The sequence below is a fragment of the Acinetobacter sp. 22323 genome (genome assembly GCF_052044895.1).
Lineage (GTDB): Bacteria > Pseudomonadota > Gammaproteobacteria > Pseudomonadales > Moraxellaceae > Acinetobacter > Acinetobacter schindleri.
In genome coordinates this window covers 1-57,671 of the sequence record NZ_JBQEOL010000019.1, presented here as the reverse complement: position 1 = coordinate 57,671, position 57,671 = coordinate 1, and the positions used below count along the sequence as shown (strand labels likewise).

General features: G+C 44.1%; 55 protein-coding genes, 1 tRNA gene and 2 rRNA genes (1 of these 58 running past the window's edge). 32 read left to right on the top strand and 26 right to left on the bottom strand.

Annotation, left to right across the window (positions count from 1 at the left end; genetic code table 11):
* Together ACTJIX_RS12430 and ACTJIX_RS12425 are read left to right on the top strand one after the other, a co-directional pair.
* Window positions 1–1,145: the 3' portion of an acyl-CoA dehydrogenase C-terminal domain-containing protein gene (locus ACTJIX_RS12430; RefSeq protein ID WP_004891469.1), read on the top strand. Its footprint begins 658 nt before the window's first position; only the last 1,145 of its 1,803 coding nucleotides appear in the window; its start codon lies beyond the left edge, outside the window; the stop codon is at window positions 1,143–1,145.
* A gap of 170 nt (window positions 1,146–1,315) precedes the next feature.
* On the top strand, window positions 1,316–3,097 hold the full coding sequence (locus tag ACTJIX_RS12425) for an acyl-CoA dehydrogenase C-terminal domain-containing protein (RefSeq protein WP_004891467.1): 1,782 nt from the start codon (window positions 1,316–1,318) through the stop codon (window positions 3,095–3,097).
* A gap of 54 nt (window positions 3,098–3,151) precedes the next feature.
* Here ACTJIX_RS12425 and ACTJIX_RS12420 read toward each other — a convergent pair whose 3' ends face one another.
* Window positions 3,152–3,358 (bottom strand): hypothetical protein, encoded by a 207-nt coding sequence (locus ACTJIX_RS12420; RefSeq protein WP_004891465.1) that lies wholly within the window; start codon window positions 3,356–3,358, stop codon window positions 3,152–3,154.
* Between the two features lie 181 nt (window positions 3,359–3,539).
* Here ACTJIX_RS12420 and ACTJIX_RS12415 point away from each other — a divergent pair, with 181 nt between their 5' ends.
* Complete coding sequence (locus tag ACTJIX_RS12415) at window positions 3,540–4,034, top strand: phosphate-starvation-inducible protein PsiE (protein ID WP_004891463.1); 495 nt, start codon at window positions 3,540–3,542, stop codon at window positions 4,032–4,034.
* A 215-nt stretch (window positions 4,035–4,249) separates the two neighbouring features.
* Here ACTJIX_RS12415 and ACTJIX_RS12410 read toward each other — a convergent pair whose 3' ends face one another.
* Complete coding sequence (locus ACTJIX_RS12410) at window positions 4,250–4,672, bottom strand: RcnB family protein (protein WP_004891459.1); 423 nt, start codon at window positions 4,670–4,672, stop codon at window positions 4,250–4,252.
* Between the two features lie 181 nt (window positions 4,673–4,853).
* Between ACTJIX_RS12410 and ACTJIX_RS12405 the strand changes: the two genes are divergently transcribed.
* Window positions 4,854–5,306: a hypothetical protein gene (locus ACTJIX_RS12405; protein WP_163165025.1), complete on the top strand. Its 453-nt coding sequence runs from the start codon at window positions 4,854–4,856 to the stop codon at window positions 5,304–5,306.
* Between the two features lie 165 nt (window positions 5,307–5,471).
* Here ACTJIX_RS12405 and ACTJIX_RS12400 read toward each other — a convergent pair.
* Window positions 5,472–5,558: transfer RNA gene (locus ACTJIX_RS12400), tRNA-Leu, on the bottom strand.
* 168 nt (window positions 5,559–5,726) lie between these two features.
* On the opposite strand from ACTJIX_RS12400, the gene queA reads away from it, so the two are divergent.
* From queA to secF, 8 genes are all read left to right on the top strand, one after another.
* Entirely contained in the window at window positions 5,727–6,761 is a 1,035-nt protein-coding gene (queA, locus tag ACTJIX_RS12395; RefSeq protein WP_248603572.1) for a tRNA preQ1(34) S-adenosylmethionine ribosyltransferase-isomerase QueA, read from the top strand.
* A 15-nt stretch (window positions 6,762–6,776) separates the two neighbouring features.
* Window positions 6,777–7,805, top strand: coding sequence for a hypothetical protein (locus tag ACTJIX_RS12390; RefSeq protein WP_048881975.1), 1,029 nt, complete (start codon window positions 6,777–6,779; stop codon window positions 7,803–7,805).
* A gap of 24 nt (window positions 7,806–7,829) precedes the next feature.
* Window positions 7,830–8,396: a LemA family protein gene (locus ACTJIX_RS12385; RefSeq protein WP_163165019.1), complete on the top strand. Its 567-nt coding sequence runs from the start codon at window positions 7,830–7,832 to the stop codon at window positions 8,394–8,396.
* Window positions 8,397–8,507: 111 nt separating this feature from the next.
* Window positions 8,508–9,323 carry a DUF4303 domain-containing protein gene (locus ACTJIX_RS12380; RefSeq protein ID WP_440611481.1) on the top strand — a complete coding sequence of 272 codons (816 nt, stop codon included), beginning with the start codon at window positions 8,508–8,510 and terminating at the stop codon, window positions 9,321–9,323.
* Window positions 9,324–9,482: 159 nt separating this feature from the next.
* Window positions 9,483–10,613, top strand: coding sequence for a tRNA guanosine(34) transglycosylase Tgt (tgt, locus tag ACTJIX_RS12375; RefSeq protein WP_004816067.1), 1,131 nt, complete (start codon window positions 9,483–9,485; stop codon window positions 10,611–10,613).
* Window positions 10,614–10,715: 102 nt separating this feature from the next.
* On the top strand, window positions 10,716–11,045 hold the full coding sequence (gene yajC / locus ACTJIX_RS12370; protein ID WP_004816064.1) for a preprotein translocase subunit YajC: 330 nt from the start codon (window positions 10,716–10,718) through the stop codon (window positions 11,043–11,045).
* Window positions 11,046–11,097: 52 nt separating this feature from the next.
* Complete coding sequence (gene secD, locus ACTJIX_RS12365; protein WP_004891415.1) at window positions 11,098–12,996, top strand: protein translocase subunit SecD; 1,899 nt, start codon at window positions 11,098–11,100, stop codon at window positions 12,994–12,996.
* A gap of 8 nt (window positions 12,997–13,004) precedes the next feature.
* Window positions 13,005–13,979, top strand: coding sequence for a protein translocase subunit SecF (gene secF, locus ACTJIX_RS12360; RefSeq protein ID WP_171058629.1), 975 nt, complete (start codon window positions 13,005–13,007; stop codon window positions 13,977–13,979).
* 49 nt (window positions 13,980–14,028) lie between these two features.
* On the opposite strand, the gene ACTJIX_RS12355 is transcribed toward secF, so the two are convergent.
* The 5 genes from ACTJIX_RS12355 to cysM all read right to left on the bottom strand — a co-directional run bounded on the left by ACTJIX_RS12355 (window position 14,029) and on the right by cysM (window position 20,286).
* Window positions 14,029–14,679, bottom strand: a complete 651-nt coding sequence (locus ACTJIX_RS12355) for a hypothetical protein (RefSeq protein ID WP_004891409.1) — start codon at window positions 14,677–14,679, stop codon at window positions 14,029–14,031.
* 103 nt (window positions 14,680–14,782) lie between these two features.
* Entirely contained in the window at window positions 14,783–17,092 is a 2,310-nt protein-coding gene (locus tag ACTJIX_RS12350; protein WP_103800337.1) for a RelA/SpoT family protein, read from the bottom strand.
* Between the two features lie 44 nt (window positions 17,093–17,136).
* The gene (gene rlmD, locus ACTJIX_RS12345; protein ID WP_262478751.1) at window positions 17,137–18,513 is read right to left on the bottom strand and encodes a 23S rRNA (uracil(1939)-C(5))-methyltransferase RlmD; all 1,377 of its coding nucleotides are present in this window, start codon (window positions 18,511–18,513) and stop codon (window positions 17,137–17,139) included.
* A 6-nt stretch (window positions 18,514–18,519) separates the two neighbouring features.
* On the bottom strand, window positions 18,520–19,338 hold the full coding sequence (locus ACTJIX_RS12340; protein ID WP_004891401.1) for a 3'-5' exonuclease: 819 nt from the start codon (window positions 19,336–19,338) through the stop codon (window positions 18,520–18,522).
* 18 nt (window positions 19,339–19,356) lie between these two features.
* Window positions 19,357–20,286: a cysteine synthase CysM gene (cysM, locus tag ACTJIX_RS12335; RefSeq protein WP_004891398.1), complete on the bottom strand. Its 930-nt coding sequence runs from the start codon at window positions 20,284–20,286 to the stop codon at window positions 19,357–19,359.
* A gap of 369 nt (window positions 20,287–20,655) precedes the next feature.
* On the opposite strand from cysM, the gene ACTJIX_RS12330 reads away from it, so the two are divergent.
* From ACTJIX_RS12330 to rsfS, 5 genes are all read left to right on the top strand, one after another.
* Window positions 20,656–23,466: a GacS-like sensor histidine kinase gene (locus ACTJIX_RS12330; protein WP_004891395.1), complete on the top strand. Its 2,811-nt coding sequence runs from the start codon at window positions 20,656–20,658 to the stop codon at window positions 23,464–23,466.
* Window positions 23,467–23,565: 99 nt separating this feature from the next.
* Complete coding sequence (locus ACTJIX_RS12325; protein WP_026056767.1) at window positions 23,566–24,354, top strand: crotonase/enoyl-CoA hydratase family protein; 789 nt, start codon at window positions 23,566–23,568, stop codon at window positions 24,352–24,354.
* A gap of 29 nt (window positions 24,355–24,383) precedes the next feature.
* Complete coding sequence (locus ACTJIX_RS12320) at window positions 24,384–25,247, top strand: NAD(P)-dependent oxidoreductase (protein ID WP_262478750.1); 864 nt, start codon at window positions 24,384–24,386, stop codon at window positions 25,245–25,247.
* Window positions 25,248–25,292: 45 nt separating this feature from the next.
* Window positions 25,293–26,075 carry a hydroxypyruvate isomerase family protein gene (locus tag ACTJIX_RS12315; RefSeq protein WP_004891390.1) on the top strand — a complete coding sequence of 261 codons (783 nt, stop codon included), beginning with the start codon at window positions 25,293–25,295 and terminating at the stop codon, window positions 26,073–26,075.
* An 88-nt stretch (window positions 26,076–26,163) separates the two neighbouring features.
* Entirely contained in the window at window positions 26,164–26,568 is a 405-nt protein-coding gene (gene rsfS / locus ACTJIX_RS12310) for a ribosome silencing factor (protein WP_004816041.1), read from the top strand.
* A gap of 75 nt (window positions 26,569–26,643) precedes the next feature.
* Here rsfS and ACTJIX_RS12305 read toward each other — a convergent pair whose 3' ends face one another.
* From ACTJIX_RS12305 to ACTJIX_RS12285, 5 genes are all read right to left on the bottom strand, one after another.
* Window positions 26,644–27,255: a hypothetical protein gene (locus ACTJIX_RS12305; protein ID WP_004891387.1), complete on the bottom strand. Its 612-nt coding sequence runs from the start codon at window positions 27,253–27,255 to the stop codon at window positions 26,644–26,646.
* Window positions 27,256–27,273: 18 nt separating this feature from the next.
* On the bottom strand, window positions 27,274–28,608 hold the full coding sequence (locus ACTJIX_RS12300) for an ammonium transporter (RefSeq protein WP_004891384.1): 1,335 nt from the start codon (window positions 28,606–28,608) through the stop codon (window positions 27,274–27,276).
* Window positions 28,609–28,899: 291 nt separating this feature from the next.
* Window positions 28,900–30,345 (bottom strand): NAD(P)(+) transhydrogenase (Re/Si-specific) subunit beta, encoded by a 1,446-nt coding sequence (locus ACTJIX_RS12295; protein ID WP_004891381.1) that lies wholly within the window; start codon window positions 30,343–30,345, stop codon window positions 28,900–28,902.
* A gap of 3 nt (window positions 30,346–30,348) precedes the next feature.
* A complete protein-coding gene (locus ACTJIX_RS12290) occupies window positions 30,349–30,672 on the bottom strand; it encodes a proton-translocating transhydrogenase family protein (protein ID WP_004783638.1) in 324 nt (107 codons plus the stop codon).
* An 11-nt stretch (window positions 30,673–30,683) separates the two neighbouring features.
* On the bottom strand, window positions 30,684–31,811 hold the full coding sequence (locus tag ACTJIX_RS12285; protein WP_004891379.1) for a Re/Si-specific NAD(P)(+) transhydrogenase subunit alpha: 1,128 nt from the start codon (window positions 31,809–31,811) through the stop codon (window positions 30,684–30,686).
* 953 nt (window positions 31,812–32,764) lie between these two features.
* Between ACTJIX_RS12285 and ACTJIX_RS12280 the strand changes: the two genes are divergently transcribed.
* Window positions 32,765–33,955: an MFS transporter gene (locus ACTJIX_RS12280; protein ID WP_004891376.1), complete on the top strand. Its 1,191-nt coding sequence runs from the start codon at window positions 32,765–32,767 to the stop codon at window positions 33,953–33,955.
* Between the two features lie 7 nt (window positions 33,956–33,962).
* On the opposite strand, the gene ACTJIX_RS12275 is transcribed toward ACTJIX_RS12280, so the two are convergent.
* Complete coding sequence (locus ACTJIX_RS12275) at window positions 33,963–34,607, bottom strand: hypothetical protein (protein ID WP_004891373.1); 645 nt, start codon at window positions 34,605–34,607, stop codon at window positions 33,963–33,965.
* A gap of 271 nt (window positions 34,608–34,878) precedes the next feature.
* On the opposite strand from ACTJIX_RS12275, the gene dusA reads away from it, so the two are divergent.
* Window positions 34,879–35,904 (top strand): tRNA dihydrouridine(20/20a) synthase DusA, encoded by a 1,026-nt coding sequence (gene dusA, locus ACTJIX_RS12270; protein WP_440611480.1) that lies wholly within the window; start codon window positions 34,879–34,881, stop codon window positions 35,902–35,904.
* 58 nt (window positions 35,905–35,962) lie between these two features.
* Here the strand turns inward: dusA and ACTJIX_RS12265 are convergent, their stop codons facing one another.
* Together ACTJIX_RS12265 and coaBC are read right to left on the bottom strand one after the other, a co-directional pair.
* Entirely contained in the window at window positions 35,963–36,466 is a 504-nt protein-coding gene (locus ACTJIX_RS12265; RefSeq protein WP_004891368.1) for a hypothetical protein, read from the bottom strand.
* A 202-nt stretch (window positions 36,467–36,668) separates the two neighbouring features.
* Window positions 36,669–37,943, bottom strand: coding sequence for a bifunctional phosphopantothenoylcysteine decarboxylase/phosphopantothenate--cysteine ligase CoaBC (gene coaBC, locus ACTJIX_RS12260; protein ID WP_004891364.1), 1,275 nt, complete (start codon window positions 37,941–37,943; stop codon window positions 36,669–36,671).
* A gap of 113 nt (window positions 37,944–38,056) precedes the next feature.
* On the opposite strand from coaBC, the gene radC reads away from it, so the two are divergent.
* The 3 genes from radC (at window position 38,057) to ACTJIX_RS12245 (ending at window position 40,215) form a co-directional block, all read left to right on the top strand.
* Entirely contained in the window at window positions 38,057–38,755 is a 699-nt protein-coding gene (gene radC, locus ACTJIX_RS12255) for a RadC family protein (RefSeq protein WP_004891361.1), read from the top strand.
* 68 nt (window positions 38,756–38,823) lie between these two features.
* Window positions 38,824–39,735, top strand: coding sequence for a bestrophin family protein (locus ACTJIX_RS12250; protein ID WP_004816019.1), 912 nt, complete (start codon window positions 38,824–38,826; stop codon window positions 39,733–39,735).
* Between the two features lie 78 nt (window positions 39,736–39,813).
* Window positions 39,814–40,215, top strand: a complete 402-nt coding sequence (locus ACTJIX_RS12245) for a hypothetical protein (RefSeq protein ID WP_004891357.1) — start codon at window positions 39,814–39,816, stop codon at window positions 40,213–40,215.
* Here the strand turns inward: ACTJIX_RS12245 and ACTJIX_RS12240 are convergent.
* Window positions 40,186–40,359: a hypothetical protein gene (locus ACTJIX_RS12240; RefSeq protein WP_212749518.1), complete on the bottom strand. Its 174-nt coding sequence runs from the start codon at window positions 40,357–40,359 to the stop codon at window positions 40,186–40,188. The two genes, ACTJIX_RS12245 and ACTJIX_RS12240, sit on opposite strands and share 30 nt — an antisense overlap.
* Before the next feature lie 24 nt (window positions 40,360–40,383).
* Between ACTJIX_RS12240 and ACTJIX_RS12235 the strand changes: the two genes are divergently transcribed.
* The gene (locus ACTJIX_RS12235; RefSeq protein WP_228127673.1) at window positions 40,384–40,833 is read left to right on the top strand and encodes a hypothetical protein; all 450 of its coding nucleotides are present in this window, start codon (window positions 40,384–40,386) and stop codon (window positions 40,831–40,833) included.
* A 13-nt stretch (window positions 40,834–40,846) separates the two neighbouring features.
* Here ACTJIX_RS12235 and ACTJIX_RS12230 read toward each other — a convergent pair whose 3' ends face one another.
* Window positions 40,847–41,698 carry a PHP domain-containing protein gene (locus tag ACTJIX_RS12230; protein WP_004891349.1) on the bottom strand — a complete coding sequence of 284 codons (852 nt, stop codon included), beginning with the start codon at window positions 41,696–41,698 and terminating at the stop codon, window positions 40,847–40,849.
* Between the two features lie 44 nt (window positions 41,699–41,742).
* On the opposite strand from ACTJIX_RS12230, the gene ACTJIX_RS12225 reads away from it, so the two are divergent.
* The 4 genes from ACTJIX_RS12225 to mnmC are packed head-to-tail and all read left to right on the top strand — an operon-like array spanning window position 41,743 to window position 45,153.
* Complete coding sequence (locus ACTJIX_RS12225; protein ID WP_004816013.1) at window positions 41,743–42,354, top strand: septation protein IspZ; 612 nt, start codon at window positions 41,743–41,745, stop codon at window positions 42,352–42,354.
* 28 nt (window positions 42,355–42,382) lie between these two features.
* Window positions 42,383–42,685, top strand: coding sequence for a YciI family protein (locus ACTJIX_RS12220; protein WP_004816011.1), 303 nt, complete (start codon window positions 42,383–42,385; stop codon window positions 42,683–42,685).
* Between the two features lie 5 nt (window positions 42,686–42,690).
* Window positions 42,691–43,215 carry a hypothetical protein gene (locus tag ACTJIX_RS12215; RefSeq protein WP_440611479.1) on the top strand — a complete coding sequence of 175 codons (525 nt, stop codon included), beginning with the start codon at window positions 42,691–42,693 and terminating at the stop codon, window positions 43,213–43,215.
* Window positions 43,216–43,254: 39 nt separating this feature from the next.
* A complete protein-coding gene (gene mnmC / locus ACTJIX_RS12210; protein ID WP_004891345.1) occupies window positions 43,255–45,153 on the top strand; it encodes an FAD-dependent 5-carboxymethylaminomethyl-2-thiouridine(34) oxidoreductase MnmC in 1,899 nt (632 codons plus the stop codon).
* A 182-nt stretch (window positions 45,154–45,335) separates the two neighbouring features.
* On the opposite strand, the gene ACTJIX_RS12205 is transcribed toward mnmC, so the two are convergent.
* Complete coding sequence (locus ACTJIX_RS12205) at window positions 45,336–45,650, bottom strand: rhodanese-like domain-containing protein (RefSeq protein WP_004816007.1); 315 nt, start codon at window positions 45,648–45,650, stop codon at window positions 45,336–45,338.
* Window positions 45,651–45,741: 91 nt separating this feature from the next.
* Here ACTJIX_RS12205 and ACTJIX_RS12200 point away from each other — a divergent pair, with 91 nt between their 5' ends.
* Window positions 45,742–46,230, top strand: a complete 489-nt coding sequence (locus ACTJIX_RS12200) for a YajQ family cyclic di-GMP-binding protein (protein WP_004816006.1) — start codon at window positions 45,742–45,744, stop codon at window positions 46,228–46,230.
* A 27-nt stretch (window positions 46,231–46,257) separates the two neighbouring features.
* Window positions 46,258–46,770: a DUF4442 domain-containing protein gene (locus ACTJIX_RS12195; protein WP_004816005.1), complete on the top strand. Its 513-nt coding sequence runs from the start codon at window positions 46,258–46,260 to the stop codon at window positions 46,768–46,770.
* Between the two features lie 217 nt (window positions 46,771–46,987).
* On the opposite strand, the gene ACTJIX_RS12190 is transcribed toward ACTJIX_RS12195, so the two are convergent.
* From ACTJIX_RS12190 to ACTJIX_RS12180, 3 genes are all read right to left on the bottom strand, one after another.
* Entirely contained in the window at window positions 46,988–47,350 is a 363-nt protein-coding gene (locus tag ACTJIX_RS12190; protein ID WP_221415591.1) for an acyl-CoA thioesterase, read from the bottom strand.
* A gap of 74 nt (window positions 47,351–47,424) precedes the next feature.
* Window positions 47,425–47,856, bottom strand: a complete 432-nt coding sequence (gene trxC / locus ACTJIX_RS12185) for a thioredoxin TrxC (protein WP_004816003.1) — start codon at window positions 47,854–47,856, stop codon at window positions 47,425–47,427.
* Window positions 47,857–48,753: an alpha/beta hydrolase gene (locus ACTJIX_RS12180; RefSeq protein WP_004816002.1), complete on the bottom strand. Its 897-nt coding sequence runs from the start codon at window positions 48,751–48,753 to the stop codon at window positions 47,857–47,859.
* 124 nt (window positions 48,754–48,877) lie between these two features.
* On the opposite strand from ACTJIX_RS12180, the gene ACTJIX_RS12175 reads away from it, so the two are divergent.
* Together ACTJIX_RS12175 and ACTJIX_RS12170 are read left to right on the top strand one after the other, a co-directional pair.
* Window positions 48,878–49,213 (top strand): TIGR01244 family sulfur transferase, encoded by a 336-nt coding sequence (locus ACTJIX_RS12175; RefSeq protein ID WP_004816001.1) that lies wholly within the window; start codon window positions 48,878–48,880, stop codon window positions 49,211–49,213.
* Window positions 49,206–49,628, top strand: a complete 423-nt coding sequence (locus ACTJIX_RS12170; RefSeq protein WP_008304907.1) for a beta-lactamase hydrolase domain-containing protein — start codon at window positions 49,206–49,208, stop codon at window positions 49,626–49,628. Before ACTJIX_RS12175 ends, ACTJIX_RS12170 begins: the two co-directional genes overlap by 8 nt.
* A gap of 165 nt (window positions 49,629–49,793) precedes the next feature.
* Here the strand turns inward: ACTJIX_RS12170 and ACTJIX_RS12165 are convergent, their stop codons facing one another.
* Window positions 49,794–51,797, bottom strand: a complete 2,004-nt coding sequence (locus tag ACTJIX_RS12165) for a hypothetical protein (RefSeq protein ID WP_004891339.1) — start codon at window positions 51,795–51,797, stop codon at window positions 49,794–49,796.
* Between the two features lie 154 nt (window positions 51,798–51,951).
* On the opposite strand from ACTJIX_RS12165, the gene ACTJIX_RS12160 reads away from it, so the two are divergent.
* Window positions 51,952–53,334, top strand: a complete 1,383-nt coding sequence (locus tag ACTJIX_RS12160; RefSeq protein WP_004891337.1) for a dihydrolipoyl dehydrogenase — start codon at window positions 51,952–51,954, stop codon at window positions 53,332–53,334.
* Here ACTJIX_RS12160 and ACTJIX_RS12155 read toward each other — a convergent pair.
* The 3 genes from ACTJIX_RS12155 to ACTJIX_RS12145 form a co-directional block, all read right to left on the bottom strand.
* A complete protein-coding gene (locus ACTJIX_RS12155) occupies window positions 53,297–54,913 on the bottom strand; it encodes a Na/Pi cotransporter family protein (protein WP_004891334.1) in 1,617 nt (538 codons plus the stop codon). The two genes, ACTJIX_RS12160 and ACTJIX_RS12155, sit on opposite strands and share 38 nt — an antisense overlap.
* Window positions 54,914–55,064: 151 nt before the next feature.
* A 5S ribosomal RNA gene (gene rrf, locus ACTJIX_RS12150) occupies window positions 55,065–55,179 on the bottom strand.
* Between the two features lie 202 nt (window positions 55,180–55,381).
* Window positions 55,382–57,671: ribosomal RNA gene (locus tag ACTJIX_RS12145) — 23S ribosomal RNA — on the bottom strand; the annotation flags it as partial.

Genomic DNA, 57,671 nt, shown 5'->3' with positions numbered 1-57,671 from the left:
GCGCACCTAAAGGTACTAAGGGTATTTCTTTATTTATCGTACCAAAGTTCAATGTAAATGCAGATGGCTCTTTAGGGGAGCGTAACGCAGTTCGTTGCGGTTCAATCGAACACAAAATGGGGATTCATGGTAACGCAACTTGTGTGATCAACTTTGATAACGCGAAAGGTTTCTTGATTGGCCCTGAAAACCGTGGTCTAAACTGCATGTTCACGTTCATGAACACTGCGCGTATTGGTACAGCCGTTCAAGGTCTTGCAGCATCTGAAGGTTCTTTCCAAGGTGCATTGGCTTATGCCAAAGACCGTGTGGCAATGCGTTCACTTTCTGGCCCGAAAGCCCCTGAAAAAGAAGCAGATCCAATCATTGTGCATCCTGCGGTACGTAACATGCTGTTGACGCAGAAAGCATTTGCAGAAGGTGGTCGCGCACTAGTGCATCTGTTGAGTCTACACGCAGATATCGTTGAACAAGGTGCAACTGAAGAAGATCGTAAATTCTCTGACAACATCTTGTCTTTATTGACGCCAATTGCCAAAGCCTTCCTGACCGAAACCGGTTCAGAAGCTGCAAAACACGGTGTACAGGTGTTTGGTGGTCACGGCTTTATTTCCGAGCACGGTATGGAGCAAATCGTACGTGATACACGTATTGCTTGCTTATACGAAGGTACTACTGAAATCCAAGCACTTGACTTGTTAGGTCGTAAGGTTCTGGGTACGCAAGGCGCGATGCTGAAAGACTTCACCAAGATCATTCACAAATTCGCAGAAGCCAACAAAGACAACGCAGCAATGCAAGAATTTGTTGAACCGCTTGCAGCGCTGAACAAAGAATGGGGCGATTTGACCATGCAAATTGGTATGCGTGCAATGCAAAACCCTGAAGAAGTCGGTGCTGCGGCAGTTGATTACATGTATTTCTCTGGCTATGTAACGCTTGCTTACCTATGGGCTCGTATGGCACTGGTTGCACAAGAAGCCTTGGCTGCGGGTACTACCGATGTCGACTTCTACAATGCCAAAGTAACCACTGCACGCTTCTACTTCAAGAAGATCCTGCCACGTGTACGCTCGCATGTTGACGTGATTGCGACTGGTGTAGAGCCGTTAATGAGCCTGGATGCGGAACATTTCGCATTCTAAGCTGATGCAATTTTAAATGCAGAAACAAGGAAAAGGACGGTTACTTTTAAAGCGTCCTTTTTCTTTATAAAGCGTTACAGAATTAACCTTTAGTCGTCTAATAATAAGATTTTTAATGCATTAGACTGACTCAAAATCAATCGATTCAAACAAGAAACAGGTGACCCACTATGCCAATTTATAACGCGCCACTTGCCGATATGAAATTCATCCTGAACGATGTATTCAATGCTGAACAATTCTGGCAAGCCAATGAAAATTTAGCCCATTTAGACGCTGCAACAGCAGAAGCAATTCTTGAAGAAATGGCTAAATTTGCGCAGAACGTCACCCTTCCATTGAACCGTACCGGTGATGAAGAAGGCGCGAAATATGAAAATGGCGCTGTGACCACACCTGTAGGCTTTAAAGAAGCATTCAAACAATATGCTGAAGGCGGCTGGATTGGCCTTGGTGCTGATGCTGAATGGGGCGGTCAGGAAATGCCAAAAATGCTGACCGTTCTGTCAGATGAAATGCTTTTCGCTACTAACCCCTCTTTCATGCTGTATCCATTGCTGTCTGTCGGTGCGGGTATGGCATTGAACAGCTATGGTTCTCAAGCGCAAAAAGAAACTTACCTACCAAAAATCTATTCTGGCGAATGGTCAGGTACCATGTGTCTAACCGAACCACATGCGGGTACTGACCTCGGTATCATCAAAACCAAAGCTGAACGCAATGGTGATGGTACTTACAGCATTACCGGTACCAAAATCTTCATTACTGGTGGTGACCACGACCTGGCTGAAAACATTATTCACCTGGTATTGGCAAAAACACCGGATGCGCCTGCGGGCTCTCGCGGTATTTCCCTGTTCATCGTGCCTAAATTCCTTGTGAATGAAGATGGTTCGATGGGCGAACGTAATCCGGTAGGTCCAGGTTCGATTGAACACAAAATGGGGATCAAAGCATCTGCCACTTGTGTCATGAACTTCGACGGTGCCAAAGGTTATCTGGTAGGTAAAGAAAACGAAGGTCTGGCAGCCATGTTCGTAATGATGAACTATGAACGTCTGTCTATGGGTATCCAGGGCCTAGGCGCTTCTGAATTCGCTTACCAAAATGCGGCACAATATGCGACAGATCGTCTGCAAGGCCGTAGTGCTTCTGGCGTTCAGTCTCCAAACAAACCAGCAGACAGCATTCTAGTACATGGCGATGTCCGTCGTATGCTTTTAAATGTGCGTGCAAACAATGAAGCCTCTCGTGCATTCGCTGTGTACGTTGGTCAACAGCTTGACATCACCAAGTTCTCGACTGATGCAGAAGCAATCAAGAAAGCCAATGATCGTGTTGCACTGTTAACACCGATCGCGAAAGCGTATCTGACTGATACAGCCTTCAATGCAACACTTGATGCACAAATGGTCTTCGGTGGTCATGGTTATATTCGTGAATGGGGTATGGAACAGTGTATCCGTGATTTACGTATTTCACAGATTTACGAAGGAACTAACGGTGTTCAATCACAAGACTTGATTGGCCGTAAGACCATTAAATGTAATGGTGAATTTATTGCTGAATACATTCAGGAAATCCGTGATTTTACCAATGCACTGGATGCTGACCTGAACTTCATTAAAGATGCGACCCTTGATGCGGCTGCAGAAGTTGAAGCAGTAACCCAGCATATTATTGAAGCTGCGAAAGAAAATCCAGAATATGCGAATGGTGCAGCAGTAGATTACCTGCATGCAGTAGGCCTGTTGAGCTTCTCTTATATGTTCGCGCGCATTGCCCATGCTGCGAAAGATAAACAAGGTGAGTTCTATCAGAACAAACTGGGTCTTGCTCGTTATTTCGTACAACGCATTCTGCCTGAACTGGCACTGCGTATTACTAAAGTCAAAGCAGGTTCAGAAGCATTAACACAGTTCTCTGAAGAATACTTCACAACTCAGTCTTAAAATATTTAAGCCATAAAAAACGCCTGCAATTGCAGGCGTTTTTTTATTATGCTTTTAAACTTTTTCGATCAGAATCGTATCTGGCTGATTGGCCACCTTAGGATTCAGATGCTTGTTCACAATTCGGATTTCCCCTTCAGACTGCAAAGATTCACACAACTCTAATACTTTCTGCATGTCATCACTTTTAATCCCTGTACCCAGAATTAATTTTTTGCCTGTTTCTAATTGATTAATCTTATTTTGGATTTTTTCTAACATCTTTTTTCTCCCTCATTATTCGATGTATAACTTCTACAATATAGCAATTTGGTATGAAAAAAGTACACTTTTTCATCTTTTTACATTTTTATTTTCCATATTTTCATTTTCTTTGCATGAAATTTGCAGAAAATTTCCTAAGATTTATAAATCATTTATTTTTAATCAGGAGGACATAGTGATGAAACCTAATTCCAAAGCCAAGAAAATAGAAGCCCTCCTCGACCGCGGCGGTAATCTTGCCGTAGAAAGTTTTCATTATCTCGCCCTGTTCATTATTGGCTGTATGGTGATCTGGTCTGCCGGTCATACCGTCATCGACATTTTGACAGTCAAAAAATTTGCCAGTATTGATGACATTCTGCTGTTATTTATTTATCTGGAATTAGGCGCGATGGTGGGTATTTATTTTAAAACCAATCATATGCCAGTTCGATTCCTGATCTACATTGCGATTACTGCGCTGACACGTCTCTTGATTTCTGATATTCAACACACGCATAAAGCCAGTATGGATCAAGTGATTATTACGGGTTCTATCCTCATTTTGGCTTTCGCCATTTTAATTGTGCGTTATGCATCCTGGAACTATCCATCAATTATCCGAGACAAACATACTGAAAAACCAGTTCCTCAAGGCAAGACCCCTCGCCCTGAAGATGATGAGTTGGCATAAAATGTTTTATTCATAACTGTATTGAAGAATCCTCTCTTCCTTTGGGAGAGAGTTAGAGAGAGGGACTTAATGTATACGTGTCAATTTCATTTAGAATTTGAGAAACATATTATTCCAGATCACCTCTCCCTAGCCCTCTCCTCACCGGTGAGGAAATTATTTTGTTTTTTTGAGTTATTGACGCATAACCGCAGTATCTCTTCATTCAGGGCGGTTTAACGATTATTCACCAACACATAACGTCCATTTTCATAGATCCAGTGCATTCCAGTAGGCGGATCAGGCAGACCCAAACGGCGCCAGTCATTGATCAGTACATAACGTGAGCTTTCAATATGTGCCACGTTCGGATCGCCATTTACCCAGCTATAGCTGGTCGAGTTTTGATAAACAGTGGTCGGTGCCTGATAACGAATACTCACCCCATTTTGAATCGGTGGATGGCCCCACTGATTCGGATAATGATGTGCAGGCGGTCGCGGACGCTGCGGATAATGCTGCTGTGGTGGGCGTGGGTGCTGCGGGCGTTTATAAGTCTCTTTGCTGGTATAGCCGGCCCAGTTATTTCCTGCTACAGCTGGGACAGAAGCTCCAAATAATAGTGCAGCTAGACAGGCGCTGGACAAGATGATTTTCATAGGAACTTCCTTTGATAGGTTTGCCTATATTTTATACAGAATTTACGGAGGAAATATGAATTTATCCAGTTATACCACAAGGTTTTACAGCCGATAGTGAAAAGACATTTGTGCTGCGGCTCAGGTGCTGCGTGCATGCTTTGTGCTAAACTTTGATTTTCCGAATTTTGAGTCCAACATCGTGTCCGATTTAAGTTTTGATCGTTTATATGAATATTTCTGTAAAGTCCCAAGTGTTCAAAAAAACCTGATTGATAGCTATGGATCTGATGGCAAGCAGGCATGGTGGTTCAAGTTTCGTATTGATGTAGACCATCCGCTGGCTTGGCAAACTGTACAGGAACTCGGTCATGTTCTGAATTATATTTCTAAGAATGAACGCCTGCCAACGCAGTTTTTACCGGTATCCCCTCCTCCGTATATGAATGGTGAAGCGAAGGATTTCCTGTGCTGGGTGATTCAATGCAATCATACAGATTTCCCGCCGGATGTGGTATGTGACTGGTTAGAAGCACGCCTGCCGAATCCGGTGGATGATGAATCTCAATGGAAAATCAAAACCGATATTGCTGAACTCGACCAGATGTCCGATAAAGATTTGGATAAACTGGTTCCACCAAATCCTGCACCCTAAAGCTTTTGAAATAAAAAAATCCCTCTAAATTTAGAGGGATTTTTTTATAGCAAAGAATTCATTTAACACTTTAGTTACTGAAATTAAAGGAATTAAAATAGTTAAATTAAATATCAGGCAATAAAAAACCCCAAGACTGAATATGCTTAGGGCTCTTTAGAATTTTGGTCCCGAGGGTCGGACTCGAACCGACACGTCATCGCTGACAGTGGATTTTGAGTCCACCGCGTCTACCAATTTCACCACCTCGGGAGTGGATGAAAGGTATATTACCCGGTTTCGATCAGATGTCAACGCAGATTCTCTGCATTTGTTTAATTTTAAAACAAAACTCATTTTTTTGATCTATAAAGCTGCAATTTCCTCCCTGAAAAAGAAAAAAGTTTATACTAAGCCCAGTTTTTATTACCGTAACTTGTCATGCAACTTTCTGATTTTAGCTTTGATCTCCCAGATGAGCTGATTGCTCGCTATCCGCTTGAACAACGTAGTGCTTCCCGCCTTTTACACCTCGATGCTGAAGGTCAATATCATGACCACCAATTTACCGACATTCTGGATTTATTGAATGAAGGTGATTTATTGGTACTAAACGATACTAAAGTGATGAAAGCACGCCTGAAAGGTAAACGTGCTTCAGGTGGTGCAGTTGAAGTTCTGGTTGAACGCATGATGGATCAGTTCATCGCGCACTGTCACATTAAAGCCAGCAATACACCGAAAGCCGGTGCTGAACTGTTTATTGGCCCAGATGTCGTTAAAGTGACTGTTCAAGGCCGTCATGAGAATCTGTTTGTTGTGGAATTCTCCCAGCCGATTTTAGATGTCCTGGATCAATACGGCGCCCTGCCTATTCCACCTTACTTTAACCGTGAAGCAGAGGCGATTGATACAGAACGCTATCAGACTGTCTTTAACGACCCGACTAAAATTGCCAGCGTTGCCGCCCCGACCGCATCATTGCACTTTGACGAAGATTTATTGAAAAAGCTGGAAGAAAAAGGCATTCAAAAAACGTTTGTGACCCTGCATGTGGGTGCAGGTACGTTCTTGCCGGTTCGTACCGACAATATTGAAAACCACATCATGCACAGTGAATGGTGTCAGGTCTCTGATGAATCCATGGCCCTGATTAAAGCCACCAAAGAACGTGGCAATAAAGTCATTGCTGTCGGCACAACAGCGACTCGCGCGACTGAAAGTGCGGCACAGGCCAATGGCGGTGAACTCAAAGGCTGGACTGGTGACACCCAAATCTTCATCTATCCTGGATATGAGTTTAAAGTGGTCGATCGTCTGATTACCAACTTCCATTTGCCTGAATCTACCCTACTGATGCTGGTCTCAGCGTTGTCAAATCGTGACAATATTCTAAATGCCTATAAGCATGCCGTAGAAAGCAAATACCGCTTCTTCAGCTATGGTGATGCCATGCTGATTGATCAGGCTAAATAATTACAGGACCCATCTATGCCGATCGATGCAGTGCAACGCTCCATTCATATTCGTCGTAAGAAAAATGAAGTGGTGTTTAAAAATATCGATCGGCTGTGGCACTTATCGAGTGATGCCAAAAGCCATCAGGACATTCTTAATGGCTTGCATCCATGGCAAGGTTCAATTTCTCTAAAGTTTGAAAACACCCTGCCGTGGTTTTTGGCACTCTTTGGCTTGATGCAAGTATTCAGCCTTATCATTGCACCGCACAATTTCTGGCTGCAATGCAATTTTGCCTTGGGTTTTGGCATGTTGTTTTGGGCCTATCTGATTTATGAGCAAGAGCGCTCCATCAATGATGTGATTGAATATTTAGAAGAACGTGTGCTGACACATAAATATCATCTCCACTTTCAACAACAGCCACAACATATTTCAATGCCACTTAATCCTCGGCAATTTATTGGCAATTTAAAACGCCTTTTTCCTGTATTTGAACGTGGCTCATTACGCAATGACATCTCACGTTATGCCAGCACCACATGGTTAGATGAAAATGAACAAGAACACCAAGTCTTGTTGTTTGAATACCACTATGTAGATGAAATTAAAACCATCGACAAAAATGGCAATACCGTCAAACTCATTGAACAACATAAAAATTTGTGGGGTGCATTTGTCTTTGATGTCTCTGTGCAAGGGCTTGCCATTAGCACATCAAGACGTCCATTCCCCTCACCTTATCGCCATCCTTGGCATAGCAGTGATATACGCACCAATCAGCGTTTAAAATTTTATGGCACAGATCCCATGCAAATGGCAAAACAGCTTAGCCCGGGTTTTGTGCTCCGATTAAGTCAATTTTTCCAATACCGTGAAGGCGATCTTATTTTTCATCCCCAACAACGTGTGCTGTGCTATTTAGGGCCACATGACATTTTTAATGCGCCTGAACGCAAGCAAAATATCCAAGATATTTCTGCATTGCGTGGACATCTGAGAACGTTTAAATTAGTAGAACTGGAAAAGCTGCAAACTGACCTGATTCAGTTTTTAAAATAATTATTTTCTCTGGGGACTGCTTTTATGGGATTTGTTGTTTTTGTCATTATCCCGATTCTGGTGATTGTTGCCATCATCATGATCCGCAACAGTATCGTACGTTATCATAATGCCACAATTCGTGCATGGTCTGATGTTGCCAGCTATGAACGGCAGAAACTGAAAATTCTGGATGGCCTGCAACCTTTGGTCGAGCAGTATTCCAGTTTCGAAAAAGGCACGCTGGAGAAAGTGACTGAACTGCGTCAGAACATCATGAACCTGAATATTAAAGATGCCGATATTGGGCAGTTACAGCGCATTGAAAGCCTGAACCGGGAGCTGATGCATAATCTGAATGTGGTGATCGAAAACTATCCTGAATTGAAAGCCAATGAAATTTATCTGAAAATGATGAATGAAATTGAAGAACAGAATGAAAATGTCGGTGCCGCAATCAGTATCTATAATCGTAATGTTGAACTGTTCAATAACCAGATTCAGGTTTTCCCGCATAATATAGTCAATAACATGCTGCTACAAAAGAAAGCTGTGCGTCCCTTCCGCGATCAGGCCGTGACCCAAAGTTTTGACTATCGTCCGAATTTTTAAACCCTGACGTATATTTATGCGATGATAAGAAATATCCAACTGCCTTAGCGATGAATCAGGAGATTCCAGCTAAGGCACTTTGCTTCAAAATAAAAATAAAGAATTAAAACTATGCTGGATCATCTCGATACCTTAAAGGAAGTCCTGATCAAGGAGTTTTATCAACTCTATGATCATTATAGTGACGACGGAATATATGCCTGTAGCCTGGTCTTTGACGAGTTTCTGCGAGTGGATTACCTCGCCATATCAACCGAACGTAGTATTTTTAATGATCAGGAAGATCGTGCACAGTATCTGCCTGAAACTGAACGCTGGAATGCAGCGAAATGGCGTTACCGTACCGTCCACAGTTCTAATAACGGTATGACGCAGTTTCGTGCACTGCTGGACAGCTATTTCAAGAACCAGCATAGTTTCGGCAACCCTTTGCTGGAACATAGCAAGACCGATCAGGCCAATACGCTGGATGTACTGTTAAAGCTCTTTCAACAGGCACGTGATGCTTTAGAACAGGATTATGGCTTGGACTTAAACCGGATTGTGTTTTTTATCCATATGCCAACACAGCCACAAATAGAATTCCAATCGGCTATTTCTCTAAATCAGGAAAGTCCATTAAGACAACAGTTTCTGTTCAGCAAACAGCCTGCCAATCAACCTGCCATGTCAAAGTCATTTAAGCTAAACCAGAACGATAAAGATCTGCTGATTGATCTGGCGCAGCTGGTCAAGTTAGAAGCTTATGATTATTTACATGTTGCCCATCAGGCCTATTTACTGACCCTGGAACCGCATTTTGTCGATGCCAATTTTTATATCCAGAAACTGATCCAGCATATCGCAGCGATGGCAACTGAAATTGATGGCAGTTGTGCCATGACACAAGCGGAAATTCAGGAGCACATCAGCCAGTTTGAACGTTAGATCACAAGCTTATTCTTCATTTTTTATTCATACAGGCAACATAAATAAAACAGCCCGGACTGGATGGAGCGCTGGTGTTTACGGTCAGAATCAAGGAAAATAGCCGGTTTTAGCATTAACAATCAGCGAACTGTTTTTTCGCCTTGATTTGGAACTCCTATGAAGTTTGAAAAATTAGCGCAGTCGGGCCGTGCCCGTCGTGGCCGTTTAACGCTTGAGCATGGCGTGGTTGAAACCCCAATGTTCATGCCGGTGGGGACTTATGGCACGGTAAAAGGCATGTTGCCTCGTGACATTAAAGAAATTAAGTCTCAGGTAATTCTGGGCAATACCTTCCATCTGTACCTGCGTCCAGGTCTGGACGTCATCCGTGAACATGGTGGTCTGCATCAGTTCATGAAATGGAACAACCCGATCCTGACCGATTCTGGTGGCTTCCAGGTGTTCAGCCTCGGTGCGATGCGTAAAATCAAGGAAGAAGGCGTGACCTTCCGCTCGCCGATTGATGGTTCCAAAGTATTCCTGTCTCCTGAAATCTCGATGGACATTCAGCACACCCTGAACTCTGACATCGTGATGATTTTTGACGAATGTACGCCTTATCCGGCAACGCATGAAGAAGCACAGAAATCGCTGCAACTGTCTTTACGTTGGGCCAAACGCTGTAAGACTCAACATCACGACGTACTGAAAAACCGCAATGCCCTGTTCGGGATTATTCAAGGCGGTATGTACGAAGATTTGCGTGATGAATCCTTAAAAGGCCTGCTTGAAATTGGCTTTGATGGTTATGCCATTGGTGGTCTGTCTGTTGGTGAACCGAAAGAAGAAATGATCAAGGTGCTGGATTATCTTCCAGAGAAAATGCCGGAAGACAAACCACGTTACCTGATGGGTGTCGGCAAACCGGAAGATATCGTGGAAGCAGTACGCCGTGGTGTCGACATGTTCGACTGCGTAATGCCAACCCGAAATGCACGTAACGGTCATTATTTTGTGACCGGCGGTTTAGTACGTATCCGTAACGCGAAATACCGTCATGACCAAAGTCCGCTTGATCCAGCCTGCGATTGCTACACTTGCCAAAACTTTAGCCGTGCCTACCTGTTTCACCTGGAGAAATGCGGTGAAATGCTAGGTTCTATGCTGGGTACGATTCATAACTTGCGCTATTACCTGCGCCTGACTGAAGCGATGCGCGAAGCACTGGATCAAGGCACATTCGAGCAATTTGTTGAGGACTTTTATGCCCGCCGTGGCATGCAAGTGCCGCCTTGTCCTGAAGATTAATCTTTCAGTATTTGCGCTAAAGAAAAAGACAAGGTAAATTGCAGAACAAGTCAATTTATTATCATTCAGTTAATTAACCATTTTTAGTTTAGGAAAATGTAAATGAGCCTATTTATTTCGACTGCTCACGCTGCAGGTGAAGCTGCACAACAACCAAGCCTGATGGCGAACCTTTTGATGATTGCGGTATTCGTAGCAATCTTCTATTTCCTGATCTGGCGTCCTCAATCTAAACGTGCCAAAGAACATCGTGCACTGATTGAAAGTCTGGGTGTTGGTAGCGAAGTGGTATTTGCAGGCGGCTTAATGGGCAGAATCACAAAAATTGAAGGTGACTTTGCTGTGGTTGAACTCAACCGTGGCGTAGAAGTAAAAGTTCAGCGTGCGAGCGTGGTCTCAGTACTTCCTGAAGGCACTTTAAATAACATTTAATCAAAAGAAGTCGTGCTCCCTGCACGACTTTTTAATTTTAAGAAGAAAACAAATGCGTTACCCAGCATGGAAATATGTACTGATCCTGGTTGTCCTGGCGATCAGTACATTATATGCCCTGCCTAGTTTGTATCCAGATGAACCTGCCGTACAGATTTCGGGTGCCAAAGCCGGCACTCAGATCGATGCGGGCATCGTACAAAGAGCAGAGCAATTATTAAAAACTGAAAATATTGCAACTCATGACAACAGCTTCAGCAACAATGCGGCCTTACTTCGTGTTGATTCTAGCGAAGCACAGCTCAAAGCCAAGGAAGCACTGCGTCGCGGCCTGGGCGATGATTATGTTGTAGCATTGAACCTTGCACCAACAACACCAGAATGGCTGCAAAAAATTGGCGCCAAGCCAATGAAGCTGGGCCTGGATTTACGTGGTGGTGTTCACTTCCTGCTAGAAGTGGATATGGACAAGGCGATTGCGCAGCGTATGGAAACATCGGCAACTGACCTGCGTCGTCAATTACGTGATAACAATCTGAAATTCAACAGCCTGACCCTTAGCAACAACACCATTACCATGCAGTTTGCCAATAATGATGATCGTTCTGCGGTAATGGACTTTCTGCGCCGTAATGACAATGAGTTCACCCAGCAGGCTGTAGCGACGGATACCGGATCTACCCTGCGCCTGAACTATACCGATGTGCGTAAGCAGGAAATTGAAAGCTATGCAGTCAACCAGAACTTAACCACACTACGTAACCGTATTAACGAGCTAGGTGTGGCTGAAGCACTGGTACAAACTCAGGGCAGCAACCGTATTGTGGTTGAACTTCCTGGTGTTCAGGATACTGCTGAGGCAAAACGTGTCCTTGGCCGTACTGCAAACCTCGAGTTCCGTCTGGTCTCAGATCTGAACGATCAATATATCGATCCATATACGGGTCAGGCAGCAGGTACATTGCCCCCTGGTACTGAAGCATTTGCTTATGAATCTCTGGACAGCGGTCGTCAGTTATTGCTGAACCGTACCCGTATTCTGACGGGTGAACGTGTTCAAAATGCCTCAAGTGGCTTTAGCCAGGACACTGGTGGTGCTGAGGTGAACATTACCCTCGATGCTGCGGGCGGTAAGCTCATGTCGGATGCCACACGTAATGCCGTTGGCAAACGTATGGCTGTACTGTTCATCGAGAACAAGCAGAAGATCAGCTATGTTGAAGATCCTGCAACAGGTCAGCAAACTGAAGTTCGTACGCCATATACCGAATCTGTGGTAATTAACGCGGCAACCATTCAGGCGGTATTGGGCTCTCAGTTCCGTATTACCGGTCTGGATTCTCCACAGGAAGCATCTGAACTTGCCTTGATGTTACGTGCCGGTGCACTGGCCGCGCCAATGTACTTTGTTGAAGAACGTGTGATTGGTCCAAGTCTGGGTCAGGAAAACATTGATAAAGGTGTATTGTCTACCCAAATCGGCTTTATCTTGGTGGCGATCTGGATGGTCGTGTTCTTCCGTCTGTTTGGTGTGATTGCCAACTTTGCGCTGGTATTTAACCTGGCGATGATCCTGACAGTCATGTCATGGATTGGTGCTTCGCTTACCCTTCCAGGTATTGCCGGTATCGTGATTACCATTGGTATGGCGGTCGATGCCAACGTCCTGATCTGTGAACGAATACGGGAAGAAATGAAATGGGGCGCTTCGCCGAAACAGGCGATTGTGGCCGGTTATGACCGAGCCTATAACACCATTTTCGACTCGAACTTAACTACCTTCCTGGTGGCGTTCATTCTGTTCGCGATTGGTACCGGCCCGATCAAAGGCTTTGCCGTGACCCTGATGATTGGTATTGTCTGCTCGATGTTTACAGCAATTACTGTAACTCGTGCGATTGTACAGATCATCTATGGCAAAAAACGTAACTTGAAAAAGTTGAGCATTTAAGGAGATCACTGATGACTGAGAATACTCAACCTAATTCAAAACAATACGGCCGCCCGGATCACGAACGTGTTATCCCGTTTATGAAAATTGCTTTGCCTGCGGCATTGTTTTCAATTTTATTAACGGTTGCCAGCATCTTCTTTATTGCCACTAAAGGCTTGAACCTGGGTCTGGACTTTACTGGTGGTGTGGCAGCAGAGCTGAACTATACTAATCCGGTTCAGCCAGAATCAGTTACTCAGGCATTGAGTGAAGCTGGTTTTAATGATGCTGTGGTACAAACCTTAGGGTCAGATCGTGACCTGATGGTGCGTATGCCTGTTCAGGAAGATGTTGAAGCAGAAGACTTGACCAAAGCCATTACCACAGCAGTTCAGCTGCCAGGTAATGCAGCTGAAGTACCAAAAGTTGATGTGGTTGGTGGTCAGGTCGGTAATGAGCTGTACGTGCGTTCTGCAGGTGCGGTTGCCCTTGCCCTGCTGCTGATGCTGGTTTATGTCACCATCCGCTTTGAATTCAAGCTGGCGATTGGTGCAGTACTGTCCTTGTTCCACGATATCGTGGTGACACTGGGTATCTTTGCCATGATGCAATGGCCATTCGACCTGACCGTACTGGCAGCGTTGTTGGCGATTATCGGCTTCTCACTCAACGATAACATCGTGGTCTCTGACCGTATTCGTGAAAACTTCCGTAAAATCCGTGGTGCTGAACCATTGGAAATCATCAATATTGCCTTGACTGAAACTTTACGTCGTACCATTCATACCTCTATGACGTTATTGCTGGTAGTCGTAGCCATGATGATCATGGGTGGTGATGGTTTGAAATGGTTCTCGATCGCAATGTTTGTTGGTGTTTTTGTAGGTACCTATTCATCCATCTATATCGGTACAGCCTTTGCTTTATGGCGTGGCCTGAACCGTCAGGATTTCATTGTGCAAGTGAAACCTGAGTTTGAGGAAGAAAACGAAATTCCATAATTTCAGCCTTCTTTTAAAATATGAAAAGCCCATCTACAGATGGGCTTTTTTATCGCCGTTGAATCTGTTCTGGATGCAGGATGGCGATCACTACCTCAGCTTGCTGAACGTCCTGTTTCTGAAAACGAACCTGACGTTTGCCATCCAGACTTTGACATTGTAACTCCTGCTCAGTTTCTCGCTGTAATTCTAAAATTAAACAGAATTTATTGATGAACTGTATGCAAAGCCAATCAGCTGTTTGAGCTGACTGCTGACGGTCACATAGCAACCACCAACCCGATTTTAGTGTAGGTGCATAGGCTTCACCATTAATCTGTATCGCATAGTGATTCGCCTGCAACTGAATAGTAGGCTCTATTTCATAATGAACAGCATTCAGAGGCTTTAAGCAAAACAGTTCCTGCTCCACCGCCTGCATGCTATATAAATGAGGAACCAGAGTATTTTTTACTTGTTCTATCTGAAGCTCTTGCTGATCCAGACTCATGGATTTCAAGCCGAGTTGCTGTTCCAGTTCCCGAGCCGCCTTTTCTCCAATCTGGCGCTTGCTATTCAGTAACTGAGCGACATAAGTCGCAGACAGGCCATAATATTCACAGATCTCTTTGCCTGTTTTAAAGCGCTGACTGGCAATCCATTGATCAATGATCCTGCTCAGATTTTCCCGTCTACGTTCAAATAGTTCTGTCGTACTCATCGCAATTGGGTGACTTCATTTTTATTAAGTGCTACTGAGCACCTTACAATAAAAAAGCCCACCAATAAATGGCAGGCTTTTCTAGACAAATTAATCAGTAGATTTAATTACCTTGTACCAAACGACGGGCACTGATAATCCCTGGCTGCTGTTCTAATCGAGCCAGCAGTTTGGACAGCTGGGCCAGACCTTTGACTTCGATCAATAGTTTCATATTGGCAATACCATCAGCTTCTGAAATGGTATTTACCTGACGGATATTGATCTGATCAGAGAAGATCACTTGCGTCAGATCTTTGAGCAGGCCACGGCGGTCATAAGCTTCTACTACAATCTGGACACTCTGACCACGGGTTGGCTGCATTTCCCAATCAGCTTCTACGGCACGTTCTGGTTCCTGCGAAATCATACGCACATAATCCGGACACGCCACCTTATGGATGCTTACTCCACGATTGAGCGTGATATAGCCCCCAATCGACTCGCCATGTACAGGCTGACAGCATTGCGCCACATGTAGTTCAACATTGTCTAAGCCATCAATCAGAATACCATGAGCAGACAAAGTATGACTGGCACGTGGATTCAGCGCCGGCTTCAGTACCAGTTCAGGTTCATCCTGATCCAGGTGCATATGGCGATTCACCTGATTGATCAGCGCATGCAGGCTGATATCGCCATTTACGATACCAATCAGAATGTCTTCGCCACTCTTCACATTAAAGTGATTGCAATAATCGCCCAAGTCGATCGATTTCGGGTGAATTGCCAGACGTGAGAGTTCTTTATTCAAAATCTCACGGCCAACTTCCAGATTCTTGCTGCGATCCTGCTGACGGAACCAGTGACGTAACTTGTCACGTGCACGTGCAGTCTTGATATAACCAAGCGAGTTCACCAGCCAGTCACGGTTTGGCTCACGGTCTTTTTTGGTCAGAATCTCGACCTGTTCCCCGGTTTTCAGAGTATAAGTCAGCGGCACATAGCGCTGGTTCACTCGTGCGGCATAGCACTTGTTACCCACTTCGGTATGGACATGATAGGCAAAATCCAAGACTGTTGAGCCACGCGGCAATTCTTTAATATCTCCATCGCGGCTAAACACATAGATTTTCTCAAAGCCTTCAAAGTCTTGAATCTGTTCAAAATTCTCAACTTCTGCCTCAGAATCTTTATGTGCACTGGCATCATTACGTTCCTGGTAATGCTCCAATACGGCACGTAAAGAATGTAGACGATGGTTAAAGGAATGGTCTGTGGTTTTTGCCCCTTCCTTATAGTTAAAGTGTGAACATACTCCTAACTCTGCCTCTTCGTGCATGTGATAGGTACGAATCTGCACTTCAAGCGATTTGTTTTCTGCAATTACGGCAGTATGCAGTGAGCGATAACCATTGGCTTTCGGATTGGTAATATAGTCGTCAAACTGGTGCGGAATATGACGCCAGATCTGATGTACGATACCTAAAGTGTGATAACACTCAGGTACTGAATTTACCAGGACACGTACAGCACGGATATCATAGAGCTGATCGAAGCTCAGATCCTTACTCTTCATTTTTCGATAAATCGAATAAATGTGTTTGACCCGACCGGTAATTTCGGCCTCAATGCCATGCTCAGCCAGTTCACCACGCAACTTGTCGATCACAAACTGAATATAATGTTCACGCTCCAAGCGCTTTTCATTCAGTAAAGAAGCAATTTCTTTATAACGTTCTGGTGCCAGATAACGGAAGGCTAGATCTTCCAGCTCCCATTTCAACTGGGCAATACCAAGACGATGGGCTAGTGGCGAGTAGATGGTCAGAATTTCACGTGCAACACGTTCCTGACGGTCTCGAGGTGATTTCGCCAGTTCACGCAATGCATAGGTACGCTCGGCCAACTTGATCAGTACCACACGGACATCTTCGGTGACTGAGATCAGCATCTTGTAAATGCCGGTCAAATGCTCGCGCTGGTTATTATTGAAATGGTCTTCCAGACGTTTGTTATTTTCAATCAGCTCGGACAGCTTACCCATCGACAGAGTGCCTTTCACCAGGCCATGTACACTCTCACCGAATTTCTCCAGTACGTCTGCAAGCGGTGTGACACCTTCACGTACCGAACGATACAGCATGGCTGCAGACAAAGTGTCTTCATCGACATGCAAATGGGCAAGGATATCCGCCATCTCAATACCGGTATAGAAAGTATTGGAGCGATGCTGAACCGTGGTTTCTAACTCATTTTCTAAAGTAAGATGGGCGACTTCTTCGAGCTGTTTTAATGGGGTCCCATCTAATATGCCGCGTACACGATCTAACCATTCGGTCATATCCTGCAGGGCTTGATCGGCATGTTCTACAGTCGCCTCCTGTGACAACTCATTCAGTCGCCCAGGCAGCTGTTCACGTACTGTGACCATACCATTCTCCTACTTTTATATACATCATCTCTTTAATCGTTTATTTAATTTTCTTTTTCGAACAGGGCAATCGACTCAACATGGCCCGTATGTGTGAACATATCCATCACACCTGCCCTGCTCAGACGATACCCCTGTTGTACCAGCAATCCGGCATCTCTGGCTAGAGTTGCCGGGTTACATGATACATAAACGATTCTTTTTGCACCAAACTTAGGAATATATTGCATCACTTCTTCTGCGCCGGAACGAGGCGGATCAATTAGTAATGCATCAAAACCCTGATTTGCCCAAGAATGATGCGAAAAATCCTGGGTTAAATCCTGCGAATGGAATGAAAGTTGTGCAATACCATTTATTTTGGCATTTTCCGCACCACGTTGCACCATTTCTTCACTACCCTCAACACCTACGACGCTTCCACTCGCACCAACACAGCGCGCCAATGGCAAGGAAAAGTTTCCTAATCCGCAAAACAGATCCAGAACACGCTCTCCTGGTTGTAGTCGTAGCAAATCACATGCCAGACGTATCATCTGCGGGTTTACTGTGGAATTGACCTGGGTAAAATCTAGCGGATCAAAGCCAAACTCAACATCAAAATCATCCAGACGGTAATGCAGCCGCGCAGGCAATTGCGGTTGATCAATACGCGTCAGTTGGTTTTGACCTGCTGGCTGAATATAAAGCTGCCACCCCTTCTGTAACGCAAATTCGCGTAATTGGTTGACATCCTGTTCAGGTAATTGTGCAGTTTCACGAACTACTAATGCGATTTCCTGATCACCCATGGCCAATTCTATATGACCAACGTCAGCCTTACCATTTAGACTTTGGAGCAATTGTTTAAGACGTGTAACCGAGCCAAACTCCCGATCCAGAATCATGCAGCGATCAATCGAAGTCAGCTTGTTACTTTGGCTTTCACGGAATCCCACCACCAGCTTGTCTTTACCAGGTAAATAGCGTACGCCAATACGGGCTTTACGACGGTAATCTTCACGCTGTGAACGCAATGGCGCCAGCCATTCATTTGGCTGAATTCCAGCAAAATGTTGCAGATGCGATTTCAGCACATTCTGTTTGAGCTCAATCTGTGCATCCGGAGTGATATGCTGCATATTGCAGCCACCACAACTTCCAAAATGTGGACAAGGGGGCTGTATGCGAATTTCTGAGGCTTCACTCAACAATTCAAGCGAGTCAGCTTCTTCCAGCTTTTTCACTTCACGGGTGATTCGGGCACGCACTGTTTCACCGGGCAGTGCATAACGAATAAAAACTTTTTTACCGTGCTTGTCCGCTGGATGGTCCGGATGTGAACCATAGTGAGCAATGCCACGCCCCTCGTGCGATAGTGACTCAACCTGGAAGATGTATTCGGGTTGCTGCTTGGGCCGTGGTTGAGCTCGATGTTTCATGAAAACCTAATGTGTGGAGATGGGAAAATCAAATTGAGTAAATTCAGTCCGTCGCGACGTTTCACGCCAGACCGATAAAAAGTCCGCATGCTGCGGTTGCGTTTGCAAATACTGGATCGTACTTTGTACCAGATGTTGATAATCAGGCAGCAATAACTGTCCCTTTAGCAACTGCCAGCGAATATAGACCAGCCAGGTATTCAGGACATCACCTTCACAATAGCTGGTGAGCTTGTCCCATTCCTGATTGCGCACATATTCAGGCACATGGTAGCCACCATCGCCACGCTTGCCTGGATAACCGAGCAAGTGCGCCACGTCATCCAATTTCTGGAAATGACGGGCATGAAACATGGCCATCACATCCATCAAATCGACATGACGCTGATGGTAGCGGTTCTGATAATTATTATAGCGCTTTTGCGTATCAATTTCGCCCTGATCAAACAGACTTGGCGCAGACAAGCCATGGTACATGGCCCGGTAAAGAATCACGGGCAAATCAAATTGTGAACCATTCCAACTCACTAGGGTTGGATGACGCTTATCGAAAATCGATAAAAATTTTCGTAAAATTTCAGCTTCTGAATTCTGTTCCCGACTAAAGGAAAACAGTTTCATGCCCTGCTCATCAATCCACAGTCCGGAAATACAGACAATTTCATGTAGTGGCAGACGCTGAAAATCAGAACCCGATTCCTGACGACGCAGTTTGGTCAGGGCCTGATCCAGGCTTTGTTCCGGCAGGTCCAGGCCAAACAGATGTGCGCCTGACTTAAGATCGGTCTGGGTTTCAATATCAAACGTTAAAACAGGCAAGCGCATAAATTGATTACTCAGGAATTATTCAGGATCTTGTACAGAGAATAAACCTGTAGACAGATAACGGTCACCACGGTCACAAATAATGCACACGATTACGGCACCTGGATTTTCTTCTGCCAGCTTGATTGATGCCCAGACTGCACCTCCGGAAGAAGTTCCAGCACTGATCCCTTCTTTTTGTGCCAGCTTGCGCATGGTTTTTTCAGCTTCAATTTGTGGAATATCGATAATACGATCCACACGGCTACGGTCGAAAATGGTTGGCAGATACTCTTCTGGCCAGCGGCGGATCCCCGCAATACTTGAACCGTCAGAAGGTTGTAAACCCACAATCTGAATATCCGGATTCATCTCTTTCAGGTATTTAGATACACCCATAATAGTACCGGTCGTACCCATCGAGCTGACAAAGTGAGTGATCTTGCCACCCGTTTGCTGCCAAATTTCCGGACCAGTGGTCAGATAATGCGCTTCAACATTGTCCGGATTACCAAACTGGTTTAGGACCAGGCCTTTGCCTTCGTTTTGCATTTGCAGTGCCAGATCACGTGCACCCTCCATGCCTTGCTCTTTGGTCACTTCAATCAGTTCGGCACCGTAAGCACGCATGGCATCCTTACGTTCCTGACTCATGTTATTCGGCATGATCAGCTTCATTTTGTAGCCGCGCATTGCCGCAACCATCGCCAATGCAATCCCTGTATTTCCACTCGTCGCCTCAATCAGGGTGTCACCTGGCTTGATCTGACCACGCTTTTCCGCCTGCATGATCATGTTATAGGCCGGACGATCTTTCACCGAACCTGCAGGATTATTGCCTTCGAGCTTTGCTAACACTGTCGCTTGAGTGTGATTTGCCAGACGCTGTAGACGTACCAGTGGCGTTTTGCCTACGTAGTAGTCCAGTAAAAATTCGTCTGCTTGAAAATCAGGGGTTGTATTACTCATTATTTGCACCTATGTCGAGGTGCGGCTATTGTATGAAAATTTGCATTTCCCTGCACCCATTTAGCCAGTCTTTTTCAGAAAACCGATCAAAACTCGTGCAGCATGGTCTAAAAATTAAAAAACATTATTTCTGTCAGTAGCTTATTTGTAAATTAAACGCTGTTATTTCAATATTTCTCAGGTCAATTTCAGATTTAAAAGCTTTCATTTCTTAGCATTTTATACGCTATCTATTTGAATATTTTTCATATCCAGATTTATTCTTAAAAAGTCTGTTTAATTTGATATTGCGAAAAACCTTGATGAAATTTTAACTGAAGAATTAAAGCGTGCTAATATGCGGAGCATAAGGAAAACACTGCTTGAATCATGTCAAATATCAATAAAAAGCTGTTTAAACGCCTACACTTAAATCATGCCTACGGCCAGTTGATTGCCCTGATCTTTGTGCCAATTACAATTTTGGCTTGTGTGGGTGCAGCCCTAGTTTTGACAGAAACCTCCAATGCAGCCCGTGCCCAGCAAAAACAGATGGCGATTGCCATTCTGACCCGTTTTCAGGCCACTTCTGAATCTGCGCTGGATATTGTCAATTACTCCCCCTGGCAGTATGAACAGGCACGCAATGCCATGCAAAACATGCTCAATGAGAAGCATCTGATTCGTGCTGCAATTCTGGATCCTCAAGGCAAAAACCGCCTCGGTATTGGTTTTCAGGACCAGGCACCTTGGCCAAAGTTGAAGCAGGAAGCTAGTTTTGTTGGCCCGATTATCAATCAGAATAATCACATTTTTGCAGTTCGCATTAATGACAATACGGGCAATCCGGGCTGGCTTGCGATTGAGCTGGACAATCAACCCCTCGAAATTGCTCGCTACCGCGTGATGATCGTATTGATTGCCACCGGCCTGTTGACCTTGTTGCTACTTTTATTGTGTCTAAATTTTTACTCGCGCCGCTGGATTGCACCAATGTATGAAATCCGCATGCAGTTACAACGCCTGAATGCGGATACTTTGGATCAGCATATTGTCATCAACAGTACTGGTGAACTGCGCCTGTTACAGCGCGATATTGCCAATGTGGTAAAACGGCTGCATTTCAGTTTTCTGGAACTGCGCGAACATACTGAACAGACCGAAGATGACTTGCGCCGCACCCTCGACACTCTCGAAGTGCAGAACATCACCTACCGTCAGGCCCGTGACCAGGCGATTTCTGCCAATCAGGCCAAGTCAGTATTTTTAGCCAATATTTCACATGAATTACGCACCCCATTAAACAGTATTGATGGCTTTATTCATTTGCTACTGCGTCAGGGTAATTTAAGTAATGAGCAGAGTCTGTATTTACAAACCATCCGCAAATCATCGGCGCATCTGCTGGCCCTGATCAATGACGTACTAGATTTTTCCAAGATTGATGCCGGTAAACTAGAACTTGAAACGGCGCTGTTTGATCTGGAAGAAGCGATTTTTGATGTAATGGACATGCTCTCGCCACTGGCAGCGCAGAAGCATATTGATATGGCCTTCTACTATGCCGACAATGTACCAAAATGCGTCAATGGTGATGCACTGCGCTTTAAGCAGATTCTGACTAATTTGATTTCCAATGCGATCAAGTTTACGCCGGATGGTGAAATCATCGTGCGGGTACGAATGGAACACGATGATATCGGGCAATGTCTGCTGCATTTTAGCGTACAGGATAGTGGTATCGGCCTCAGCGGCACTGACCGCAAGAAGCTGTTTGAATCCTTCTCACAAGGCGATACCTCAGTTACACGTCAGTTTGGTGGCACTGGACTGGGTCTGGCGATTTCCAAACAGCTGGTCAGTCTGATGCATGGCCAGATCGGCTTTGAAGATAACCAGGAACGCGCCCCAACCGAGAAAGGTTCGACCTTCTGGTTTACCGCCCAGTTCCTGGTCGATGAAGATGATGTGATCGAACACCCAGACTTTAGCAATCTGACTGTGGTCTCTTATCTGGCACATCCAGCAACAGCGAATGTACTGCGTCATTATCTGGAAAACTATAACGTGAAGCATACTGAGTGTGCTTCGATTCTGGATCTGTTTAGCCGTCTGAATCATCTAAAAACTACGACTGAAAATACCTGGCTAATCGTTGATCATAGCGGTGACAGTCAGGCCCTGCTACAAGAAATTCGTGCGCGTTATCATGGCAATCTGGCAGTCTATGGCTATCAGATGCAGCTTGATCCAAATATGCTGAATGAATACCGTGCCCGTGCGCTATACCAGCCACTTAGCCGTAGTGCCCTGATTCAACTCCTGAATAACCAGCCCGTATTCGATCAAGAGGTTCATGAAGACTTTAATGGTCAAGGGCTGCATATATTGGCAGTCGATGATCATTTACCCAACCTGATTGTACTGGAAGCGCTACTGGGTGAACTGAATGTCACCACGACCAAGGCCACTAGCGGTCAGGAAGCGATTGATATTATCCAGCAACGTCATGAAGAAGGTTTAAGTCCATTTGATCTGGTATTTATGGATATTCAGATGCCGGTGATGTCCGGCATGGATACAACCCGTGCCATCCGCTCGCTGGAATCCACCTTTGAAAACCATCGACGTTTGCCAATTATTGCCCTGACTGCACATGCCCTGTCTGATGAAAAGCATAAATTGCTACAGGGTGGCATGGATGATTATGTCACCAAGCCCATTCAGATTGAACAGATCATCCAGATTCTGACTCAATGGACCACGGAAAATTTCCGCAAGGCACCCATGCTAGAACGTGCGAATGTCATTGATGCTCTGGATAGCAATATTCTGGACTGGCAGCAAAGTCTGCAACTGGCTGCCAATAAGGAAGATCTGGCCGTAGATCTGTTGAGAATGCTGGTCGACAGTTTTGAAACTGAACTCAGTGAAATAGAACAGCTGATTGAACTGGAAGATTTTCCACAACTGGAACATGTACTGCATCGGCTCTACGGCGCGACACGTTATGTGGGTACGCCGAACCTGCAACAGCTGACAGGCAGTTTTGAACAGTTTGTTTCTACCCTACGTAAAGAACGTCGCAAAGCTGATGAAGCCTTTGTTCAGGAGGTGATGAAACGCCTCGATGAGCTTAAAGCAGGCATTGGCCAGGTGGAACAGGCTGCACAACAGGTGCTAAATAAGCATATGATCTAATGCGCAAGTTAAGAACAATCACAAAGCGTGACTTAAGTGTCATGCACGTGATCTAACGCACATGCTATGCTCAGGGCAATAAAAATGAAGGGTTTAGCCATGTCACTGGTTCGTTTAGAAAAAAATAATGGAATTGCTACGGTGAGTTTAAACCGTCCGGACAAACGTAATGCCATGAGTTTTGCGCTATTGCGTGAACTTGTTGCAACCGCCAACACGATCAAAAAGGATAAAAGTATCCGCTGTGTCATTCTGACAGGTGAAGCACAGGTCTTTAGTGCCGGGATTGATCTCGCTGATTTAAATAATCCAAAAAATCGTGCCTATGCAGCCTGGGAACTGCTGCGTCCGGGTCAGAGTCTATTTCAGAAAGCATTTTTGATCTGGCAAGAATTACCGGTTCCCGTGATTGCAGCTTTGGAAGGCTATTGTTTTGGTGCAGGCATGCAGCTGGCACTGGCAGCAGATATTCGGATTGCTCATCCACAGACTCAAATGTCAATTATGGAAAGCCGTTGGGGCTTAGTACCAGATATGGGTCTGAGCCGTTCGTTAAAAGGCTTAATCAGTCTGGATCTAGCCAAAGAACTGACACTGACCGCGCGTATTTTTGACGGTAACTATGCCAAGCAGATCGGCCTGATCACTCATGTAGATGAGCAACCTCTAGCAAAAGCACAAGCCTTGGCTGAAGAAATGTTGCAGCGTTCTCCAGATGCTTTAATGGCGTCTAAATATGTGCTGGATGCCATGGAACATCAACCAAACAAATCCTTACGTATGGAAAAAATCTGGCAGTTAAAATTACTCCTCGGCAAAAACAGCCAGTTGGCACGCAAGAAAGACAAGAATCCAGAAGTCCAGTTCCAGCCTCGCCAGTATTCATAAGATCATCTCAGTAGATATCGGATAGCATCATGCAGTTTGATCAAACCACTAAAATCGCATTTCTCGGTATAGGCCTGATGGGTAGCCGTATGGCCAGTCGGCTGATTCAGGCAGGCTTTGAAGTTGCTGTCTGGAACCGTACTGCTTCTGCTTGTGATGCATTGATTGCTCAAGGTGCACAGTTATTGCAGCTTGAGCAGATTGCAAATTATCCGGTAGTTCTCATCTGTCTGGCGGACGATTTAGCCGTTAAAGTAGTGTATGAACAGATTGAGCCTTATCTGGTTGCACAACAGGTGATTGTAGATTTCTCCAGTTTATCTGTGCAGCAGACGTTGGAACTGGCACAACGTGCGCAGGCCCAACAGGTGATCTGGATTGATTCCCCAGTTTCTGGCGGTACTGCCGGTGCTGAACAAGGCAGTCTCGTGGTCTTTGCCGGCGGTGATGAACAGATTATTTCTTCTTTAGCTGCAATTTACCAAGTCCTCTCCCATCGCGTGACTCGCATGGGTGACTCAGGTACAGGACAAGCGACGAAAATCTGTAATCAGCTGATTGTCGCGGCAAACAGTACACTGATTGCCGAAGCTGTGGCACTGGCTGGACGTGCTGGAGTAGATACCACCCTGCTTGCCCCAGCGCTGGCCGGTGGTTTCGCGGATTCAAAACCGTTTCAGATTCTGGCACCGCGTATGGCCACCCAGACCTTTGAACCGGTGCAATGGAAAGTTCAGACCTTGTCCAAAGACCTCAATAATGCAGTACAGCTTGCAGCAGCACATGCGCTAAATATTCCGGTTGCTTCTCAAGCTTTATCTCAGCTCAAGGCTCATCAAGAGAATGGCTATAGCGAAACGGATCTAGCGACTGTCATTCAGCACGTTCAATAACTTCATTTTCACGATTATTTCCATATTTAGTGCAAGGAGCTTCAGATGTTAAAATTCGCAGTCAACCTTTCCATGATTTTTACGGAAGTTCCCCTGCTGGAACGTTTTGCCCTTGCCCGTGAGCATGGTTTTGACCATGTAGAAATCCAGTTTCCTTATGAACTGACTATCGAGCAGATTCAGGCACAGTTGACAGCGCATCAGCTGAGTTTATGCCTGATCAATGTCCCAGCAGGTGACCTGATGCAAGGCGGTCATGGACTGGCTGGCATACCCGGCAAGGAGATTGAATTTCATCAAGCGATGCAACAAGCGATTACATATGCAACCGCACTGAAAGTACCGAGCGTCAATATTCTGGCAGGTAAACAGCCGCTGGATAGTGACCTGTTACCTTGCCTGAATACATTGGCAGATAATCTGAAAATGGCCTGTTCGATGTTGGCAGATCATGGTATTCAGCCAGTCTTTGAGATGATCAATGGGACCGACATGCCACGCTTCCTGGTGCAAAATGTAGCTCAAGCACAGGAAATGCTCGAAGCAGTCCAACATCCAGCCTTAAAGATGCAATATGACTGTTACCATATGGCGATGATGGGTGAAGATGTATTTGAAGCTTTAAAAGAGAATATTGACACAATTGGACACATTCAATTTGCAGACTGTCCAGGGCGACATGAACCTGGTACAGCTATTGTTAATTATGTCGAGATTTTTCAATGGTTAGAGAATAGCCAATATCAAGGCTATGTGGCAGCAGAATATCGCCCGCTGAAGCATTCAGCAGCGTCTTTTGGCTGGAAGACCCGATATTTTGCAGATTGATTACAAACCGAACAATGTGCTGATTTGAAATTTCGGGGCAAAACCGCTATATTAGATCATGCATAATTGTTAGGAAATTATATCCCCCATGAATTTAGAACCATCGCCCAGCGCTTCTAATTCTCACGATCTTACTATGAATTCACACTTACAGACTGTACAAGACTGCTTGAAAGTTGTGCATGCTGCACTTGAAGATGTAAAGGCCAAAGAAGTTGTTGTGCTTGATGTCAGCGGTATGAGCAATGTTGCTGATGCCATGGTCATTGCCAGCGGTACCTCTACCCGTCACATCAAATCTCTTGCCAACAATGTTGCTGAAGAAGCACGTAAAGCTGGCTTCCGTCCACTTGGCATCGAAGGCGAACGTGATGCTGAATGGATTCTCCTAGACCTCGGATATGTAGTGGTTCACTGCATGCTTCCTACAGCGCGTAAATTCTATGACCTAGAAAGCCTGTGGAGCAATGCTCCTGCAGATTCAGTGGCATAAAACAGATTCTTAAAAAAGCGGCCCATGGAGGCCGCTTTTTTTTATTGGCTCAAAATAAACTTTAACCGAAAAGATTCAAAGGAGTTGCTGTAAATTAGCTTCTGGGTATTTTTGTTTGATCAAATTCTTGGCCTGAGCATAGACCTGATCACTACGTTGTGGGCCATAGAAGTCACAGAATACCTGATATAGACTGGTAATGGCTTGTGCATAAAGTTTTGAAGATACATAGCTCAGCAAATCCGCACTTTTCTGCAATTTCTGAATAGTTTCCTGGAACAAAATCCGGTCTTGTACCAGTTGTTGTGCCAGCTCCCTATAAAAGTCTTGCTGATCTTCTAGCTTGACCTGATCAAGAACTGATTCTCCAAACTCAATATAAGCCTGGTACTGTGCCTTCTGATTAAGAGATACTGCCTCTGTATCTTCAGACTCGATCCATTCACTTTTTTCCAGAATGGTCAGTTCATGCAGTACCTGTTTAAGCATATCTTTCCGGTTCTGCTTAAGCTCTTCTGTAGTACAAATCTCGCTAAGAAAGCGATTCAGTACAAAAGCAGGCTGCCCGCTATATTCCTGTTCCCAATATCCTACGATCTGTTCTAGGTGAGGTCCTTGAAAATAATGCTGTAGCCCACGCTGAATAGCCTGGCGGCGCTGTTCTAGATTGAGCACTTCTGCATTCATGTTATACCCTCCTATCCATTAATGTCGTTTGGTAATGTGATCCGTATCGAAAGTTACATCTCGCTGGAATTCTGGATAAGACAGTTCAGCATGCTCGGTATAGTCCAGACCACGCTGCTCGTGCTGTGCACTCACACGTAAACCACCTAAAATAATATGCAGCACTTTAAATACAATAAATGCCACCCCGAAGCCCCAGGCAAATCCGGCACCAACGCCTACTGCCTGAACAGCAATAATGCTGCTATCAAACATTTTACTTTCATAAAAGATACCCGCAGCTAGCGTCCCCCAAGCACCACAAAAGCCATGTACAGTGACAGCATCCACCACATCATCAATACGCATTTTCTCGAGTAGTGCTGGCAATACACTAACCAGCAACCCTGCTACCAGTCCGGTTATAACAGCAAACATAGGACTCATTGTGGCGCAACCCGCTGTAATCCCCACTAGCCCACCTAAGGAAGCATTAATCGTAGTCCTTATTAAAATTGCTTTACGTCGTACCAGGGCAAATAGCATATAAGCCACTGCCGCCGCACACGCTGCGAGATGGGTATTTAAAGCAATCCGCCCGATGCTGACATCGGCGTTGACTGTAGAAGCGGCATTGAAGCCAAACCAGGCTAACCACAAAATAAAACCACCCAAGGCAATTAAAGGCAGATTATGGCCGGGTAAATAGTGCACTTGACCATTACGGCCAAAACGCCCTATACGTGGACCCAATACAATAATGCCCGCCAAAGCAACCCAGCCACCAATCGAATGCACTACAGTTGAACCAGCAAAATCAATAAAGCCCATGGCTTTGAGCCAGCCTTCACCCTCAAATAGACTCCCCCACGCCCAACTGCCAAAAACTGGATAAATTAAGCCACTCACAAAAGCGGCACTCACCACATAGGCGACAAAATGAATACGCTCTGCCATGGCACCACTGGCAATGGTGGTTGCTGTTGCGGCAAACATCATTTGGAAGAAGAGTAAATTCCAGCTCCAGCTATCTAAATTATCCGGTGCAAAATGTGAGCTACCAAACCACCCGGTATGATTAATCCCGAACATAAGCCCAAAACCTATCAGCCAGAAAACCAGCCCTCCAAGACAGGCATCCATATAATTTTTCATTAAAACATTCACGCTATTTTTACTTCTGACTGAGCCGCTCTCAATCAGTGCAAAACCCGCCTGCATGAAGAACACCAGAATACCGCCCATCACCACCCAGACACTGTCCAGCGATATCCGGATTTCCTGGATATTTTTTACCATTTCTGCTGGTTCAGCTGCATAGATAGGCAAACTCAACAACCCCAGTAATAACCCTAAATATTTTATTTTTGTCATGTAATCCCCCTAGCTCTTAATGAGGAAATAGCAAGAACAATGCCATACAATTTATGAATTTTAAAATTATTTGAAGAAGTAGTTTAATGGTGAACCCATCAAATTTTCATAGATAAATAATTCCTAATTCACAAGATAAATATCCACCTGAAATGAAATATCAATCAATTGTGGTGCATAAGAAATAAGAGCAAAAATAAAAAAACCACCCGAAGGTGGTTTTTTTCTAAATCTTTTAATTCATCTCGACCTTTCTTTTACAAAAGAGGATCTGGAAGAAGATTTTAGGAATTAGTGACCCGTACCATTAATGGCTTTGGTCATATCTTCCACAACTTTCTTGGCATCACCAAAGATCATCATGGTCTTATCGTTATAGAACAGGTCATTGTCCAAACCAGCATACCCTGTTGCCATAGAACGCTTGATCACCAAAATCGTACGTGCCTTGTGCGCTTCCAGAATTGGCATACCGTAAATTGGTGAGCTTGGATCGTCTTTGGCCGCCGGGTTAACCACGTCATTCGCACCGATTACCAGTACTACATCTGTTGCCGGGAAGTCAGAGTTGATCTCATCCATTTCCAGAATGTCTTCATATGGCACGTCAGCTTCAGCCAGCAATACGTTCATATGACCAGGCATACGACCTGCAACCGGGTGAATCGCGAAACGTACAGTCACACCCTGCTCTTTTAACAAGTTCGCCAACTCTTTCACCGCATTCTGTGCACGGCCTTGCGCCATACCATAACCGGGTACAATGACTACACTGTCTGCATTCGACATCAGGAAGCCAGCATCATCTGCAGAACCTGAGCGATGATTACGTTGTACCTGCTCGCCTGCACCCGCTGTTGCTGTTGCGGTTCCACCCATCGCACCACCGAACAGAACGTTGATGATCGAACGGTTCATCGCTTTACACATGATATAAGACAGAATTGCACCTGAAGAACCCACCAGCGAACCAGCAACGATCAGCATGTTGTTTTCTAAAGTAAAACCGATACCTGCAGCTGCCCAACCAGAGAAAGAGTTCAGGAGCGATACCACAACTGGCATATCACCGCCACCGACTGGTGCAATCCATACCCAACCGAATACCAGTGCTAGACCAGTCATTGCCCAGAAGGATGTCATGTTACCAGTCAGGAAGAAGTGAATCCCTGCTGCCAGCATTGCGATAAAGATCAATGCCTGAATTGGTTTTACCCAAGCACCTGAAATGGTTTTTGCCCATTTCTTCGCAGCCAGTTTACCGTAAGCAAATACAGAAGCAGTAAAAGTAATCGCACCGACGAAACACCCCACGAAGAGTTCGAACAAATGCACTTTGCTCATTTCATGGAAAGTTACCCCATTTGCAGCTAAAAGGTCTGGACCCAATTCGATTAACTTGTTGTTATGGATAATCGCAGCAATAGCAATCAGAACTGCGGACAAACCTACCAGAGAGTGCATCAGCGCGACGGTTTCAGGCATTTGAGTCATAGGTACAGTTTTCGCACGGGCAATACCTACGATTGCACCAAGCACCATTGCACCAAGGATCATCCAGATCACCGGATTTTCTGCGACAAAGAAAGTCGTCAATACCGCAATCGCCATGGCAAGCATACCGTAGCGGTTACCTGCAATTGCTGTTTTAGGACCTGACAAACCACGTAGCGTCAAGATAAAGAGAATGGCACCAACCAAATAGAACCAATTTGCATATTCACGAATGAATTCCATCAATTAGCCCTCTTTTTTCTTTTGTTTTGGTTTGAACATTTCCAGCATACGTGCAGTCACGGCAAAGCCACCGAAAATGTTAATGCTCGCCAGGAATACTGCAATTGCGCCAAGTACACTCACCACGTTAATGGTCTGGAAGTCTACGCTGCCTTCAACACCGACCATGGGTAAACCAACAGTCTGAATCATCGCACCCACGATAATGATTGAAGAAAGTGCATTGGTTACCGCCATCAACGGCGTATGCAAAGCTGGAGTCACGCCCCATACCACGTAGTAACCTACAAAGATGGCAAGGACAAAAATCGTAATAGTTTCAACCATGAGTACTCTCCTTAACCACGCTTTAACAGCACTTGGCCGCCGTGAGTGACGAGTAGGGCTTTCTGAATTTCTTCTTCTGGATTGATGGCAAAATTCTTTTCGCTATCAAATAAAGTTTCAACGAAGTTCAAAACGTTACGTGCATACAGTGCAGATGCTTCAGTCGACAAGGTTGAAGGAATATTCGGAATACCCAGAATCTTCACGCCATTTTCAGTCACAACCGTTTCACCGCATTGAGAGCCTTCTACATTACCGCCAGTTTCAACCGCCATATCTAAAATGACTGAACCTGGTTTCATTTTGGCAACGGTCTCGGTACGGATTAAGCGTGGCGCATCACGACCTGGCAATAGTGCAGTCGTGATCACAATATCCGCATTGGAAACTGCTTTATCAACGATGATCGCCTGATCCTTGATATACTGTTCACCTGGCATCCAGCCATAACCATTTTTAGCCGCATCAGCTGCTTTTTGCTGTTCTTCTTCAGACATTGGTACGTCTAACCACTTACCACCCAAAGATTCAACCTGGTCTTTAGCTGTAGGACGCAAGTCGGTTGCTTCTACAACAGCACCGAGACGTTTTGCAGTTGCAATCGCTTGCAGACCTGCAACCCCTACTCCCATGATCACGACACGAGCCGGTTTAACCGTCCCTGCCGCAGTCATCAGCATCGGGAACATGCGCTGGTATTCTGCTGCAGCAAGAAGCACTGCTTTATAACCCGACAGGTTCGCCTGAGAAGACAGGACATCCATGTTTTGCGCACGAGACAAGGTGCGTGGCAAAAGTTCCAATGCAAATGCAGACACATTCTGTGCCGCGAAATGGTCAAGCTCGGTATTGCGGTATGGGTCAAACATCGCCACAACTGTAGCATTCGCAGGTAATTTTTGAATTTCTTCACCCTTCGGTGCACGAACTTTCAAAATCATCTGGCTACCGGTATAGGCATCATCCGTAATTTTTGCACCAACCTGTTCATAAGCGCTATCGATATAGGCAGCTTTTACCCCTGCACCACGTTCGATAATCACGCTATGACCAGCGCTGATCAATTTCTTTACTGTCTCAGGTGTCGCAGCGACACGATGTTCACCGACGACAGTTTCGGCTGGAATTCCGATTTGCATGAGCGTCCCTCAAGCTAATTTTTTCTTAAGTAAACATCGCAAAAACGATGTTTCCCCTCAGAATGTGTTTTTGTTGAATTTTTGGATTCTAATCAAACCATTCCAAAATACTACCCAATATTTATTTAATAAATACCTATATTTTGAACTGATGATTCATAAAAATGATGTTGTCATATATCATTTATAAGTTAGGCCCTGATTTTTTGATCTGCTGAATTTATAAACGATATTCATTCTCTTAAAGGATATTTCCTTTTTTGTTCATTTTTTCTTAGCTTAATTTTTGTTGTACTTTGTTACATTGATCATTCTGACAGTCGTTCCATTTTTTTTGCTGTACTCCTTCCCTTTTCCGCCATGCCAAAATGCTCTAATTTAGGCACTTTTATTGGGCACTTTTTGATTCCTTGACTTCTTTGACAAATTTAACTGAATTATACTGATTCATTTGGAACTCCTGAAAACCATGTTTTCCTATAACTTTTTCCTTTTTTAATCATAAAATTTTTAAATCAGTTGAGTTTAATGTTTCATTTAATTGGCTCTTTTGAGTTATTCTACTCAAGTCTAAAACTACGCTAATAATCGTTAAAAAATAATTTTTGAGTCATTTATTATATTAATACCTTAAACTGGCTCAGCATCATAAATTGTCAAATTTGCACTATATTTGTGCAATAGAATACAGTTTTATCTCTGACTCAATTGCAATGTTTTTCTTCAGTGCCGTTTCGACAACTTAAGATACTTTGTAAGAAAAAAAAGATTAAATACGCATCAGTTATGGTTTTGAAGATATTCAGAGATGGTAATAACTAGATCTGTCTTCAATTTCTGTTGTATTTTTCTACTTTTATCATGTGCTATTTTGACCTATAGTGCCTGCAATCTTTGCATCTTTTTGATGCCATTATCAAAAATAGTCTTCTGCTTCTTATAAGGTAGCTGTCATGAATCCTGCACTGGATATCAGTCAAAATAAGCCTTTGCTCTGGCTGATGGCAATTGCATGTGGTCTATGTGCTGGGGCGAATTATTACTGTCAGCCTCTGATTTCATCAATTCAGCAATATTATCAGGTACCTGAATCGCAAGTCGCCCTGACCGTGACCTTTGCTCAGGTGTCTTATGCACTGGGCCTGCTGTTCATCGTGCCATTGGGTGACATGTTGAATAAGACCAAGCTGATTCCTGCCCTGATGTGGGGGGCTGCGCTGGGACTGATGATCTGTGCCACAGCAATCAATTTGCCCATGCTCTGGTTAGGGACGGTTATCGCCGGTTTATTTTCTGTGGCGGCACAGGTGCTGATTCCTTTAGCGGCCATGACCGTTAAACCGGAAAAAACTGGTGAAGTGATTGGCTTTCTGATGAGTGGTTTACTGGTCGGGATTTTGCTGTCGACCAGTATTGCCGGATTACTCTCTGACTTGTTTCACTGGAAAGTCATCTATGCATTGAGTTCAGTCTCGATGCTGTGCCTGGGAATCTATTTACGTGGGCAGCTACCGACGCTGCCAAAATTCAGAATCAGCTATGCCAGAATTTTCCACTCTATGGGCAGTCTGTTGGCCCAAGAACCACGACTGGTATTTCGTTCTCTTACCGGTGCTTTTGCCTTTGCTGCGATGAGTATTCTGTTTTCTACCATTGCCCTGCTATTGACACAGTCTCCCTTTCATCTGGCAGATGTTATGGTGGGATTAGTCACTTTAGTGGGAGTCTTTGGCGCATTATCAACCCAAATAATTGGGAGATGGGCGGACCGAGGTTATATCAAACTGCTGAGCTGGATTGGCTGTTCAATTCTGGCAGGCAGCTGGCTGTTTCTCTATTTTGGTGGCACATCGTTGATTAGCTATATTGCAGGTTATGCGCTAATTAATTTGGGACTGGCGATTACCCATAGCTGTAACCAGAATGTAATTTTCCGCCTGCGTCCGGATGCCAAATCCCGGATTAACTCTATTTATATGACCCTGTATTTTATTGGAGGTGCCTGTGGCTCTGCAGCGGGAGTATACGCGTGGCATCATGGTGGCTGGAGCATGAGCTGCCTGACTGGATTCATATTTGCACTAGCTGCCACCGTCTTTGCCCTGATTGATCAGTTTTATCATGCGCGTGTAAAAACCAACTAATGATCATCTAATTTACTTGAACCACTGGATAGTAGGCTTTGCCGGAATCCATTACTGCTGCATGTTCCAGCAATATATAGATAAAGGTGTTCAGCAAGGCTGAAAATAGACTACAACTTTCCTGCATCTGCTTGCGACTGAGGGCGCTGGCATAACTCACTCCACCCTGCAGAATTTGTTGCCTTAAAATAGTGAAACGCTTAAAAACTTCTGACAGCATCTTCAATATATCCTGCTGTCCTAGCGCTTGTTGAGCCTCTATTTTTTGTTGCTTCAGCATTTCACGACAATCACTTTGGCTAATCTTATTGTGTTGATAATCCCAAAAGTGCTGAGTGAGATATTGATTATTCAATAGTGCATGCAGCGTAATCTCATAGCGACCCAATAAAATTTGAGAAATTCTTTTCTCCTGATCCTTGCTAAGGATGAGATGGAGAAATTGTGATAAGACCTGCTGATCAAGACTATCTTCATTTTCCTGTATATAAAGAGCATTCAGACCAATCCACAGGCTCAGAAACTGAAAATCATAATCGGCCTGTAACTCTACCGCTTTTCTTAACCAGCTTAGACTGCGTTGAACACGTAGATTGAAATATTCTGAACGCTGAGCTTTTGTTGTTTTGTAAATCTCTTCCAGTAACATCATTATTTTTCTCCTTTTTTTATCCTGTTTTCTTTATCTTAAACTCTTTTACTGTTTAGTAAACTATTCCTTGACCTCTGCATCTATTTGAATGAATTCAATACTTTTTAATTTCCTAGAAAGCTTTCTTGCAGTGCTAGTACTCAGCCATGAAGCCTGATTATTTTTATGCTAATATTGCGCCCTCTTTTACTGGCCGTATCACTGCCGGTGAGCGCCCAAAGCCCCAACGGCGTGCTGTCTCTTCCATTTCTAACTTAAGGCGTGATTTTGAATGACTGATCTCAAGACCATTGAACAACAACTTCAACCACGAATCAGTGTTGCGCCGATGATGGATTGGACCACCAAAGATTATCGTTTCTTTGCACGTCTGTTTAATCCCAATATTATTCTCTATACCGAGATGGTAACGACAGGTGCCATCATTCATGGTGATGCCAAACGTCATCTGGACTTTAATCAGCAAGAACAGCCAGTTGTGTTACAGCTTGGTGGCTCTAATCCCAAAGACCTGGCCACCTGTAGCAAAATGGCACAGGATTGGGGGTATAACGAAGTCAACCTGAATGTCGGCTGCCCAAGTGACCGGGTACAAAACAATAAAATTGGTGCCTGCCTGATGGCGGAGCCTGATCTAGTCGCAGAATGTATTGGTGAGATGCGCAATGCCGTGGATATTCTGGTGACGGTGAAACATCGTATCGGGATTGATGATATGCAGTCTTATGAAGAGATGCTGCATTTTGTCGATACCGTAGCGAAGACGGGTTGTAATAATTTTATCGTGCATGCCCGAATTGCCCTGTTACAAGGCCTATCCCCGAAGGAAAATCGTGAAGTTCCCCCATTACGTTATGAAGATGTTTACCGTTTAAAACAGGAACGTCCTGAGCTGCTGATTGAAATCAATGGCGGGATCAAAACCTATGCGGAAACGGTTGAACACTTAAAACATGTGGATGGCGTGATGATTGGTCGCGAAGCCTATCACAATCCGTATTTACTGGCCGAGTTAGGCCAACTTTGGAATCTTGAAGCTCCTGATCGTTTTGAGATCATGCAACAAATGATGCCGTATATTGCCCAGCGTATGGCAGAAGGTGCACCACTCTCGATTATTAGCCGTCATATTCTGGGCTTGTTCCAGAACTTGCCAGGTGCGCGTAAATGGCGTCAGGCATTAAGCGGTGGTAATGCCAAAACCTTAAAAGATGTAGAAAATGCCTTGTTCAATATTCAGGAGGCGATCAAACGCACTGAAGACTACCTGCTCGAACAGCAAACCCAGAATCTTTAATTTAAAAAGCACCGTTTCCCCGGTGCTTTTTTTTATTAAGGCTTTTTGACTAGAGAATTTATTGGGTATAAGCGGTAATATTTCCCACAGGAATGGGTTCTTCAACCCGCTGTGATGTCGTCCTGGATTCCCGCGTTGCAGCCTCAGTGATCTCATTGACCTTCTCGTTCCGAAAGCCTTCATCTTGTTCGAATTCTGCAGAAATCATAGCCAGTTCCTGCTGTAACTGCTGTTCATAACGCTGAATTTCAACTTCATCAATAAAGGCAAAAGCATCATCTTCCAGCTGCCAGCTATAACCCTGCTCCACCTTCTGGATAGAGACCTTAACTGGAAAAGATTGGCCCTGATACTGTATCTGGGAAATGGCCTGAAAATGATCACCAGAACGTTCCATGATTTTTACATCCATGACTTTTAACCGGTAATGGCGATAATCCAGACTGGAATTAAATTCACGTTGCATCTGAGACTGAATATTGCGCGACAGTTCATCAATAGAGACAAAGTAACTGCAGGAAAACAATAGCAAGGTCAGAAACAATAGACTTATTCTTTTCATACCACCCCCAGTGCTCAAATTAGTGAGGCTGGAAAATAAAAAAATTCTGATTCTTATAGGGTGATTTTATCTTTTTCAAACTGGGCACGAAATAGCCAAAAGTGTCTTTCAAGGTCAAAATACTTGGTTTTCTTTTGAACATTCAGTCAATTCTGCAGAAATAAAAAAGCCCTGACTATGCAGGGCTTTTTTATAAAATAACTTAGAAATCATCATCCTTAGAAGGATCATGATGTAGGGCATCATGAATGGCTTCAACCAGTTGCTGGGCAATTTCCTGTTTGGAAGCCTTTTCCAGATCACGTTTTTCCATATGATAAGATTCTGCAAAGAATACCGTCATGGCATTTTCATCTGAGGCAAAGCCAATATCTGCACGGGAAACGTCATTGCAGGCAATCATATCCAGTTTTTTAGCGACCAGTTTGCCAGCTGCATATTCTTCAATATTTCGTGTTTCTGCGGCAAAGCCAACCATAAATGGACGTTTTTCCTGTTGGGCAATGGTTGCAACGATATCCGGATTTTTGATCAGTGCGACATTCAGCTCATCACCGGCTTTTTTAATCTTATGTTCTGCCACTTGTGCTACGCGGTAATCCGCAACCGCAGCGGTCGCAATGAAAATATCACAGCCCTGTTCTAGCATATGCAGACTTTCATCCAGCATTTTCACGGCTGAGCTGACATTTTTACGTTTGACGCCATTTGGCGTATCCAGCGTCACTGGTCCTGCAATCAGTGTTACATCCGCACCGGCAGCATAACAGGCTGCCGCCAAGGCAAAACCCATTTTTCCGGTACTGTGATTGGAAATATAACGAACCGGGTCAATCGCTTCACGCGTTGGGCCTGCTGTAATCGTGACCCGCTTTCCCGCAAGCTGACCAAATTTTTCTGCAATCGCTCGTTGCGCCTTATGGAAATACCCGGTTACCTGACGTGCCAGATCTTCCGGTTCCGGCATACGGCCCAAACCTACATCACCACAGGCCTGTGAACCTGCATCCGGCATAATCACATGCACGCCATCTTCAATCAAAGTGGCCAAGTTACGTTGCGTCGGCTTGGCTGCCCACATCTGCTGATTCATGGCTGGCGCTACCCAGACCGGTGCGTTGGTCGCCAGATAAAGTGTACTGAGCAAATCATCGGCCAGACCGGCAGCGAATTTGGCCAAAGTATCGCAGCTTGCTGGGGCGACCAGTAACAGGTCCGCCCAGCGTGCCAGTTCAATATGCCCCATGCCTGCTTCAGCTTCTGGATCCAGTAATTCAGTATGGACAGGATTACCCGACAGTGCCTGGAACGTCAGCGGCGTGATAAAGGCCTGTGCGCCTTGAGTCATGACCACACGAACATTAAAACCGGCATCTTTCAGACGACGGACCAGAATTGCACTTTTATAGGCAGCAATACCGCCTGTCACAGCTAAAATAATATTTTTATGAGGAATTACACTTACGTCGAAGCTCACAAACAGGCTACCTTTCTGTTGCAGTGGCGCTCACAATAGCATTAAATAGAATCATGCCCAAGAGACCTTCTTGTGTGAAAAACAATAATTAATAATAAATAAGTCTAATAAACATGCAATTTTCGATTAAACACTGGCCTGAACAGGAACGTCCACGCGAACGCCTGTTACAGTCAGGCCCACAAAGCCTCTCCGATGCCGAATTGCTGGCAATTTTCCTGCGCTCAGGCTCCCAGCGGCATTCCGCAGTGGAACTAGCTCGACTTCTGATTCAACATTTTGGTCATTTAAGTACTCTTTTGGATGCCCCACTGCAAGAGATCAGCCAGTTTCACGGGATGGGTGTCAGTAAATTTACCCAGCTGATGGCTGTTAAGGAACTGGGACGGCGCTATATTGCCGAGCACCTTCGCCAAGATGCATTGGAACTGAATCATTCCCGCAAAATTATGGACTATCTGCGCTTTGAACTCTTAGGAGAAACTCAGGAAGTCTTTGCTGTATTGTGTCTGGATGCCGGGTTAAGAAAAATCAGCTTTAAGAAAATGTTTTATGGCTCGCTTAATTCATGTGAGATTTCGATTAATCAGTTACTACGCCATGCCATTCAGCAACAGGCAACATCGATTGTGATTGCCCATAATCATCCACTCGGTCAGCCTCGACCTTCAGCAGCAGATCTTGAGCTCACTCAGCAGATTGCAAAGGCCTGTCACCTGGTCGAAATCCGCCTGATTGATCACTGTATCATTGCCCGGGAAGGCAGTTTTTCCTTTGCAGAACAGCAACTCATTAATACGGTAAAACCCTGAACGATAGCACTTGACAAAGCAGACACAACTCAACAAGATCATGAAAAAAATTGTGATGATTCCAATAAATGATCGTACGTGACCAACCCAGTATCTTTAAAGTATTATTTTCATGGCGGGGAACGATTTTACCTAAGGTACTGCCGCCTCTAGGCGTGGTCATGCTCATTTCTGCCATTATTGGCGGGCTATCTTATACCAATTATTTACATTTACCGGAATTACCCTTAGTCGGTTTTACCCTGATCGGAGTAGTACTGTCGATTTTCCTTGGTTTCAAGAACTCTGCCGCCTATGAACGCTGGTGGGAAGCGCGCAAACTCTGGGGGATCCTAATTGCCAATGCACGTCATTTTGACCGAGACTGCCGTATGTTGACGCAGGCACGCCGTGAGCGGGTCATCCAGCATGTAATTGTCTTTGCCAATGTACTGCGCGATCGTTTGCGCCATCAGACTGCCAATCCAACCGAACTGGTACAGACCAGTGGTATGAGTCCTCAAGCCCTGCAACAGCTCTATCAACAGGCCAATGCCCCACAGTACACCCTCAGTCTGATTCAATGGGAATTTATGCAGGCCCTGAAAGAAGGCGAAATTTCAGACATCATTTATGCGCAGATGAACCAGCATGTAGCTGAGTTGAGTATTGTACAGACAGGTTGTGATCGGATTGCCACCACACCACTACCTTTCGCCTATTCCGTCTTGCTGAATCGTACCGTATATTTTTTCTGCTTTATGCTGCCATTTAGTCTGGGTTCGACCCTTGGAATGGTGACACCGCTGCTGGTCGGAATTTTGGCTTATACTTTCTTGGGACTGGATGCGCTCAGTTCAGAAATTGAAGAACCTTTTGGTACGCAAAGCAATGACTTACCCCTTGATTCAATGGTACGTACCATTGAAATTGAACTATTGGGTACTTTAGGCAAACCCACCCCCCCACCTATTCAAGCCCAAGATCATAATCTATTATAATAAGTACGATTACAGCTGAACGCAGCTCATATATTCAATTCAAAATTAAAATAATGAAAACAATAAAAATAAGATCTCATGACTATCAAGCAACGGATTCATCGTTATACAACGCAACCGGTGACGCGTCTGGGTGCAACTTTAGCGGCTTTACTGCTTTGTAGCAGAGCCGTGTTCGCATTTGGCTGTGTATTGGCCTGGCAAGATATTTTATTCACTGGATTAGAACAATACTGGATTTTACTGCTTCTCATCAGTTTCATACTGGTATTCGGTCTAAGCTATGACCGGAAACAATATTTCAAATTTCCTTTTCTGATTCAGCAACACCTGATTGATTCGAAACTGGCTCGGGATATCCGTGAAAGAGCCTTACGCAGCTCAGATGCTACAATTATGGGCCAACGTCAGACTCACACGACCCCGCTACGCAAACAGCAGCAACTCCTATTAAAGATCAATGATCATGAAGCCCCATAATGGTTTAATGTCGATCTGAATCAGCTGTTTAACACAGAGTCGTATCTGGATATCCATGTTCAACCAAGTGATGCGCTCATCGGCCAGCAGGTTCTGGTCTATTACCTGAGGCGTACACGCTGGATTGTTCAACTGTATGCACATGATGGAGACCAGAATTTTCAGCATTTGCAGTACTATATCGCGACACCGCTCCGCGGACGGATTTACTTCGACCATATTCCCAGTCGACTCATGCTGGACTTACCAAGAATTGTACATATTCAGGCGAGTCGTGAAGATGACTCTCCAACTTATACGCTTAAGCTGAGTACCAATTATGGTAAGTACTATCGGATGTCCTGCAAGGCAGTACATTTTGACAAGCTGGAACTGGCGCTCGCGAATTTGATCGATTTTCTACGCTATCGAGAATTCAAACATCATCCAGACATCCAGCAGGCGGTAATTTCCCGGAACCATCCTTTTCTTTATCGCAATTTACTGAACTATACGCTTATTGCAGCATTATTACTGATGGCAGCGATTACAACAACTTGGCAACTGGCATTACAGTTTAGCTTTGGCCTGCCTTCTAGGCATAAAAATCCAGCAGCAAAAGCAGTCTCCATTTATTGAAGCCTGACGCCTGTTACCGAAAACTTTCCCAGATGCCCACTTGCCCGTCTTTAACTGTTGGAATATGGCCGAGCTTAATCCAGGGCATATTGTCCCCATGATAATCACTGCCTACAGATACTTTTAGCCCATGTTCAGCAATCATCCGATCTACCATCTGCCGGGTAGAAGCCGGATCAACTGCTGGTGGCAGCTCAACGGCGTCCCCACCGAACCTGGCAAAAATTTCTATCAGGTAACGGTTGTTGGTTGCAGACAGATCATAACGGGTGGGGTGCGCTAGCACTGCAAAACCACCACTGGCATGAATCACCTGAATGGTTTCTTCCAGTCCCAGTCCATCAAACTTCACATAAGCTTTCTTACCTTCCTTGATATATTTATCAAAAGCCTGTTGTGGACGGGTGACTATCCCCTTTTCAACCAGTGTTTTGGCAATATGGGTTCGCGTGACACGGTCTGGAATATTATCAACCTTAGCGACTACATCTGGATAAATATCTTGTCCAATCAATGGTATCAGTAGATCACAAATCTTTTTTGAGCGTTCAGCGCGAATCTGTTTTTGCTGTTCTAAAGCCTGTTGCAATGGCTCAGGATTTTGAACATCTAACGCCACAATATGCACGCCATAATTCTTCTTGGTGGCCGGACGTGACCATTGACTGGAGATTTCTACCCCAGAAATGATCTTAATTTCGTGATCTTTAGCGGCTTCACGCGCCAGCTCTAAACCGTCCATGGTGTCATGATCAGTCAAGGCCAGCGTATGGATAAAGCTCGCTGCCGCGGCCTCAACCAGCTGCTGTGGACTTAAGGTTCCATCAGAAATATTGCTGTGTGTATGTAAATCTACGCCGTGCATCTCTATACTATGACATTTATTTGATCAGATTTAGATACTCTAACATGAAAGCACTTTTAGACTTTGTGCCACTCATTATTTTCTTTTATTTATATAAGACAGTAGATCCTAAAGACACCAACCATCCATTACTCCAGCTGATTGGCTCCGCAGGCGGTGTCGACAATAACAATATTCTTGTGGCAACCACAGGTCTGATCATTTCCATGTTAGTGGTCTATGGCGCGTTATTTGTTTCACAGAAATTCCGTCTGGACAAACAGCAATGGATCGTATTGTTTATGACAGTAATCTTCGGTGGAATCACTTTAATACTCAGTGATGATTTCTATATCCGCTTAAAAGCTGTCTTGCTAAATCTGGTTTTTGCTGGCGTATTCCTGCTTTCACCATGGTTCAGTAAAGATAAAAAACCATTAATCCAACGTCTGTTTGGACCAGTTTTTAATTTAACTGAAAAAGGCTGGTTTAAGCTCAACTATGCTTGGGCAGCAATGTTTGCGGTGATGTCTTTCTTGCATTGCTTCTTTGCCTATATCTTTATGGATGGAAAATATTGGGGAGAATTTACCGCATTTGGTGACATGATCGTGATGTTTTCCTTTATCATTATTCAGTTCATTGTATTGCGCAAATACTTTAAAACTGCTGAATAAAAGTTAGACTAAGTCATCGAGAACTGCCATGCCATTATTTGTTGTCAGCTGTACCGATCAGGAAGGTACTGTCGAAAAACGCCTTGCGATTCGTCCTCAACATCTTGCACGTCTGCAAAAATTAAATGATGAAGGTCGTTTAATCGTTGCCGGCGCGATGCCAAAAGAACCAGGTAATCCTCAAGCAGGTTTTTATGGCAGCACCATCATTGTGGACTTTGACAGCCGTGAAGCATTGGAGGAATGGTTACAGGAAGAGCCATTCTTAAAAGAAGGCGTCTATGCGCATATTGACGTTAAACCATTCAATAAAGCATTCCCACAAGGATAAGGTTCATGCACGCTGTAATTGCCAGTTTAATCGGTTTATCTTTTGCCTGTACAACTGCTTGGGCAGTTGAAGCAACATTGGCAGCGGAATCTGCTGCCCCAGCGCAAAATACACCAGCAACTGTGCAACCCGCGGTAGCCAATACGCCACCGCAAACACTGTCTGCCAATAAACCTGGCATCATGCCAGTGGCTGCTTCGAATAATCCTCTTGTTCAAAATCCTGCTGCCAAGCCATTGACTGCAGAAGATATTGCACAGAACAAAGCTCAGCAAGATGCCAAAGTGAAGGCTTTGGTCAAAGATCAGGCGACACGTCTGCAACAACTGGAAAAAGCCAATCTTGAAGCATTGACCCAGAATCAGGAACTACAGCTGAAAAACGATAATCTCGGCGTTCAGGTGCAGGTGCTACAAAGTGAACGTAGTGCACAAATGTTTCTTTACGGTGCTGCGACATTGGCAGTTGGGGTACTACTTGGCTTCCTGATCGCGAGTTATGTTTATACCAAACGCCGTCGTCAGTGGTAAGCTATTCCCTCTCCTGACGTATTCAAGGTTGTATCCGTTTTGTCTCATGCAATTCAAACTGCCGATCTCGATTGGCAGTTGGTAGATGGCATTGACGTGCCAGTTTCCAAACAGTTCGGTGATGTTTATTTTTCCAAGGACAATGGTCTGCTTGAAACACGCCATGTGTTTTTAAATGGTAATGATCTCGGTACCCGGCTCACGGATCTCAAACCTTTTGAATATTTTTGCATAGGGGAAACGGGCTTTGGTACAGGACTCAATATTCTGGCCTTATGGCAACTGTGGCAACAGGTTCGTCCAGATAACCAGAGCCATCTGCATGCCATTTCAGTGGAAAAATTTCCTCTATTAAAAGATGATCTGATTCGTGCTTTAAATGCCTGGCCGGAACTAAAACCCCTTGCAGATCAGCTGATTTCCCAATATCCACTCCCAATTGCTGGCTGTCATCGCCTCAGTTTTCCTGAAGAACGTTTTTCTCTGGATTTATGGCTAGGTGATGCACAAGATGTCTTTCCAGTCATTGAAAAAACTGTGTCAGTACATGCCTGGTTCCTGGACGGTTTTGCGCCTTCCTGCAATCCGGATATGTGGGAAGAGAATGTCCTGAACAATATTATTCGACTCTCGGATTATGGCACCACCTTTGCCTCTTTTAGTGTCGCAGGTATACTGAAACGCGGTCTTAGAAATCATGGTATTTCGATTTCACGTCCACGTGGCTTTGGTCATAAACGTGAAATGCTGAAAGCCATCTGGAATCTGCCTGAATTTGCACAGCCAGTAACAGCAATTCCTGAACATCATACTCAAAAAAAAACTTCGCTCAATAAAGAGTTGAAATGTCAGGCACGTCAGATCGCTGTCATTGGTGCTGGTATTGCCGGTTTAAGTATAGCCTGGGCTTTTGCTCTACGTGGTCATCAAGTCAGCCTATTCGATCAAACAGCACCACTTTCCGGTGGTTCTGGTAATCCATTAGCGCTACTCAATCCGAAACTGTCACCGATTGCACAAAGCGCTGAACATTTAATGACCCAGGCTTGGCAACACGCCCTAAATCATTATGCACAGTTTAAAGCCTTTCGCGCGATTCAGGTTCAGCAGCTGGCATTGAAAAATCCAGAAAACCTGTTGGCTCTGGCTGATGAGTATCCTGATGGTATTCTAGAAGTTCCAGATCAAAATCAGCAGTCTTTAACAGCGAAATATCCAGCATTGTCGTTGTTACAGGCGGGAGCTGTATCGCCTCATCAGTTGCGTGATGAAATCCTGCAACATAGCAATATTCGCTATATCCAGGCCCAAATTAGCCGAATTGAACCACACTCATGTCCAGAATTATTTGATGGTGATAGCTCACTCGGCCAGTTTGATCATGTCATCGTCTGTACCGCATTAAATACGCCACAGCTGCTTGAAGAGCATCCTGAACTTAAACCCATTCGTGGACAGGTCAGTTGGCTCAAAAATAGCGATCAACCACTTAATCCGAATATTGCCTATAGCTACGGCGGATACTGCATCCAGTTTGATGAACAGCATTTGCTGCTCGGTGCTTCATTCTGCCTGAATCGTGATGATACAGAGGTACTGGAAGAAGACCATATCCATAACCTTGAACTGATCCATTCAGTATTTCCAGAGTATGCACAGAGTTTGGCTGATGTCAGTGAATGGCAAGGTCGTGCTTCGGTTCGTGCCCAAAGCAAAGATTATTTCCCCTTGCTTGGAAAACTCAAATCAGATCAGGAAATCTATAGTCTGGCTGGCTTAGGTTCCAAAGGTTTTCTATTTGCTCCATTGTGTAGTGAAATTTTGGCTGCACAGATTCTAGGAGAGGCTTGTCCTGCATCCATAAATCTAGTGAAGAAGCTGGATGTCAAACGCTTTGAAAAGAAAATCAAAACCAAGAAGCCTTATTTTAAACCTTAGTGTTAAAGCCCTTCCCTTTATTAAAGGGTGAGGAACACTGTTCCGCAAGGGAAGGATTTATAGGAAGAATTTAATCCCCCTCTTGCGCCATATATGGCTCACCTTTTTCAAAGGGGAACATTGAAGAAATATAGCCAAGAAAAAAGCGCCTGACGGCGCTTTTTTCTTTTTTTAAAGCTTAATCAGGCACCCTGTTCCAGCGGCAAGCCTGCATCACGGGCAGCACGTGTACCACCCATCAGGATGACATATTCACGAGAGCTGTCGAAACCCTCTAGTTTTTCAGCAGCACGAGGGGCTTTACTACCTCCACCACACAGGATATAAATCGGCTGATCCGTGGACACTTGAGTAAGGCTATCTGCTGAAAGATCGTTAATGGGCTGGTTTACCGCACCCTTAATATGTGCTTCAGCAAAAGCATTAGAATCACGTACATCCCAGATTACAGCACCTTCTGGGAACTCAAATGTTGTAATTTCTTGTTTACGGATCATTGCGCACTCCTTTGATGTAAACAACACTTGGCAAATGAAGAAAACATCCCTAGCATCTCAGATATTCTTTCCATTTGTAAAGGTCTAAACTATGCCTTCTTTCGATATTGTTTCTGAATTAGAAATTTTTGAAGTAAACCATGCAGTTCAAAACACGCAAAAAGAAATTGCGACCCGTTTTGACTTCCGTGGTCAGGACGTTTCAATCGAGCTGAACGAAAAAAATAAAGAAATCAAAATCAAGACTGAAAGTGATTTTCAGTGTGAACAAGTTTATAGCATGTTAGAAAATCACTTCTTTAAACGTAAAGTAGATATTCAGGCGCTTGATCCGCAAAAAGGTGCACCTTCAGGTAAAAACTATATCCAGGTGATTAAACTGAAAGACGGTCTTGACTCAGATACCGCAAAAAAAATTAATAAAGCCATTAAAGAAAGTGGCATTAAAGCGCAGTCTTCTATCCAAGGCGACAAGATTCGTGTGACCGATAAAAAACGCGATACTTTGCAACAAATTATGGCATTCCTCAAAGAACAGCAATTTGGTGTGCCTTTACAGTTCAACAACTTTAAAGACTAAGACAGTCTATTTTCGGATAATAGAACCATGGCCAAAAGCAATCAACTCTCCAAACTGGTAAAAGCAAGTTCACGACTTCCACAAGGCATTCGTACTGCACTGCTGAGTAAAACCTTTGGACGTGTGGTGCCGATGGTCGGTTCTGCCCGAATTCGCTATGAACAGGTGAGTCATGATCAGGTCATGGTCAGCATGGCCAATCATAAGGCTATGCAGAACCATATTGGTCAGGTTCATGCCTGTGCCATGGCACTGCTTGCAGAAACAGCCACAGGATTTGTCACCGCAATGAACGTGCCTGATTCTGCAGTCGTCCTTATTAAAAGTATCAAAATTGATTATAAACGTCCTACCCAGGGGGCAATGCGTGCTATAGCCACTCTGACTGCTGAACAGCAGCAATTGATGCAAAGTACAGATAAAGGCGAAACATTGGTGCAGGTTGTCATAACAGATGAATCTGGTGAAGCACCAATTCAGTGTGAAATGCTGTGGGCCTGGATCGCTAAATCGCAGCTTAAAACCAAAGCCGCATCTTAATTTTTTAAGAATATACGCTAAATAAATTGGGGATTATTTAAAAGTATCCTCATCATCTATCAAGATAATGACTGTTTTCCTTGTCTCAGCTTAAAAACTATTTGATTTTTTAGCTTTAAAATCAGGATAAGCAATAAAAATCATTGCCTAAGAATTTAAATTTTCAAAAATAAAAAAACCAGACAAATTGTCTGGTTTTTTGCATTCATCAATTCGTTTACTGAGCGTCAAGGAACTTCTGTTTTGCTTCATCTGGAATCGGACGCTTATTGCCTTTGACATCCACCGCTACGAAGGTAAACACGCCTTCTGTGACACGAACAGGCGGACGGGAATCATCGTGACTGTCCCACACTTCGATCTGCATTTGAATCGAAGTATTCCCCACCTTCAGAATCTTGGTATAGCAGCTGATCACATCACCGACTTTTACCGGTACCAGAAAAGTCATCTGATTAATCGAAATTGTCGCACAACGTCCTTTGGAAAAACGTTCTGCATGGATCGCACCGGCCAAGTCCATTTGTGAAACAATCCATCCACCGAATACGTCACCGCTCCAGTTGGTATCTGCTGGCATTGCAATCGTCTGTAGGGAAAGAACTCCCTCTGGTTTTACATGAGAATCTGACACGTTAACTCCAGGCCTGGGTATTAGGATTTGGCATTCAGATGCTGATCCAGCCACTGTTGCAGCTGAGGTGCTCTGAGCGCACCACTTATTCTAGCAATTTCATCAGTTTTATTCATCAAAACCAGTGTTGGAATACTACGAACATTAAATGCAGCGCTGAGTCGTGGATTCGCTTCAGTATCAATTTTGGCAAATACCACATTTGGATACTGCTGTGCTACTGTTGCAAAATGCGGAGCCATCATCTTGCATGGGCCACACCAGTCTGCCCATAGGTCAATCAGAATCGGTAAATCGCTGCCAGTCACGAACTGGCTAAAATTCTGTTCATTGAGTTCAATCGGTGCAAGTGGAATCAGGCCCTGATGACACTGGCCACATGCAGGACTCTCGGTGAGTTTATCTTCAGGCACACGGTTTTTGGCCTGACATGACGGACATACAATGATCATCTAACGAACTCCAATATATTGATGTAAGAATTCTAATTGGGTCGAAATTGCTTTTTCAAACCATTCACCATGATATATATCGAAATGTCGCATATTCCACTCATGATATTGGGCAAATGGTGCGATATTGGTTACCGTTTCACGGCTGGACTCAATCGGAATCAGGCTATCCTGTTGCGCAGCGATAAACAGAACCGGTACTGTAATTTTACGCACATCCTGAATCGGTCGATAGCGGATCAGTTTAAAGAACACCCGGGCTGGTATTTCCCCACTCCAGTAATGGTCTGGATGAACAATTGACAGATAACCTTCGTAGCTATCGGGTGTTGGTAAGAAACAGAGTTCATTCTGGGCTACAACGGGTAAAGTTCGTGGCGTCATCCCGACTTTAGAGCCCATATAATCTTGACTGGAAATTTTCAGCGCTTTAGGCAGCTGCTGTAAAGGATACAATTTGGCACTTTCAGCACCATCCACAAATGGGACTTGGACCATAATGGCCTGTACATCTTTGGATTCTGCGGCAAGTGTTAGTACATATCCGCCACTCAAACTCGTTCCCCAGAGCACAATACGTTTAGCATCTACGGATTTACGTGCTTTAACGTGAGCAATCATGGTTCGCCAGTCTTCAAGCTGGGCTTTAATTGAAACCAGTTCTCGTGGTCGTCCGGTACTTCCACCCCAGTAGCGATAATCAAACAAAATGACGGCATAACCCGCTGCTGCAAAACGTTGGGCATATTTGACCAGTTCAAAATGACGTAAGGCAGCCAGACCATGTGCCATTAAAATGACTGCTGGTTTGTGTATATTCTTGGGACGATAAAAATCGGCAGCAATGACATCTTGACCGCTTTTGACATACAGTGGTTCAACTGTATATACATGCATACGCGCTCCGTTGCGTTATTTTATGGTTGTATTCGTTTATAAAAATTTCAGATCTTTCTGCTCATTTTTGAGCTTAATGCTATCATAAAGCATATCTTTATAAATGAAATGATGGAGTGACATCATGAGTGAAAATGTAGGCTTTGCAGGTCAAATTGGTCCAGAACATATCGAACAGGTAGTTGAGAAAGGCTTTAAATCCATTATCAATAACCGCCCGGATATGGAAGGTGGTTCGGATCAGCCAACCAGTGCACAAATTGAAGAGGCTGCTCGTGCAGCAGGTCTGGATTATGTGCATCAACCTGTAGTTGCAGGTCAGATCACTGAACTCGATGTCCGTACTTTTGCCAATCACTATAATGAACTACCAAAACCCTTATTGATGTTCTGCCGTACTGGTAACCGTTCTAATAACCTGTACCAGATCGCAAAACAAATGGATTTATTGGATGACTAATCCCTGCTTCTGGAAATGTGCAATGCTTGGACTCGGTCTAAGCTTTGCTACACTCAGTTTTTCTGCAGAATTAAGCCGGCCATTAACTCCTACAGTAAGTGTAGCTGGACAAATGAATAGCATTAAGTTTCAAGAATTAATGAAACAGGGTTTTAAGTCTGTCATTGTCAATCGTCCAGATCAGGAAACAGGTAATGAAGTATCGGTTATTCAGCTTCGCACTATCGCAGAGCGCCATCATGCCAGTGTAATTTATCAGCCAGTGATTAGCGGAAAAATTACACAACAGAACATTGAAGAGTTTTCCAAATACTATAATGACTTACCTAAACCCATTTTAATGGTTTGCCGTAGTGGTACACGCTCTGCCGCCTTGTATTACAAGGCGAAGGACCAAGGATTAATTCATGAATAAAGTTTTACTGATCATTTGTTTAAGTTTAAGTTTTGTTGGTTGTAGTTCGATGAATGTTCGACCGACTGTGGGTGTGAGTGTGGGAACATCAATTTAGTTTTTTAAATTTTAGTTCCCATAAAAAAAAACAGCGCTTCGGCGCTGTTTTTTATACAAATATAATTTCTATTGATAATCTACATAAATTGTTGATACTTTACTATCTGGCGAAGAAACAGAAACTTTCAACGTATCTCCTACCGCACATTCTTTTAGACGATAGCCATAATAACTTTGATTACTATTTTTGAAAGTGCTTGGTGTCAAAAGATCAAAGACATTTGCGACAGGTGAACTTCCTGTTGCTAACTCTGCAGTACAAGATAAATTATTAGCTTTTGTATTATCCTCAGGCGTAACACTTATTGTGGTACCTGTTGGCATAGGCACACTTTGAGCGCTATTTCCATACATATTAAAAGACAATAAACTTCCACTTGCCTTTACATTAGTAAAGGTTGGTGTATTTTCAGCAAATGCAAATAATAATTGCTGACGGATGACCGTATCTAAATTATCGTCACATGTGTCTGCGATATTCGGCTGTCTAATTGTAGATGGAGCACAGGTCGCTTTGTTTCCTAATACCGCACGATTATAAAGAAATTCACCAATACCATAATCTTTGTTATATTGATTATCCTCGTTATCGTCACGGAAAAAGCTACCAATATTACTAAGAAGTCGATCTACGCCTTTAGTATAAAGATTATCGCCATCTAAATCTGTAAAGCTTTTATCACCCTCAACATAAGCCAATACAGTCACACGATTATCTAAAGGACGAGGTTCTTGTGTTGTTAGAGTTACAGAACATACTCCTTGGACTGTTGAACAATTAGGTTCAACCTTCCCTCCCTCAGAAACAAAGCTAATTACTGTACCATCTGGAACAGGGTTCCGTGTACGATCAACCATTCTCGCTGTAATAGTTGCAGTGTCACCATCAATTACATTCTGTAATGAATTTTTAGATACTGATAAACTTAATCCATCTTGAGTTACTCGACCAATGGATACAGATACATTTTTAGATACAGCCGAAACATTTTTGTCTGAAACTAAAGTTGCTCTTATCTCTACAGGCCCAGGTTTATCTCCTGGATAAAGATTCACAATCACTTTACCATTTGAATCACTTTTTATAGTTTTGTTATTTTGATTTCCAAATGATACGAACGATAAATCTTCTGGTGCTTGTACTTTCTCAATCAAAACATCTTGATCTGCTATAGGTACACCATTTGCATACAAAGTAAATTCAATTTGACCAGATGATGCTGAGCCACTTTTTCTAATCCCCAAATTAACTTTATTAGATGTATATACTAGTGAATTAGCTTCAAGTGCCTTAATACTGACATCAATTCCAACTTCTGGGATATTTAAACCTGTTGCCAAAATTTTTTGTGTTCCTGTACAAAGCTTTCCATCTGTACCAATCGCTTTATAAGTTGTCGTAACATTTCCTTGATTTGATGAAACAACTGTAGCAGGTTCAAATTTACCACATGGTGCAGTGAATTCGACATTGACATTATTCTGATTGACTTTTGTATTTGCATCTTGCGTTTTTAACGTGATATTTGTTGAACCACCAGATTCTAATTGAGTACTAGCTGCCGTTAAATCGACTAAAATAATATTGGTTGCTTGAAGTGAGAAATTAAGTGCTGGTGTTGATGCTTCGGTACCATCAAAATCTGCAACTGCAGAAATTTGATAGGCACCATTGGTATTTAAGTTTTCAGGTTTAACTGAGATACTCGCTTCACCATTTGTATTTGTTAAAACAGCACCATTGGAACTACCTAAAACAACACCACCAGTCACTGTAAATGTAACTAATGCACCACTAATTCCTTTACCCGACTGATCAGTTACTTTGACTTGAGCGCTCACACCTTCTGCAGCGATTGCCTGAGTCAAGTTACCATTTCGATCAATCAATTGTATAGTACTAATATTAACAGATTTTACTTCTTCACCTGTGCTAGGGTTCGTAGTAATATTTCCAGAACTAGAGCCATCATTATTATAGTAACCATCACTTCCACCGCCCCCGCAGCCTGCTAACATTAGTGCCAAAGTAAGAGCAGATAATTTAATACCTAATTGTTTACTAATCATTTAAATCCCCAAGACCCTCTATTATAGAGTTTGTTATCAATCTTTATTCATTATGCGATATGTAATCATAGTTAAGCATTTATGTAAATAAAGGTAAGCTAAATGTTTTTTATGCTAGCTTATATTCATAAATTGATTTCAATAAGAGCAATTAATGTACGACCTCATCATTATCGGTGCAGGCACTGCAGGTATCACTGCCTATAAAGAAGCAATCAAACATACGGATAATATTCTGATCATTAATGCTGGCCCTTGGGATACGACCTGTGCACGCGTCGGATGTATGCCAAGTAAAGTTTTAATTGCTTCAGCCAATCGTATGCACCTGATTCAGCATGCACCTGATTTAGCTTTAAATATTGATAGTGAAGTTACCCCGAACAATGTCATGTCACGTGTTCGTGAATTACGTGATTTCTTTACTCAAGCCACCCTTAAAGAAGTCAATCAATGGAATCCAAAACATAAAATTTCAGGTCATGCCAAATTTGTAGATGTCCAAACAATAGAAGTAGATGGACAATATTATCAAGCTAAAAGTTTTATTTTGGCTGTAGGCTCACGACCAAATATCGATTCAAAACAAAAAGAAGTACTCGGTGAGCGACTTCTTAGCTCTGATGAGGTGTTTGAGCTTCCTACCCTACCTGAGTCACTGGCAGTGATTGGTAGCGGAGTGATTGCCATTGAGCTTGTTCAAGCCATGCAACGCTTAGGAGTTAAGACCACTGTATTTGCCCGTAGTCAAAAAGTCGGTTCTCTTACAAGTCCGGTGCTTCAGGAACTTGCTCAACAGCAACTCAGTTCAGAACTTGAGATTAAATTTAAAACTGTTCCTGATGAAATGATCCGACAAGGTGATCAAGTCCAGATAAAATTTAAGCAAAATGATCAACCAGAAAATTTAGAGGTTGACTATGTATTAACTGCAACTGGAAGAAGCAGTAATCTTGATCAACTCGACCTGGAAAAAATCGATCCCTCATATACAGACATCAAAAATCTTCCAATTGATCTTTCTACAAAACAGTTAGCTAACTATCCAATTTTTATTATTGGTGATGCAGCTCCTGATGCTCCAATTCAGCATGAAGCTGCATATGCAGGTAAAAAAATCGTTAAAAATTGCCTAAATTATCCAGATGTACAAGCAATTCCAAAACTAACCCCTTTGGCAATTGTGTTCAGTCAGCCTGAAATGGCCATTATTGGAAAAAATTATCAGCAATTACAAAAAGCAAAAACTGATTTCGTTACAGGTTTTATTTCTTATGAAAGACAGGGTCGAGCGCGGGTGGAAGCTACCAATATGGGTGGTGCTGAAATATATGTAGACAGGTCTACGCGTAAACTTTTGGGTGCAGAACTATTCTGTGCACAGGCAGAACATCTAGCACATCTTCTTGCCTGGTTAATTGGTGAAGGAGTGACAATTGATCAGATCCTAGAAAAACCATTCTATCATCCGACTCTAGAAGAGGGCTTACGTACTGCACTCAAGCATGCGCGTCGTCAGTTAGCTGATCAGCATTGAGTTCATTTTCACTTAATACATTTACAAAGCGCTGGCTATGGGAAATAAACCGATCCAGCCAGCGATGTGCTGCGAGTAATTCCAAGGTTCTGGCAGCACTCAATTGATTGCTAGAAGCATACTGATTAATCTTTTCACGAAGTTCAGCATGATGTTGTTTCGTCCATTGTTCCAGCAGAATCAGTTCATTTTGTAACATGCAAGTTTTATCATAATCCTTTAAATCTGAAGCTTCCTTCCAATAACTATCAAAAATTTCAATAAAATCCAATATAACCTGATATAAAGCAGGCTGAGTCCGGATATCCAAACTATAGGATAATTGTTCAAGATCACTGCGGAATACATTGAGATAGACCACTTTCCTGAGTAAGGCCAACAAATGTGCTTGCTCTTCGGTATTTTGAGACACGGTAATTTGAGCCAAATATTGTTTAAGCTTTGCAATGAGTTCATCTTGTTGTTTGAGTTGATTGGCTGCAACCAGCTGTCCATCTTTAAATGCTGCAATAAACCAGCCATATTGTTGCCATACTGTCTGATCAATGACATGTTCAGCATTCGCAACTGCGACTGCGGGTACTGAAAGACTCGACTCATCCAGAGACTGAATTAAACTGTCCTCATCAGTAGGAATGAGCCAAGTCAGAAAATGCTTAAACTGTTCGATAAAAGGCATTAATAATACAGCCCCACATAAACTAAATGCCGTATGAAAAGCTGCAACAATTACTACAGAATCCCAAGAAGCCAGCAAGTGACCTTGGTGGGATAACCAGAGAAAAAGTGGAATTAAGACCAGGAAGGCAAAAGTTGCACTGCTCAGATTAAAAATCACATGAACTGCAGCCGTTCTTTGTGCATTGCTATTCGCCCCAATTGCCGCCAAGACTGCCGTAGCCACAGTTCCAATATTTTGGCCAATAACCAGCAAAAGTGCCTGTTCCAGCTGAATAATCTGGCTCGCCAATGCAGTAATTGTTGTCGTAATTGCGGCACTAGATGACTGTAAAATGACCGTCATCACCAAGCCAATCAAGACTAATAATAATTTTGAGAAAAAGTTTTGGGTGCTAAATATAGAAAGATCTATACGATTTGCCAGGCTAGACATTGCCACCTGCAATAACTCAATTCCAAAGAAAATCAGACCAAATCCCGCAATTACCAGCCCAGTCAAAGCCAGCCGACCCTGAGCTAAGATCTTGAGTAATGCACCCGCTGCAATTAAGGGTAAAGCGAATTTTCCAATCGAGAATTTGACACCAAGCAGTGCTACCATCCAGCCAGTACTGGTGGTTCCAATATTTGCACCAATAATCACGCCAACAGATTGAGCAAAAGTTAGTATTCCTGCACTTACAAAACCAATAGTAGCAAGTGTTGTCGCTGTTGAAGACTGCACAATCAAGGTAAAGATAATACCTGAGCTCATCGCTTTTAAAGGAGAACCCGTAAATCTACCTAACCATTGTCTCAGAGATTCACCTGCAATATCCTTCAGGCCGTCGGTCATCAAGGTCATGCCGAGCAGGAATAAACCTATTCCACCACAAAGTTGTGCAAATACATCAAACACACTTATCCCTTTTTATAATTTTTTAAGTTTTAATAATTTATATACGATAGCTGAAACTAAACCAAGCCTATCAAATACTTTAAACCCACCTATTTTTCCCACGCATAAAAAAACACCCCCTGCCATTTGACAGGGGGTGTTTAGAATAATGAGCTGGCGATGACTTACTCTCACATGGGTAACCCCACACTACCATCAGCGCTAAGAGGTTTCACTTCTGAGTTCGGGAAGGGATCAGGTGGTTCACTCTTGCTATGGTCGCCAGCACAACTGGTATGATTACTCGCTATGGTCTTATCTACGTTGCTTGCGCTTCGTTTGCCTAGCTTTCTTCAAATAGAATGCATTAACAGATGTATCTGAGTTGCAGTAGTTTGTTCGATTAGCTTAACTAAATCAAGGCTTCGTCTGATCGTTAGATCAATATGAAATCAATTGAGCGTTACACAACAACTGTTTGGGTGTTGTATAGTCAAGCCTCACGAGCAATTAGTATTGGTCAGCTTCATGTATCGCTACACTTCCACATCCAACCTATCAACGTCGTAGTCTTCAACGGCTCTTTAGGTGACATAAAGTCACAGGGAAATCTTATCTTGAGGTAGGCTTCCCGCTTAGATGCTTTCAGCGGTTATCCCTTCCGAACATAGCTACCCGGCGATGCGACTGGCGTCACAACCGGTACACCAGAGGTTCGTCCACTCTGGTCCTCTCGTACTAGGAGCAGATCCTCTCAAATTTCCAGCGCCCACGGTAGATAGGGACCGAACTGTCTCACGACGTTCTAAACCCAGCTCGCGTACCTCTTTAAATGGCGAACAGCCATACCCTTGGGACCTGCTTCAGCCCCAGGATGAGATGAGCCGACATCGAGGTGCCAAACACCGCCGTCGATATGAACTCTTGGGCGGTATCAGCCTGTTATCCCCAGAGTACCTTTTATCCGTTGAGCGATGGCCCTTCCATACAGAACCACCGGATCACTAAGACCTACTTTCGTACCTGCTCGACTTGTGGGTCTCGCAGTTAAGCGCGCTTTTGCCTTTATACTCTACGCGTGATTTCCGACCACGCTGAGCGCACCTTCGTACTCCTCCGTTACTCTTTAGGAGGAGACCGCCCCAGTCAAACTACCCACCAGACATGGTCCTCGTCCCGGATAACGGGACAGAGTTAGAACCTCAATATTACCAGGGTGGTATTTCAAGGACGGCTCCATGGCAACTAGCGTCGCCACTTCAAAGCCTCCCACCTATCCTACACAAGTAAGATCAAAGTTCAATGTCAAGCTGCAGTAAAGGTTCACGGGGTCTTTCCGTCTAGCCGCGGGTACACCGCATCTTCACGGCGATTTCGATTTCACTGAGCCTCTGCTGGAGACAGCGCCCCCATCATTATGCCATTCGTGCAGGTCGGAACTTACCCGACAAGGAATTTCGCTACCTTAGGACCGTTATAGTTACGGCCGCCGTTTACTGGGGCTTCGATCAATAGCTTCGCTTGCGCTAACCACATCAATTAACCTTCCAGCACCGGGCAGGCATCACACCCTATACGTCCACTTTCGTGTTTGCAGAGTGCTATGTTTTTAATAAACAGTTGCAGGGGCCTGGTTTCTGAGGCTGCCAACAGCTCAAGGAGCAAGTCCTATCACCGCCGGCAGCGTACCTTCTCCCGAAGTTACGGTACCATTTTGCCTAGTTCCTTCAGCAGAGTTCTCTCAAGCGCTTTGGTCTACTCGACCTGACCACCTGTGTCGGTTTCGGGTACGATTCCTGTTTAACTGAAGCTTAGAGACTTTTCCTGGAAGTATGGTATCAGCCACTTCACTGTACAAGTACAGCTTGCTATCAGTTCTCAGCATAGAGTACCCCGGATTTGCCTAAGATACATGCCTACAACCTTCCACCTGGACAACCAACGCCAGGCTGACTTAACCTTCTCCGTCCTCTCATCGCATTAAACAGAAGTATTGGAATATTAACCAATTTCCCATCGACTACGCCTCTCGGCCTCGCCTTAGGGGTCGACTCACCCAGCCCCGATTAACGTTGGACTGGAACCCTTGGTCTTTCAGCGAGCGGGTTTTTCACCCGCTTTGTCGTTACTCACGTCAGCATTCGCACTTCTGATACCTCCAGCAGACTTCTCAATCCACCTTCATCGGCTTACAGAACGCTCCCCTACCACTTGCAATAAATTGCAAATCCGCAGCTTCGGCATATAGTTTTAGCCCCGTTACATCTTCCGCGCAGGCCGACTCGACTAGTGAGCTATTACGCTTTCTTTAAAGGGTGGCTGCTTCTAAGCCAACCTCCTAGCTGTCTATGCCTTCCCACATCGTTTCCCACTTAACTATAATTTAGGGGCCTTAGCTGGCGGTCTGGATTGTTTTCCTCTTGACTACGGACGTTAGCACCCGCAGTCTGTCTCCCGGATAGTACTCATTGGTATTCGGAGTTTGCATCGGTTTGGTAAGTCGGGATGACCCCCTAGCCGAAACAGTGCTCTACCCCCAATGGTATTCGTCCGAGGCGCTACCTAAATAGCTTTCGGGGAGAACCAGCTATCACCGAGTTTGATTAGCCTTTCACCCCTATCCACAAGTCATCCCCTGGCTTTTCAACGACAGTGGGTTCGGTCCTCCAGTCAGTGTTACCTAACCTTCAACCTGCTCATGGATAGATCACCCGGTTTCGGGTCTATACCCAGCAACTAAACGCCCTATTAAGACTCGGTTTCCCTACGGCTCCCCTAT

Coding starts and splice junctions, on each gene's coding strand:
- ACTJIX_RS12230 (WP_004891349.1), bottom strand. CDS start 41,698: ATGCACGGCGTAGATTTACATACACACAGCAATATTTCTGATGGAACC.
- radC (WP_004891361.1), top strand. CDS start 38,057: ATGCAATTTTCGATTAAACACTGGCCTGAACAGGAACGTCCACGCGAA.
- ACTJIX_RS12350 (WP_103800337.1), bottom strand. CDS start 17,092: ATGGTCACAGTACGTGAACAGCTGCCTGGGCGACTGAATGAGTTGTCA.
- ACTJIX_RS12165 (WP_004891339.1), bottom strand. CDS start 51,797: ATGATTAGTAAACAATTAGGTATTAAATTATCTGCTCTTACTTTGGCA.
- dusA (WP_440611480.1), top strand. CDS start 34,879: ATGACTGATCTCAAGACCATTGAACAACAACTTCAACCACGAATCAGT.
- ACTJIX_RS12425 (WP_004891467.1), top strand. CDS start 1,316: ATGCCAATTTATAACGCGCCACTTGCCGATATGAAATTCATCCTGAAC.
- ACTJIX_RS12410 (WP_004891459.1), bottom strand. CDS start 4,672: ATGAAAATCATCTTGTCCAGCGCCTGTCTAGCTGCACTATTATTTGGA.
- ACTJIX_RS12170 (WP_008304907.1), top strand. CDS start 49,206: ATGACTAATCCCTGCTTCTGGAAATGTGCAATGCTTGGACTCGGTCTA.
- ACTJIX_RS12385 (WP_163165019.1), top strand. CDS start 7,830: ATGGGATTTGTTGTTTTTGTCATTATCCCGATTCTGGTGATTGTTGCC.
- ACTJIX_RS12245 (WP_004891357.1), top strand. CDS start 39,814: ATGACTATCAAGCAACGGATTCATCGTTATACAACGCAACCGGTGACG.
- ACTJIX_RS12205 (WP_004816007.1), bottom strand. CDS start 45,650: ATGATCCGTAAACAAGAAATTACAACATTTGAGTTCCCAGAAGGTGCT.
- ACTJIX_RS12305 (WP_004891387.1), bottom strand. CDS start 27,255: ATGAATGCAGAAGTGCTCAATCTAGAACAGCGCCGCCAGGCTATTCAG.
- ACTJIX_RS12295 (WP_004891381.1), bottom strand. CDS start 30,345: ATGGAATTCATTCGTGAATATGCAAATTGGTTCTATTTGGTTGGTGCC.
- ACTJIX_RS12225 (WP_004816013.1), top strand. CDS start 41,743: ATGAAAGCACTTTTAGACTTTGTGCCACTCATTATTTTCTTTTATTTA.
- ACTJIX_RS12200 (WP_004816006.1), top strand. CDS start 45,742: ATGCCTTCTTTCGATATTGTTTCTGAATTAGAAATTTTTGAAGTAAAC.
- rlmD (WP_262478751.1), bottom strand. CDS start 18,513: ATGAAACATCGAGCTCAACCACGGCCCAAGCAGCAACCCGAATACATC.
- yajC (WP_004816064.1), top strand. CDS start 10,716: ATGAGCCTATTTATTTCGACTGCTCACGCTGCAGGTGAAGCTGCACAA.
- ACTJIX_RS12240 (WP_212749518.1), bottom strand. CDS start 40,359: ATGTGCATACAGTTGAACAATCCAGCGTGTACGCCTCAGGTAATAGAC.
- tgt (WP_004816067.1), top strand. CDS start 9,483: ATGAAGTTTGAAAAATTAGCGCAGTCGGGCCGTGCCCGTCGTGGCCGT.
- rsfS (WP_004816041.1), top strand. CDS start 26,164: ATGAATTTAGAACCATCGCCCAGCGCTTCTAATTCTCACGATCTTACT.
- ACTJIX_RS12290 (WP_004783638.1), bottom strand. CDS start 30,672: ATGGTTGAAACTATTACGATTTTTGTCCTTGCCATCTTTGTAGGTTAC.
- ACTJIX_RS12330 (WP_004891395.1), top strand. CDS start 20,656: ATGTCAAATATCAATAAAAAGCTGTTTAAACGCCTACACTTAAATCAT.
- ACTJIX_RS12320 (WP_262478750.1), top strand. CDS start 24,384: ATGCAGTTTGATCAAACCACTAAAATCGCATTTCTCGGTATAGGCCTG.
- ACTJIX_RS12355 (WP_004891409.1), bottom strand. CDS start 14,679: ATGAGTACGACAGAACTATTTGAACGTAGACGGGAAAATCTGAGCAGG.
- ACTJIX_RS12175 (WP_004816001.1), top strand. CDS start 48,878: ATGAGTGAAAATGTAGGCTTTGCAGGTCAAATTGGTCCAGAACATATC.
- ACTJIX_RS12250 (WP_004816019.1), top strand. CDS start 38,824: ATGATCGTACGTGACCAACCCAGTATCTTTAAAGTATTATTTTCATGG.
- ACTJIX_RS12415 (WP_004891463.1), top strand. CDS start 3,540: ATGAAACCTAATTCCAAAGCCAAGAAAATAGAAGCCCTCCTCGACCGC.
- trxC (WP_004816003.1), bottom strand. CDS start 47,856: ATGATCATTGTATGTCCGTCATGTCAGGCCAAAAACCGTGTGCCTGAA.
- ACTJIX_RS12190 (WP_221415591.1), bottom strand. CDS start 47,350: ATGCCAGCAGATACCAACTGGAGCGGTGACGTATTCGGTGGATGGATT.
- ACTJIX_RS12380 (WP_440611481.1), top strand. CDS start 8,508: ATGCTGGATCATCTCGATACCTTAAAGGAAGTCCTGATCAAGGAGTTT.
- ACTJIX_RS12390 (WP_048881975.1), top strand. CDS start 6,777: ATGCCGATCGATGCAGTGCAACGCTCCATTCATATTCGTCGTAAGAAA.
- ACTJIX_RS12420 (WP_004891465.1), bottom strand. CDS start 3,358: ATGTTAGAAAAAATCCAAAATAAGATTAATCAATTAGAAACAGGCAAA.
- ACTJIX_RS12340 (WP_004891401.1), bottom strand. CDS start 19,338: ATGCGCTTGCCTGTTTTAACGTTTGATATTGAAACCCAGACCGATCTT.
- ACTJIX_RS12215 (WP_440611479.1), top strand. CDS start 42,691: ATGCACGCTGTAATTGCCAGTTTAATCGGTTTATCTTTTGCCTGTACA.
- secD (WP_004891415.1), top strand. CDS start 11,098: ATGCGTTACCCAGCATGGAAATATGTACTGATCCTGGTTGTCCTGGCG.
- cysM (WP_004891398.1), bottom strand. CDS start 20,286: ATGAGTAATACAACCCCTGATTTTCAAGCAGACGAATTTTTACTGGAC.
- queA (WP_248603572.1), top strand. CDS start 5,727: ATGCAACTTTCTGATTTTAGCTTTGATCTCCCAGATGAGCTGATTGCT.
- ACTJIX_RS12280 (WP_004891376.1), top strand. CDS start 32,765: ATGAATCCTGCACTGGATATCAGTCAAAATAAGCCTTTGCTCTGGCTG.
- ACTJIX_RS12220 (WP_004816011.1), top strand. CDS start 42,383: ATGCCATTATTTGTTGTCAGCTGTACCGATCAGGAAGGTACTGTCGAA.
- ACTJIX_RS12160 (WP_004891337.1), top strand. CDS start 51,952: ATGTACGACCTCATCATTATCGGTGCAGGCACTGCAGGTATCACTGCC.
- ACTJIX_RS12180 (WP_004816002.1), bottom strand. CDS start 48,753: ATGCATGTATATACAGTTGAACCACTGTATGTCAAAAGCGGTCAAGAT.
- ACTJIX_RS12275 (WP_004891373.1), bottom strand. CDS start 34,607: ATGATGTTACTGGAAGAGATTTACAAAACAACAAAAGCTCAGCGTTCA.
- ACTJIX_RS12300 (WP_004891384.1), bottom strand. CDS start 28,608: ATGACAAAAATAAAATATTTAGGGTTATTACTGGGGTTGTTGAGTTTG.
- ACTJIX_RS12315 (WP_004891390.1), top strand. CDS start 25,293: ATGTTAAAATTCGCAGTCAACCTTTCCATGATTTTTACGGAAGTTCCC.
- ACTJIX_RS12195 (WP_004816005.1), top strand. CDS start 46,258: ATGGCCAAAAGCAATCAACTCTCCAAACTGGTAAAAGCAAGTTCACGA.
- ACTJIX_RS12285 (WP_004891379.1), bottom strand. CDS start 31,811: ATGCAAATCGGAATTCCAGCCGAAACTGTCGTCGGTGAACATCGTGTC.
- ACTJIX_RS12325 (WP_026056767.1), top strand. CDS start 23,566: ATGTCACTGGTTCGTTTAGAAAAAAATAATGGAATTGCTACGGTGAGT.
- ACTJIX_RS12265 (WP_004891368.1), bottom strand. CDS start 36,466: ATGAAAAGAATAAGTCTATTGTTTCTGACCTTGCTATTGTTTTCCTGC.